Annotated in this window: 57 protein-coding genes, 1 tRNA gene and 1 pseudogene (1 of these 59 only partly in view); 45 read left to right on the plus strand and 14 right to left on the minus strand. The window is 69.8% G+C overall.

What is annotated here, in order from left to right:
• Positions 1-68 precede the first annotated feature (68 nt).
• The gene (gene rplJ / locus OIE40_RS08950; protein WP_264701857.1) at positions 69-656 is read left to right on the plus strand and encodes a 50S ribosomal protein L10; all 588 of its coding nucleotides are present in this window, start codon (positions 69-71) and stop codon (positions 654-656) included.
• A gap of 18 nt (positions 657-674) precedes the next feature.
• Complete coding sequence (gene rplL, locus OIE40_RS08955) at positions 675-1,073, plus strand: 50S ribosomal protein L7/L12 (protein ID WP_264701858.1); 399 nt, start codon at positions 675-677, stop codon at positions 1,071-1,073.
• 220 nt (positions 1,074-1,293) lie between these two features.
• Here rplL and OIE40_RS08960 read toward each other — a convergent pair whose 3' ends face one another.
• Positions 1,294-1,437, minus strand: a complete 144-nt coding sequence (locus OIE40_RS08960) for a hypothetical protein (protein ID WP_264701859.1) — start codon at positions 1,435-1,437, stop codon at positions 1,294-1,296.
• Between the two features lie 106 nt (positions 1,438-1,543).
• On the opposite strand from OIE40_RS08960, the gene OIE40_RS08965 reads away from it, so the two are divergent.
• From OIE40_RS08965 to OIE40_RS09025, 13 genes are all read left to right on the plus strand, one after another.
• Positions 1,544-2,851, plus strand: coding sequence for a helix-turn-helix domain-containing protein (locus OIE40_RS08965; protein WP_264701860.1), 1,308 nt, complete (start codon positions 1,544-1,546; stop codon positions 2,849-2,851).
• Positions 2,852-3,359: 508 nt separating this feature from the next.
• Positions 3,360-6,833 carry a DNA-directed RNA polymerase subunit beta gene (rpoB, locus tag OIE40_RS08970; protein ID WP_264701861.1) on the plus strand — a complete coding sequence of 1,158 codons (3,474 nt, stop codon included), beginning with the start codon at positions 3,360-3,362 and terminating at the stop codon, positions 6,831-6,833.
• 58 nt (positions 6,834-6,891) lie between these two features.
• Positions 6,892-10,773 (plus strand): DNA-directed RNA polymerase subunit beta', encoded by a 3,882-nt coding sequence (locus OIE40_RS08975; RefSeq protein WP_264701862.1) that lies wholly within the window; start codon positions 6,892-6,894, stop codon positions 10,771-10,773.
• Between the two features lie 140 nt (positions 10,774-10,913).
• Positions 10,914-11,402 (plus strand): ribose 5-phosphate isomerase B, encoded by a 489-nt coding sequence (gene rpiB / locus OIE40_RS08980; protein ID WP_264701863.1) that lies wholly within the window; start codon positions 10,914-10,916, stop codon positions 11,400-11,402.
• 223 nt (positions 11,403-11,625) lie between these two features.
• A complete protein-coding gene (locus tag OIE40_RS08985) occupies positions 11,626-12,030 on the plus strand; it encodes a TOBE domain-containing protein (protein WP_264701864.1) in 405 nt (134 codons plus the stop codon).
• Positions 12,027-12,773 (plus strand): molybdate ABC transporter substrate-binding protein, encoded by a 747-nt coding sequence (gene modA / locus OIE40_RS08990; protein ID WP_264701865.1) that lies wholly within the window; start codon positions 12,027-12,029, stop codon positions 12,771-12,773. The genes OIE40_RS08985 and modA overlap by 4 nt, the downstream gene beginning before the upstream one ends.
• The gene (locus tag OIE40_RS08995; protein WP_264701866.1) at positions 12,770-13,600 is read left to right on the plus strand and encodes an ABC transporter permease; all 831 of its coding nucleotides are present in this window, start codon (positions 12,770-12,772) and stop codon (positions 13,598-13,600) included. Before modA ends, OIE40_RS08995 begins: the two co-directional genes overlap by 4 nt.
• The gene (locus OIE40_RS09000) at positions 13,597-14,655 is read left to right on the plus strand and encodes a sulfate/molybdate ABC transporter ATP-binding protein (RefSeq protein WP_264701867.1); all 1,059 of its coding nucleotides are present in this window, start codon (positions 13,597-13,599) and stop codon (positions 14,653-14,655) included. The genes OIE40_RS08995 and OIE40_RS09000 overlap by 4 nt, the downstream gene beginning before the upstream one ends.
• Before the next feature lie 271 nt (positions 14,656-14,926).
• The gene (rpsL, locus tag OIE40_RS09005) at positions 14,927-15,298 is read left to right on the plus strand and encodes a 30S ribosomal protein S12 (RefSeq protein ID WP_020488528.1); all 372 of its coding nucleotides are present in this window, start codon (positions 14,927-14,929) and stop codon (positions 15,296-15,298) included.
• Positions 15,298-15,768, plus strand: coding sequence for a 30S ribosomal protein S7 (gene rpsG, locus OIE40_RS09010; RefSeq protein WP_264701868.1), 471 nt, complete (start codon positions 15,298-15,300; stop codon positions 15,766-15,768). Before rpsL ends, rpsG begins: the two co-directional genes overlap by 1 nt.
• A 90-nt stretch (positions 15,769-15,858) precedes the next feature.
• A complete protein-coding gene (gene fusA, locus OIE40_RS09015; RefSeq protein ID WP_319805216.1) occupies positions 15,859-17,973 on the plus strand; it encodes an elongation factor G in 2,115 nt (704 codons plus the stop codon).
• A gap of 133 nt (positions 17,974-18,106) precedes the next feature.
• Entirely contained in the window at positions 18,107-19,300 is a 1,194-nt protein-coding gene (tuf, locus tag OIE40_RS09020) for an elongation factor Tu (RefSeq protein WP_264701869.1), read from the plus strand.
• A 173-nt stretch (positions 19,301-19,473) separates the two neighbouring features.
• Positions 19,474-19,974, plus strand: a complete 501-nt coding sequence (locus OIE40_RS09025; protein ID WP_264701870.1) for an aromatic ring-opening dioxygenase LigA — start codon at positions 19,474-19,476, stop codon at positions 19,972-19,974.
• Positions 19,975-20,087: 113 nt separating this feature from the next.
• On the opposite strand, the gene OIE40_RS09030 is transcribed toward OIE40_RS09025, so the two are convergent.
• Together OIE40_RS09030 and OIE40_RS09035 are read right to left on the minus strand one after the other, a co-directional pair.
• Complete coding sequence (locus tag OIE40_RS09030; protein ID WP_264701871.1) at positions 20,088-20,999, minus strand: SDR family NAD(P)-dependent oxidoreductase; 912 nt, start codon at positions 20,997-20,999, stop codon at positions 20,088-20,090.
• Positions 21,000-21,105: 106 nt separating this feature from the next.
• Positions 21,106-22,779, minus strand: a complete 1,674-nt coding sequence (locus OIE40_RS09035) for a glutamine--tRNA ligase/YqeY domain fusion protein (protein ID WP_264701872.1) — start codon at positions 22,777-22,779, stop codon at positions 21,106-21,108.
• Between the two features lie 312 nt (positions 22,780-23,091).
• On the opposite strand from OIE40_RS09035, the gene OIE40_RS09040 reads away from it, so the two are divergent.
• From OIE40_RS09040 to OIE40_RS09050, 3 genes and pseudogenes are all read left to right on the plus strand, one after another.
• Complete coding sequence (locus OIE40_RS09040; protein ID WP_264701873.1) at positions 23,092-23,634, plus strand: hypothetical protein; 543 nt, start codon at positions 23,092-23,094, stop codon at positions 23,632-23,634.
• A gap of 156 nt (positions 23,635-23,790) precedes the next feature.
• Positions 23,791-24,201: an acetate and sugar kinases/Hsc70/actin family protein gene (locus tag OIE40_RS09045; RefSeq protein ID WP_264701874.1), complete on the plus strand. Its 411-nt coding sequence runs from the start codon at positions 23,791-23,793 to the stop codon at positions 24,199-24,201.
• Positions 24,202-24,303: 102 nt separating this feature from the next.
• A pseudogene (locus tag OIE40_RS09050) lies at positions 24,304-24,606 on the plus strand (class II aldolase/adducin family protein); the annotation flags it as partial.
• Between the two features lie 52 nt (positions 24,607-24,658).
• Here OIE40_RS09050 and OIE40_RS09055 read toward each other — a convergent pair.
• Positions 24,659-26,041: a sn-glycerol-1-phosphate dehydrogenase gene (locus OIE40_RS09055; RefSeq protein WP_264701875.1), complete on the minus strand. Its 1,383-nt coding sequence runs from the start codon at positions 26,039-26,041 to the stop codon at positions 24,659-24,661.
• A 139-nt stretch (positions 26,042-26,180) separates the two neighbouring features.
• Between OIE40_RS09055 and OIE40_RS09060 the strand changes: the two genes are divergently transcribed.
• From OIE40_RS09060 to OIE40_RS09085, 6 genes are all read left to right on the plus strand, one after another.
• A complete protein-coding gene (locus OIE40_RS09060; protein ID WP_264701876.1) occupies positions 26,181-26,993 on the plus strand; it encodes a M50 family metallopeptidase in 813 nt (270 codons plus the stop codon).
• Between the two features lie 113 nt (positions 26,994-27,106).
• On the plus strand, positions 27,107-27,751 hold the full coding sequence (locus OIE40_RS09065; RefSeq protein WP_264701877.1) for a DUF6498-containing protein: 645 nt from the start codon (positions 27,107-27,109) through the stop codon (positions 27,749-27,751).
• Positions 27,752-27,972: 221 nt separating this feature from the next.
• A complete protein-coding gene (gene gltX, locus OIE40_RS09070) occupies positions 27,973-29,364 on the plus strand; it encodes a glutamate--tRNA ligase (protein WP_413774491.1) in 1,392 nt (463 codons plus the stop codon).
• Between the two features lie 13 nt (positions 29,365-29,377).
• The gene (locus OIE40_RS09075) at positions 29,378-30,097 is read left to right on the plus strand and encodes an SDR family NAD(P)-dependent oxidoreductase (protein WP_264701879.1); all 720 of its coding nucleotides are present in this window, start codon (positions 29,378-29,380) and stop codon (positions 30,095-30,097) included.
• Positions 30,094-31,017, plus strand: coding sequence for a ferredoxin family protein (locus tag OIE40_RS09080; RefSeq protein WP_264701880.1), 924 nt, complete (start codon positions 30,094-30,096; stop codon positions 31,015-31,017). The genes OIE40_RS09075 and OIE40_RS09080 overlap by 4 nt, the downstream gene beginning before the upstream one ends.
• A gap of 98 nt (positions 31,018-31,115) precedes the next feature.
• Entirely contained in the window at positions 31,116-31,424 is a 309-nt protein-coding gene (locus tag OIE40_RS09085; RefSeq protein ID WP_264701881.1) for a thiamine-binding protein, read from the plus strand.
• A gap of 169 nt (positions 31,425-31,593) precedes the next feature.
• On the opposite strand, the gene OIE40_RS09090 is transcribed toward OIE40_RS09085, so the two are convergent.
• Positions 31,594-32,733, minus strand: coding sequence for a ScyD/ScyE family protein (locus OIE40_RS09090; RefSeq protein WP_264701882.1), 1,140 nt, complete (start codon positions 32,731-32,733; stop codon positions 31,594-31,596).
• A gap of 236 nt (positions 32,734-32,969) precedes the next feature.
• Here OIE40_RS09090 and OIE40_RS09095 point away from each other — a divergent pair, with 236 nt between their 5' ends.
• The 5 genes from OIE40_RS09095 to OIE40_RS09115 all read left to right on the plus strand — a co-directional run bounded on the left by OIE40_RS09095 (position 32,970) and on the right by OIE40_RS09115 (position 38,136).
• Positions 32,970-36,044, plus strand: coding sequence for a methylmalonyl-CoA mutase family protein (locus OIE40_RS09095; protein WP_264701883.1), 3,075 nt, complete (start codon positions 32,970-32,972; stop codon positions 36,042-36,044).
• Positions 36,045-36,271: 227 nt separating this feature from the next.
• Positions 36,272-36,463, plus strand: a complete 192-nt coding sequence (locus OIE40_RS09100) for a hypothetical protein (protein WP_264701884.1) — start codon at positions 36,272-36,274, stop codon at positions 36,461-36,463.
• 202 nt (positions 36,464-36,665) lie between these two features.
• Positions 36,666-37,022, plus strand: a complete 357-nt coding sequence (locus OIE40_RS09105) for an alpha/beta hydrolase (protein ID WP_264701885.1) — start codon at positions 36,666-36,668, stop codon at positions 37,020-37,022.
• On the plus strand, positions 37,019-37,411 hold the full coding sequence (locus tag OIE40_RS09110) for a helix-turn-helix transcriptional regulator (protein WP_319805217.1): 393 nt from the start codon (positions 37,019-37,021) through the stop codon (positions 37,409-37,411). Before OIE40_RS09105 ends, OIE40_RS09110 begins: the two co-directional genes overlap by 4 nt.
• A 281-nt stretch (positions 37,412-37,692) precedes the next feature.
• A complete protein-coding gene (locus OIE40_RS09115; protein ID WP_264701886.1) occupies positions 37,693-38,136 on the plus strand; it encodes an iron chaperone in 444 nt (147 codons plus the stop codon).
• Here OIE40_RS09115 and OIE40_RS09120 read toward each other — a convergent pair.
• The 3 genes from OIE40_RS09120 to OIE40_RS09130 form a co-directional block, all read right to left on the minus strand.
• Positions 38,105-38,410, minus strand: coding sequence for an Rdx family protein (locus OIE40_RS09120; RefSeq protein WP_264701887.1), 306 nt, complete (start codon positions 38,408-38,410; stop codon positions 38,105-38,107). The genes OIE40_RS09115 and OIE40_RS09120 overlap by 32 nt on opposite strands.
• Before the next feature lie 92 nt (positions 38,411-38,502).
• A complete protein-coding gene (locus OIE40_RS09125) occupies positions 38,503-39,060 on the minus strand; it encodes an isochorismatase family protein (RefSeq protein ID WP_264701888.1) in 558 nt (185 codons plus the stop codon).
• Between the two features lie 28 nt (positions 39,061-39,088).
• Positions 39,089-40,435 carry a nicotinate phosphoribosyltransferase gene (locus OIE40_RS09130; RefSeq protein ID WP_264701889.1) on the minus strand — a complete coding sequence of 449 codons (1,347 nt, stop codon included), beginning with the start codon at positions 40,433-40,435 and terminating at the stop codon, positions 39,089-39,091.
• Positions 40,436-40,570: 135 nt separating this feature from the next.
• On the opposite strand from OIE40_RS09130, the gene clpS reads away from it, so the two are divergent.
• The 6 genes from clpS (at position 40,571) to OIE40_RS09160 (ending at position 44,625) form a co-directional block, all read left to right on the plus strand.
• Positions 40,571-40,804, plus strand: a complete 234-nt coding sequence (gene clpS, locus OIE40_RS09135) for an ATP-dependent Clp protease adapter ClpS (protein WP_264702334.1) — start codon at positions 40,571-40,573, stop codon at positions 40,802-40,804.
• A complete protein-coding gene (locus OIE40_RS09140) occupies positions 40,801-41,358 on the plus strand; it encodes a DUF2017 domain-containing protein (RefSeq protein ID WP_264701890.1) in 558 nt (185 codons plus the stop codon). Before clpS ends, OIE40_RS09140 begins: the two co-directional genes overlap by 4 nt.
• A 320-nt stretch (positions 41,359-41,678) precedes the next feature.
• The gene (locus OIE40_RS09145; protein WP_264701891.1) at positions 41,679-41,903 is read left to right on the plus strand and encodes a FeoA family protein; all 225 of its coding nucleotides are present in this window, start codon (positions 41,679-41,681) and stop codon (positions 41,901-41,903) included.
• Positions 41,903-43,852: a ferrous iron transport protein B gene (gene feoB / locus OIE40_RS09150; RefSeq protein ID WP_264701892.1), complete on the plus strand. Its 1,950-nt coding sequence runs from the start codon at positions 41,903-41,905 to the stop codon at positions 43,850-43,852. Before OIE40_RS09145 ends, feoB begins: the two co-directional genes overlap by 1 nt.
• A gap of 8 nt (positions 43,853-43,860) precedes the next feature.
• Positions 43,861-44,064, plus strand: a complete 204-nt coding sequence (locus OIE40_RS09155; protein ID WP_264701893.1) for a hypothetical protein — start codon at positions 43,861-43,863, stop codon at positions 44,062-44,064.
• Positions 44,065-44,346: 282 nt separating this feature from the next.
• Positions 44,347-44,625 carry an LPXTG cell wall anchor domain-containing protein gene (locus OIE40_RS09160; RefSeq protein ID WP_264701894.1) on the plus strand — a complete coding sequence of 93 codons (279 nt, stop codon included), beginning with the start codon at positions 44,347-44,349 and terminating at the stop codon, positions 44,623-44,625.
• 40 nt (positions 44,626-44,665) lie between these two features.
• Here OIE40_RS09160 and murI read toward each other — a convergent pair whose 3' ends face one another.
• Positions 44,666-45,463, minus strand: coding sequence for a glutamate racemase (gene murI / locus OIE40_RS09165; protein WP_264701895.1), 798 nt, complete (start codon positions 45,461-45,463; stop codon positions 44,666-44,668).
• 131 nt (positions 45,464-45,594) lie between these two features.
• Here murI and OIE40_RS09170 point away from each other — a divergent pair, with 131 nt between their 5' ends.
• Positions 45,595-46,059, plus strand: coding sequence for an OsmC family protein (locus OIE40_RS09170; RefSeq protein ID WP_264701896.1), 465 nt, complete (start codon positions 45,595-45,597; stop codon positions 46,057-46,059).
• 40 nt (positions 46,060-46,099) lie between these two features.
• Here the strand turns inward: OIE40_RS09170 and OIE40_RS09175 are convergent, their stop codons facing one another.
• Both OIE40_RS09175 and OIE40_RS09180 read right to left on the minus strand, forming a co-directional pair.
• The gene (locus OIE40_RS09175; protein WP_264701897.1) at positions 46,100-46,930 is read right to left on the minus strand and encodes a hypothetical protein; all 831 of its coding nucleotides are present in this window, start codon (positions 46,928-46,930) and stop codon (positions 46,100-46,102) included.
• 52 nt (positions 46,931-46,982) lie between these two features.
• On the minus strand, positions 46,983-47,795 hold the full coding sequence (locus tag OIE40_RS09180; RefSeq protein ID WP_264701898.1) for a hypothetical protein: 813 nt from the start codon (positions 47,793-47,795) through the stop codon (positions 46,983-46,985).
• A 137-nt stretch (positions 47,796-47,932) separates the two neighbouring features.
• Here OIE40_RS09180 and rph point away from each other — a divergent pair, with 137 nt between their 5' ends.
• The 5 genes from rph to OIE40_RS09205 all read left to right on the plus strand — a co-directional run bounded on the left by rph (position 47,933) and on the right by OIE40_RS09205 (position 51,779).
• Complete coding sequence (rph, locus tag OIE40_RS09185) at positions 47,933-48,658, plus strand: ribonuclease PH (RefSeq protein ID WP_264701899.1); 726 nt, start codon at positions 47,933-47,935, stop codon at positions 48,656-48,658.
• A gap of 130 nt (positions 48,659-48,788) precedes the next feature.
• Entirely contained in the window at positions 48,789-49,391 is a 603-nt protein-coding gene (gene rdgB / locus OIE40_RS09190; RefSeq protein WP_264701900.1) for an RdgB/HAM1 family non-canonical purine NTP pyrophosphatase, read from the plus strand.
• Positions 49,392-49,393: 2 nt separating this feature from the next.
• A complete protein-coding gene (locus OIE40_RS09195; protein ID WP_264701901.1) occupies positions 49,394-50,188 on the plus strand; it encodes a thymidylate synthase in 795 nt (264 codons plus the stop codon).
• Positions 50,188-51,096, plus strand: a complete 909-nt coding sequence (locus OIE40_RS09200; protein ID WP_264701902.1) for an alpha/beta fold hydrolase — start codon at positions 50,188-50,190, stop codon at positions 51,094-51,096. The genes OIE40_RS09195 and OIE40_RS09200 overlap by 1 nt, the downstream gene beginning before the upstream one ends.
• Entirely contained in the window at positions 51,093-51,779 is a 687-nt protein-coding gene (locus OIE40_RS09205) for an esterase/lipase family protein (RefSeq protein WP_264701903.1), read from the plus strand. The genes OIE40_RS09200 and OIE40_RS09205 overlap by 4 nt, the downstream gene beginning before the upstream one ends.
• Before the next feature lie 4 nt (positions 51,780-51,783).
• Here the strand turns inward: OIE40_RS09205 and OIE40_RS09210 are convergent, their stop codons facing one another.
• Positions 51,784-52,164, minus strand: a complete 381-nt coding sequence (locus OIE40_RS09210; RefSeq protein WP_264701904.1) for a VOC family protein — start codon at positions 52,162-52,164, stop codon at positions 51,784-51,786.
• Between the two features lie 71 nt (positions 52,165-52,235).
• On the opposite strand from OIE40_RS09210, the gene OIE40_RS09215 reads away from it, so the two are divergent.
• The 3 genes from OIE40_RS09215 to OIE40_RS09225 are packed head-to-tail and all read left to right on the plus strand — an operon-like array spanning position 52,236 to position 54,910.
• Positions 52,236-52,958: a TetR/AcrR family transcriptional regulator gene (locus OIE40_RS09215; RefSeq protein ID WP_264701905.1), complete on the plus strand. Its 723-nt coding sequence runs from the start codon at positions 52,236-52,238 to the stop codon at positions 52,956-52,958.
• A 33-nt stretch (positions 52,959-52,991) separates the two neighbouring features.
• A complete protein-coding gene (locus OIE40_RS09220; protein ID WP_264701906.1) occupies positions 52,992-53,492 on the plus strand; it encodes a dihydrofolate reductase in 501 nt (166 codons plus the stop codon).
• Positions 53,492-54,910, plus strand: coding sequence for a DNA polymerase IV (locus tag OIE40_RS09225; protein WP_264701907.1), 1,419 nt, complete (start codon positions 53,492-53,494; stop codon positions 54,908-54,910). Before OIE40_RS09220 ends, OIE40_RS09225 begins: the two co-directional genes overlap by 1 nt.
• Positions 54,911-54,914: 4 nt before the next feature.
• Here OIE40_RS09225 and OIE40_RS09230 read toward each other — a convergent pair whose 3' ends face one another.
• Positions 54,915-55,265, minus strand: a complete 351-nt coding sequence (locus tag OIE40_RS09230; RefSeq protein WP_264701908.1) for a PI-PLC domain-containing protein — start codon at positions 55,263-55,265, stop codon at positions 54,915-54,917.
• Positions 55,266-55,311: 46 nt separating this feature from the next.
• Positions 55,312-56,370 (minus strand): glycerophosphodiester phosphodiesterase, encoded by a 1,059-nt coding sequence (locus OIE40_RS09235; RefSeq protein WP_264701909.1) that lies wholly within the window; start codon positions 56,368-56,370, stop codon positions 55,312-55,314.
• Between the two features lie 117 nt (positions 56,371-56,487).
• Between OIE40_RS09235 and OIE40_RS09240 the strand changes: the two genes are divergently transcribed.
• Positions 56,488-56,563, plus strand: a tRNA-Leu gene (locus tag OIE40_RS09240); it runs 7 nt beyond the window's last position.

The following is a 56,563-nucleotide window of genomic DNA, read 5'->3' on the forward strand; positions in this document are numbered from 1 at the left end:
CCCGGGTCGCCTGCGTGCGCCGGGGTTTTTCCACGTCTGAGGCATCGACGGAAGTGGGAAGGAGACTCATGGCGAGGGACGACAAGGTCGCCGCCGTGGCGGAGCTGAAGGATAGCTTCACCAACGCGGCTGCCGCCGTACTGACCGAGTACCGCGGTCTCACCGTGAAGGACCTGCAGGATCTGCGCAGGTCGCTGGGTGGGAACGCCAGCTACGCCGTCGCGAAGAACACGCTGACGACGATCGCCGCCCGTGAGGCGGGCATCGAGGGACTGGACGCCCAGCTGTCCGGCCCGACGGCGATCACCTTCATCTCCGGGGACGTCGCCGACGTCGCCAAGGGGTTGCGTGATTTCGCGAAGGCGAACCCGCATCTGGTCATCAAGGGTGGCGTCATGGACGGTCGTGTCCTGGACGCCGAAGGGGTCAAGAAGCTCGCCGACCTCGAGTCTCGCGAGGTGCTCCTTGCGAAGCTCGCCGGCGCGATGAACGGCAACCTGGCGAAGGCCGCGGGCCTGTTCGCCGCCCCGCTCAGCCAGGCCGCTCGCGTCCTGGCCGCGCTCACCGACCAGAAGCAGGCCGGGGACGCCCCGGCAACCGATGCAGCGCCCGCTGCGGAGGCCACCGAAGACGCGGCTGACGCTGCATCGAAGTAATACGAAAGGAACACCATCATGGCGAAGATCAGCACCGACGAACTCCTTGACGCCTTCAAGGAGATGACCCTGATCGAGCTCTCCGAGTTCGTGAAGCAGTTCGAGGACACCTTCGGCGTGACCGCCGCGGCCCCGGTTGCCGCTGCTGCCGCTCCGGCCGCCGCCGCCGGCGGCGAGGGCGGCGAGGCCGCCGCCGAGGAGGAGTCCTCCGAGGTCGACGTCATCCTCGAGTCCGCGGGTGACAAGAAGATCCAGGTCATCAAGGAGGTGCGCGCGCTCACAAGCCTGGGCCTCAAGGAGGCCAAGGATCTGGTCGAGGCCGCCCCGAAGCCGGTCCTGGAGAAGGTCGCGCGCGACGCGGCCGCCAAGGCGAAGGAGGCCCTGGAGGCCGCCGGCGCCAGCGTCACCATCAAGTGAGCTGACACCAGCTACACCAACGACGGCGGCACCCGAACGGGTGCCGCCGTCGTGCTGTGCCGGGACGCCTTCCGCAACCTGGCCCGGACGTCCCAGTCGGGCGGCGGACGGCTCACCGTGGCGGTCGGCGAGGGAGATGGCACACAGAATCGGCGGCGGAACGCGAGGTTCCGCCGCCGATTGTGCCTACGGGGGTGGGAGGCTGGATCAGGTGGAAGGATCAGCGGTTGGAGATGATCCTGCTCACAGGCCACTCGCCGAACCCGCCCAATGCCTGGGTCGACTCGTTGGAGGCGACGGGCACGGTCGAGATGGCGAGTAGCGCCGCGACGGCCACGAGGGCTTTGCGGAAGGTCTTGTTCATGGTTCCCCCGGAAGTGTGCTGTATCTGTTGACAAACGCTACTGCAGACTTGACGGACGTGTCAACTAAAGGTCAGACTGGCTGGAAAAGCCCCTAGGAGGTGCGACTTGACCGCTTCGCTGACCCAGGACGGGTTTGGCGCACGGCTTCGCGCTACCCGGAAAAGGATGGGTCTCTCTCAGACCGAGTTGGGTGGCGACCGGTACAGCGGCAGCTACATCTCGCACCTGGAGAGCGGCCGGCGTGCCGCCTCAGCCGAGGTCATCGAGTTTCTGGCCATGCGTTTGGGCGTGACGGCTGACGAGCTTGGCATGGAGCCGAGCCTGCCCGAGCCCATTGACAGCCTTGACAACAACACCCACGCGCTCGAACACCTGCTCGTCGCCGAGCGGGCCTGGTACGACCGTGACTGGGCCACCGCCGGTGAGCTGGCGACCCGAGCGGCGGCCTCTGCGCTGCAGGCCGGGCAGCTCGAGCGGCACTGGCAGGCCCTCTACGTTCAGACCCAGGCCGCGCTGGCCGAGGGCGACTACGCCGACGCCATTCATTTCGCCGAACTGCTGGCGACCCACCAGGTCGCGCTGTCGTCGCCGACCCTGCGGGCCCAGGCGCTGTGCCTGTCCGCCACCGCGCACCGGGTCGGTGACGAATTGCCGATGGCGCTGGTGCACGCCGGGCAGGCCGTCGAGTTGTCGACCGATGCGCCCCCGATCGTGCTTGCCGACGCCCTGATGTGCCTTATCAGCACCGCTTTGGAGGCCGGCCGTCCCACCGCCGAGACCGATCGGTTGTGCCAACGCCTCGAGGACGTCTCGCTGCACGTCGAGTCGGGCCACGCCCGGGGCGTCATCTACTGGGCGCTGGGCACGGCGTCCTACAAGTCGGGCAACATCAGCAAGGGTCTGGAACTGCACGACCTGGCGATGGAGCTACTCAGCCCGCGGCGTGACCTGCGGTTGTGGCTGCGCCTCAACCGCTCCGCCGCCACCTGTCGCCTGGACGCCGGCATCACCGACGGCGTGAAAGAGATGCTCGACGCGTCGCGTGGCGGGCTGAACCTGATCGGCAGCGTGTTCGACGTGTTCGAGCTGCGTCACGCGGAGGCCAAGCTGCAGCTTCTCGACGGTCAACCGCAGCGCGCCCACGACCTGGTGACAGCACTGCTCGCCGACGAGGCGATGCGGCCGGCCGTCATCAGCAACGGCCGCGGCGAGGAACTCCTAGCCGAGATCGAACTCGACCTGGGTCGCACCGAGCGGGCCCGCAGCGCCTACGTCCGCGCCGCAGGACTGTATGGCAAGCAGGAACAGTTCCGTCAGGCCAACGAGTGCTGGCAGCGTGCTGCAAACCTGGAAGCGGCAACGTCCACGATATGGACAGTGTCGCATCCGTTAGTTGACAGGCGTGTCAAGTGATGGTGTGATTGACACATCGACGGCACAACCCCCCGATAGCGTCGTTGATGGGCACTGCTGATCGGTGTTCGCCTTGTGAGTTTCCTCCCGTTGCCCGAGGCGAACACCGATTCAGTGATTACAGGGGCTGCTCCCCCAGAGCGGCCCCTTTGCCGTGTCCGGGCCCCCGTCGTCACCGCGGGGTCGCAGTCGTCATTGGTCATATCCAACTCCTGGTCAATGGTCAGTCGCCGCACGGTCGGCTCGGTGGGGCCTGCGCAGTACCTCCACCGACTCGATGCAGGTGCAGTAGGCTGCGATCGTCGGCTCACCGTTGCGCCGGCGCGAACAACCGCCAAGCATCAGCCCCACGGGGGCTGTCTCGACAGCACCGGCCGAGTTGAAGACTTGTAGCCGGTGTACTATAGTGCTTGTTTGCCCATCGCTCACCCACGACCCGTGATTTGACGCGGGCCGTTTCGCGTGCAAAGAACCGGCTGACGCCGGGTTTCTTGGAAGGACCATCACCTTGGCCGTCTCGCGCTCTGCGTCGAAGAACACCAATGTCGTCTCCGCCTCCGGGCGGATCTCGTTCGCCAAGATCGCCGAACCTCTCGAGGTCCCGAATCTGCTCGATCTGCAGATCGAGTCATTCGACTGGCTGATCGGTAACGAGACCTGGCGGAACCGCGTCTCCGCCGCCCTCGCCGAAGGACGCACCGACGTCAACACCAAGTCCGGGCTGGAAGAGATCTTCGAGGAGATCTCTCCGATCGAGGACCTGTCCCAGACGATGTCGCTGTCCTTCCGCGACAACCGCTTCGAGGATCCGAAGCATTCCGTCGAAGAGTGCAAGGACCGTGACGTCACCTACGCCGCGCCGCTGTTCGTCACCGCCGAGTTCATGAACAACGACACCGGCGAGATCAAGAGCCAGACGGTCTTCATGGGCGACTTCCCGCTGATGACCGACAAGGGCACGTTCATCATCAACGGCACCGAGCGTGTCGTGGTGTCGCAGCTCGTCCGCTCCCCGGGCGTGTACTTCGAGCAGACCCCGGACAAGACCTCCGACAAGGACATCTTCACCTGCAAGATGATCCCGTCGCGGGGCGCCTGGCTGGAGTTCGAGGTCGACAAGCGCGACATGGTCGGCGTCCGTCTCGACCGCAAGCGCAAGCAGAACGTCACCGTGCTGCTCAAGGCGCTCGGCTGGACGAACGAGCAGATCCTGGAGGAGTTCGGCGAGTACGAGTCGATCCGGCTCACCCTCGAGAAGGACCACACCGCCAACACCGACGAGGCGCTGCTCGACATCTACCGCAAGCTGCGTCCGGGCGAGCCGCCGACCCGTGAGGCCGCGCAGGCGATGTTGGAGAACTACTACTTCAACCCGAAGCGGTACGACCTGGCGAAGGTCGGCCGGTACAAGATCAACAAGAAGCTCGGCCTGTCGCTGCCGTTCGACACCCAGGTGCTGACCGTCGAGGACATCGTCTCGGCGATCCGCTACGTGGTGGCGCTGCACGAGGGACGCGAGACCCTCGGCGACGTGCTGGTCGAGACCGACGACATCGACCACTTCGGCAACCGCCGGCTGCGCACCGTCGGCGAGTTGATCCAGAACCAGCTCCGGATCGGCCTGGGTCGCCTCGAGCGCACCGTCCGGGACCGGATGACGACCCAGGACATCGAGGCGATCACGCCGCAGACCCTGATCAACATCCGTCCGGTGTCGGCCGCGCTGAAGGAGTTCTTCGGCACCTCGCAGCTGTCGCAGTTCATGGACCAGACCAACCCGGTGGCGGGGCTGACGCACAAGCGCCGGCTCTCCGCGCTGGGCCCCGGCGGCCTGTCGCGTGACCGTGCCGGCATGGAGGTCCGCGACGTGCACCCCAGCCACTACGGCCGGATGTGCCCCATCGAGACCCCTGAGGGCCCGAACATCGGCCTCATCGGTTCGCTGGCCTCCTTCGCCCGGGTGAACGCGTTCGGGTTCATCGAGACGCCGTACCGCAAGGTCGTCGACGGCCGGGTCACCGACCAGATCGACTACCTGACCGCCGACGAGGAGGACCGCTACGTCATCGCGCAGGCCAACGCCGTGCTCGACGACCAGGGCCGCTTCTCCGAGGACCGGGTGCTGGTGCGGCTCAAGCACGGCGACGCCGACGAGGTGGCGCCCGCCGACGTGCAGTACATGGACGTCTCCCCGCGCCAGATGGTGTCGGTGGCGACGGCGCTGATCCCGTTCCTCGAGCACGACGACGCGTCGCGGGCCCTGATGGGCGCCAACATGCAGCGTCAGGCCGTCCCGCTGATCCGCAACGAGGCGCCGTTCGTCGGCACCGGCATGGAGTACCGCGGCGCGGTCGATGCCGGCGACGTCACGGTGGCCGAGAAGGCCGGTGTGGTGACCTCGGTCAGCGCCGACATCATCGACATCGCCAACGACGACGGCACCTACCGCAGCTACCGGCTGGCCAAGTTCACCCGTTCGAACCAGGCCACCTGCATCAACCAGCGTCCGCTGGTCGCCGAGGGCGACCGGGTCGAGGTCGGCAGTCCGCTGGCCGACGGCGCCTGCACCGACAACGGCGAGATGGCGCTGGGTCGCAACCTGCTGGTGGCGTTCATGCCGTGGGAGGGGCACAACTACGAGGACGCGATCATCCTGTCCCAGCGCCTGGTGCAGGACGACGTGCTCACGTCGATCCACATCGAGGAGCACGAGATCGACGCCCGCGACACCAAGCTGGGCGCCGAGGAGATCACCCGCGACATCCCCAACGTCGGCGAGGACATGCTGGCGAACCTGGACGAGCGGGGCATCATCCGCATCGGCGCCGAGGTCGGCACCGGCGACATCCTGGTCGGCAAGGTCACCCCGAAGGGCGAGACCGAGCTCACCCCGGAGGAGCGGTTGCTGCGCGCCATCTTCGGCGAGAAGGCCCGCGAGGTCCGCGACACCTCGATGAAGGTGCCGCACGGCGAGACCGGCACGGTCATCGGCGTCCGCGTCTTCGACCGCGAAGAGGGCGACGAGTTGCCGCCCGGCGTGAACCAGCTGGTGCGCGTCTACGTGGCCCAGAAGCGGAAGATCTCCGACGGCGACAAGCTGGCCGGACGTCACGGCAACAAGGGTGTCATCGCCAAGATCCTGCCTGTCGAGGACATGCCGTTCCTCGAGGACGGCACCGCCGTCGACATCGTGCTGAACCCGCTGGGCGTGCCGAGCCGGATGAACGTCGGCCAGGTGCTGGAGACCCACCTCGGGTGGGTCGCCAAGACCGGCTGGGACATCACCGACGTGGACGAGCCCTGGGCCAACCGGCTCAAGGACGTCGGCCTGGGTCAGGTGGACGGCGACACCCGCCTCGCGACGCCCGTGTTCGACGGTGCCAACGAGGCCGAGATCGCCGGCCTGCTCGAGCACGGTCACCCGCAGCGCGACGGCCTCAAGCTGGTGGACGCCGGCGGCAAGGCCCAGCTCTTCGACGGCCGCTCGGGCGAGCCGTACCCCGAGCGGGTCGGCGTCGGCTACATCTACATGCTGAAGCTGCACCACCTGGTCGACGACAAGATCCACGCCCGTTCGACCGGTCCGTACTCGATGATCACCCAGCAGCCGCTGGGCGGAAAGGCGCAGTTCGGCGGTCAGCGCTTCGGCGAGATGGAGGTGTGGGCCCTGGAGGCCTACGGCGCCGCCTGGGCGCTGCAGGAGCTGCTCACCATCAAGTCCGACGACGTCCCGGGCCGGGTCAAGGTCTACGAGGCGATCGTCAAGGGCGAGAACATCCCCGAGCCGGGCATCCCGGAGTCGTTCAAGGTCCTGGTCAAGGAGATGAAGTCGCTGTGCCTGAACGTCGAGGTGTTGTCCTCCGACGGCCAGGTCGTCGAGCTTCGTGATTCCGAGGACGACTTCCGCTCCGCCGAGGAGTTCGGAATCGACCTGTCCCGCCGTCCGGGTGCCGACTCGTTCGCCGCCCTCGACGAGGTCTGAGTTCACAGCTCAGTCGCAACAACTCAGATCAGTTTTCGAAAGAAGAGAGAAAACACACGTGCTTGACGTCAACTTCTACGACGAGCTGCGCATCGGTCTGGCCACCGCGGACCAGATCCGCGAGTGGAGCCACGGCGAGGTCAAGAAGCCCGAGACGATCAACTACCGCACGCTCAAGCCCGAGCGTGACGGCCTGTTCTGCGAGAAGATCTTCGGCCCAACCCGGGACTGGGAGTGCTACTGCGGCAAGTACAAGCGGGTGCGCTTCAAGGGCATCATCTGTGAGCGCTGTGGCGTCGAGGTGACCCGCTCCAACGTCCGCCGCGAGCGGATGGGGCACATCGAGCTGGCCGCGCCGGTCACCCACATCTGGTACTTCAAGGGTGTCCCGAGCCGGCTCGGCTACCTGCTGGACATTGCGCCGAAGGACCTGGAGAAGGTCATCTACTTCGCCGCGTACATGATCACCGCGGTCGACGTCGAGGCCCGGCATCGCGACCAGGCCTCACTGGAGGCCAAGATCGAGGTGGAGCGCAAGCAGCTGGAGCAGCGTCGCGACAACGACGTGAACACCCGGCTGGCCAAGCTCGAGGAGGACCTGGGCCAGCTCGAGAGCGAGGGCGCCAAGGCCGACATCAAGAAGAAGGTCCGCGACGGCGCCGAGCGCGAGGTCAAGGCCGTCCGTGACCGCGCGCAGCGCGAGATCGACCGGCTGGACGCCGTGTGGCAGCGGTTCAAGAACCTCAAGGTGCAGGATCTCGAAGGCGACGAGATCCTCTACCGCGAGATGAAGACCCGCTTCGGCAAGTACTTCGAGGGCTACATGGGCGCCGAGGCGATCAAGAACCGCCTCGCCACCTTCGACCTGCAGGCCGAGTCGGATTCGCTGCGCGAGATCATCGCCACCGGCAAGGGGCAGCGCAAGACCCGCGCCCTGAAGCGGCTCAAGGTGGTCTCGGCGTTCCTGGCCACCTCGAACAGCCCCTCGGGCATGGTGCTGGACGCCGTCCCGGTCATCCCGCCGGACCTGCGCCCGATGGTGCAGCTCGACGGCGGCCGGTTTGCGACCTCCGACCTCAACGACCTGTACCGCCGCGTGATCAACCGCAACAACCGGCTCAAGCGACTGCTCGACCTGGGTGCGCCCGAGATCATCGTGAACAACGAGAAGCGGATGCTGCAGGAGGCCGTCGACTCGCTGTTCGACAACGGACGCCGCGGGCGTCCGGTCACCGGCCCGGGCAACCGGCCGCTGAAGTCCATCTCGGACATGCTGAAGGGCAAGCAGGGCCGGTTCCGCCAGAACCTGCTCGGCAAGCGCGTCGACTACTCGGGCCGTTCGGTCATCGTGGTCGGCCCGCAGCTGAAGCTGCACCAGTGCGGCCTGCCCAAGGCGATGGCGCTGGAGCTGTTCAAGCCGTTCGTGATGAAGCGGCTGGACGACCTGAACCTGGCGCAGAACATCAAGTCCGCCAAGCGGATGGTCGACCGCCAGCGTCCGGTGGTGTGGGACGTGCTCGAGGAGGTCATCTCCGAGCATCCGGTGCTGCTCAACCGTGCACCCACCCTGCACCGCCTCGGCATCCAGGCTTTCGAGCCGCAGCTGATCGAGGGCAAGGCGATCCAGATCCACCCGCTCGTCTGCACCGCCTTCAACGCCGACTTCGACGGTGACCAGATGGCCGTGCACCTGCCGCTGAGCGCGGAGGCGCAGGCCGAGGCTCGCATCCTGATGCTGTCGACGAACAACATCCTGAAGCCGGCCGACGGTCGTCCGGTGACCATGCCCACCCAGGACATGATCATCGGCCACTACTTCCTGACCCTCGAGCAGGCGGGCCTGCCCGGTGAGGGCCGGACCTTCGGTTCGGTGTCCGAGGCGATCATGGCGTTCGACCGTGGCGAGCTGGGGATCGGTGCCCCGTGCACCATCCGGTTCCGCGACATCGTGCCCCCCGAGGGCGTCGAGGCGCGGGCCGACGGCAGCTTCCTGCTGAGCACCACGCTCGGCCGGGCCCTGTTCAACGAGGCGATGCCGTCCGACTACGCGTTCGTGAACGTCGAGGTGGGCAAGAAGAAGCTGGGCCAGATCGTCAACGACCTGGCGGAGCGGTACCCGAAGATCGAGGTCGCGGCGACCCTGGACCGGCTCAAGGACCTGGGCTTCCGCTGGGCCACCCGCTCGGGCGTCACCGTGTCGATCTCCGACGTGCAGACCCCGCCGTCCAAGCCGGAGATCCTGGCGGGCTACGAGTCGAAGGCCGCCAAGATCACCAAGCAGTACGAGCGCGGCAAGGTGACCGACGAAGAGCGGCACCAGGAGCTGGTGCAGCTGTGGACCGACGCGACCGCGGAACTGACCGCGGCCATGGAGGCCAACTTCACCCGTGACAACCCGATCTTCATGATGGTGCACTCCGGCGCGCGAGGGAACATGACCCAGATGCGCCAGATCGCCGCCATGCGAGGCCTGGTGGCCAACCCGAAGGGCGAGATCATCGCCCGGCCGATCAAGTCCAACTTCCGTGAGGGCCTGAGCGTGCTGGAGTACTTCATCTCCACCCACGGTGGCCGTAAGGGCCAGGCGGACACCGCGCTGCGGACCGCCGACTCGGGTTACCTCACCCGCCGGCTGGTGGACGTCTCCCAGGACGTCATCATCCGCGAGGAGGACTGTGGCACCGAGCGCGGACTGACCAAGGTCATCGCCGCCGAGGGGCGCAACGGCAAGCCGGTCGCGGCGCGCAACGTCGAGACCGCCGTCTACGCCCGCACGCTGGCCACCGACATCACCGACGCCAACGGCAAGGTGCTGGTCAAGGCCGGGGTCGACCTGGGCGACGTCAACATCCACAAGCTGGTCAAGCACGGCGTGACCGAGGTGCGGGTGCGGTCGGTGCTGACCTGCGAGGCGGCGTCCGGCACCTGCGCGATGTGCTACGGCCGTTCGCTGGCCACCGGCAAGCTGGTCGACGTCGGCGAAGCGGTGGGTATCGTCGCGGCGCAGTCGATCGGTGAGCCCGGCACCCAGCTGACGATGCGTACCTTCCACACCGGTGGTGTGGCCGGGGACGACATCACCCAGGGTCTGCCCCGTGTGGTCGAGTTGTTCGAGGCCCGCCAGCCCAAGGGCAAGGCCCCGATTGCCGAGGCCGCCGGCCGCATCCGGATCGAGGACGGGGACCGCAACCGCAAGCTGGTCATCGTCCGCGACGACGGCGAGGAGGACGTGGAGTACGTGCTGCCGCGTCGCGTCCGCCTCGAGTGGGAGGACAACACCGGGGTGCGCCATTCGGTCACCGACGGTGATCACGTCGAGGCCGGTGCGCAGCTCTACGCCGGTACGCCCGATCCGCAGGACGTCCTGCGGGTCAGCGGCCTGCGCAAGGTGCAGGAGCACCTGGTCGAAGAGGTGCAGGCGGTGTACCGGACGCAGGGCGCGCCGATCCACGACAAGCACATCGAGATCATCATCCGGCAGATGCTGCGGCGGATCACCGTCATCGAGTCGGGCGACACCTCGATGCTGCCGGGCGAGCTCGTCGACCGGAACACCTTCGAGTCCCAGAACCGGCAGATGGTCACCGAGGGCCGGATGCCGGCCCAGGGCCGTCCGGTGCTGATGGGCATCACGAAGGCGTCGCTGGCGACCGAGTCGTGGCTGTCGGCGGCCTCCTTCCAGGAGACCACCAAGGTGCTCACCGACGCGGCGATCCACGCCAAGTCGGACAGCCTGGTGGGCCTGAAGGAGAACGTCATCCTGGGCAAGCTGATCCCGGCCGGCACCGGCCTGGAGCGGTACCGCAACATCCGGGTCGAGCCGACCGCGGAGGCGCGCGCCGCGGCCTACGAGCTCAGCTACGACCCGTACGACTACGACATGGCCGGTAACGGCATGTCGGTGTCGCTGGACGAGTTCGACATCGGCGACCTGCGCTGAGCTGACCGCTGACGAACGGCCTCGGGGGATTCCCCGGGGCCGTTCGGCATGCCAGGCGGGTGCGCCGCGACCCGCGGGTCCTCCGCTGGCTGTGCGGCGGTCGGTGACCCCGGTGACGACGTCTGACCTAGGGTGGGGCCATGCGCATCGTTGCTCACAGTGATCACGCCGGGGTGGCTCTCCGGCTCGAGATGGTCGAACAAGCCCGCGAACTCGGTCACGAGGTGGACGACCTTGGCCCCGCGGTGGGCGAGAAGGTCGACTACCCCTACGCCGGCGCGGTCGTCGGCCACAAGGTGTCGGCGGGGGAGTACGACCTCGGCATCCTGGTCTGCGGCACCGGCGTGGGCATTTCGATGGCGGCCAACAAGATTCCCGGCGCCCGCGCCGTGGTGTGTTCCGAGCCGTACACGGCCCGGCTGTCGCGACAGCACAACGCGTCCAACATCGTGGCGGTCGGCGAGCGGGTGGTCGGGCCCGGTGAGGCGCGGATGATCGTCGAGGCCTTCCTGACCACCGAGCCCGCCGGCGGCCGGCACGCGCAGCGGGTCGAGATGCTCAAGGCGCTCGACAACCAGAACCTGGCGCTGGAGGACCTGCGCAGGATGGGTCCCGCCTGCACCGGCTGATCGGGCGCTGGGCGAGCTCGTCGAGCCCATCGCCTGAGCCCGACAGCTTCGATCCGGGCAAGTCTCCGTCATCCCGGGCTTGCCCCGGGATCTACGAGTGGTGGGGTGCGGTCGCAGATCCCGGCGTCCGCCGGGATGACGGGTCGGTGGGTTCGCGGGGCCCTGGCGGTGACCGCGCCTGAGCGGTGAATGCATCCGCAGTTGCGGTGATACAGTCCCGCGCATGACGCAACTGCGGATCCGCGAGGCGGCTGTGCTGCTGGGCGTGAGTGATGACACAGTCCGCCGATGGGCCGAGGCCGGACGCCTCGCCACGAGTCAGGACGCCGCCGGCCGGCAGGTGGTCGAGGGTGCCGACCTGGTGGCTCTCGCACAGGACCTTGCCGCCGGCCGCACCGATGCGCTGGACGGCGCAGCCGGCGTCCGCTCGGCGCGCAACCACTTCACCGGGCTGGTCACCCGGGTGGTGTCGGACGCCGTGATGTCGCAGGTCGACCTGCAGTGCGGGCCGTTCCGGGTGGTGTCGCTGATCTCGACCGAGGCCGTCCAGGATCTGGGCCTCGAGGTCGGATCGCTGGCCACGGCAGTGGTGAAGGCCACCAACGTCACAATCGAGACCGCGCGATGAGGCGGCTGCGCCTCGCCCTGGCGGCGCTGGTGGTCGGCGCTTTGGTGCTGGCCGGCTGCACCGGGACCTCCGAGCGACGGCTGACCGTCTTCGCCGCGGCGTCCCTCACCAAGGTCTTCACGGCGTTCGGCGACCAGTTCGAGTCGGACCACCCCGGCGTCACGGTGGCGTTCACCTTCGACGGCTCCTCGGGGCTGGTCGACCAGCTCAGGGGCGGAGCCAAGGCGGACGTGTTCGCGTCCGCCGACGAGGCAAACATGACCAAGGCGGTGGATGCCGGCCGGACCGCCGGCGAGCCGGAGGTGTTCGCACGCAACGTGCTCACCCTGGTGGTGCCGCCTGGCAACCCCGGCGAGGTCACCGGCCTGGACGACTCGCTGAACGGGCGCAAGCTCGTCGTGTGCGCCGCCCAGGTGCCCTGCGGCGCGGCCACGAGCGCCCTCGCCGAGAAGCTCGGCGTGAGGCTGAAGCCGGTCTCGGAGGAGTCCAAGGTGACCGACGCGCTCGGCAAGGTCACCGCGGGCGAAGCCGACGCCGGCATCGTCTACGTGACCGACGCCGCCGGAGCGGGCGACGCCGTGGAGAGCATCGAGATTCCCGGAGCCGACCAGGTGGTGAACAACTACCCGATCGTGCAGGTGGAAGGAGCACCCGAGCCGCAACTTGCCGCCGACTTCATCGCCCTCGTCCGCTCCGAACAGGGCCGGACGGTATTGACCGGGGCGGGCTTCCGGACGCCGTGACCCGCACCGTGCCGGGCTGGGTGGCGGCGCTGGCGAGCGTCGGCGCCCTGCTGATCGGACTGCCGTTGATCGGCCTGCTGCTGCGGGTGCCCTGGGTCAGGGTGCCCGCGCTGCTGACCGAACCAGCCGCGCGGGATGCGCTGTGGCTGAGCCTGCGTACGTGCCTGGCCAGCACGGTCCTGAGCGTGCTGCTCGGCCTGCCGCTGGCATTGGTTCTGGCCCGGCTGCGAGGGCCGTGGGCCGCGCTGGGCCGGGTGGTGGCGACGGTCCCGATGGTGCTGCCGCCCGTGGTGGGCGGCCTGGCTCTGCTCGTCACGCTCGGACGCCGGGGCCCGGTCGGCCGGCTGCTCAGCCTGGGTGGGGTCGAGATCGGCTTCACCACCGCCGCGGTGGTGATCGCGCAGGCGTTCGTGGCGATGCCGTTCCTGGTGGTCGCGGTCGAGGGGGCGCTGCGCAGCCTGGACGCCGACGCCGAGCTGATGGCGGCCACGCTCGGTGCCGGGCCCAGCCGGGTGCTGTGGCGGATCACGCTGCCCTCGCTGCTGCCGGCGATCGTGTCCGGGACGAGCCTCGCCGCGGCACGTTCGCTCGGCGAGTTCGGGGCCACCGTGACGTTCGCCGGGTCGCTGCAGGGCGTCACCCGCACCCTGCCGCTGGAGATCTACCTGCAGCGCGAGGTCGACACCGACACCGCACTCGCGCTGGCCGCTGTGCTGTTGGTGCTGGCCGCGTTGCTGGTACTCGGCACGGGACTGCTCGGACGCCGACGCCCGGCCCGGGTCAGGGCGACCGCGAGCGCCGCCACGACGCCCGGGGGTGCGGGGTGACCGGCCTGCTGATCGACATCGACCTGCCCGGCCGGGGCGTCCGGATCGAGCTTGCGGTGCCGGCCGGCCAGACCTGTGCGCTGATCGGTCCCAACGGTGCGGGCAAGTCGTCGGTGCTGGAGGCGGTGATCGGGGTGCTGCCGCCGGCGTCCGGCCGGATCGAGCTGGCCGGGCGCGCCCTGGACGCCCCGGGGGTGCGGGTGCCGGTGCACCGGCGACGGATCGGCTGGCTGGCGCAGCGTCCGCTGCTGTTCGAGCACATGGACGTCGCCGCGAACGTCGCCTTCGGGTCGCAGGGCCACGGCCGGGGCCGCGCCGCGGCGCGGCGGCGGGCGGCGTCCGAACTGGAACGCGTCGGGGCTGCTGAGCTGGCCGACCGGTTGCCCTGGCAACTGTCCGGGGGGCAGGCGCAACGGGTCGCGATCGCCCGGGCGCTGGCGTCCGACCCCGGGGCGTTGTTGCTCGACGAGCCGCTCGCCACGATCGACGTGCAGGGCGCGGCGGAGATCCGCCAGGTGCTCGCTGAGCGCCTGCAGCAGGCCGGGCGGCCCGCGCTGCTGGTCACCCATGACCTGGTCGACCTGTGGCGACTGGCCGACCGGGTGGTGGTGCTCGAGCGGGGCCGGGTGGTCGCCGACGGCGCGGTCGCCGACGTGCTGCGCCGGCCGCGGCACCAGTTCCTGGCCAGCCTGGGCGGCCGCAACCTGCTGGCCGGCCGGGCCGTTGACGCCGAGGCGTTGCGGGCCGGGGACCTGGTGGTGCAGGGACTGGCGGCCGCCCCGCTTCGCGTGGGGACGGCCACCCTCGGCCTGATCGATCCGGCGGCGATCGCGGTGCACCTGCGGCATCCCGAGGGCAGCCCGCGCAACGTGTGGCCGGCTGTGGTGCGGGTGGTCGAGCGGCGCGGCGACGGCGTCCGGCTCGGCTGCCTCGCCGGCGGGCAGACGCTGGCCGTCGACCTCACCCTGGCCGCGGTCGCCGAGCTCGGCCTGGTACCAGGCCTGGAGGTCTTTCTGTCGGTCAAGGCCAGCCAGGTGCAGCTGTACCCGCGCTGACCGCAGCGGGGGAGGGCGGGCGGACGGGCCTGCCGGGCTGGTCGAGCAGCGGCGGGCACGGCTGAGGGGACGCTCCGCACGGTCGCTGCCTACCGGAACCCCTCTTTTTGCGATCCTGCGGGCCAAACGGTAATCTTGGTGGTTGTGTTCGGGCGACCGGACCATCGTGTGTGCCCGCCGCGACGATTACGTCAGCGACGACGCGACACCCCACAGCGAATCACGTTCGCGAGAACGTGCCTCCAACCACGACGGAAAGTGATACCAGCCGGTGCCCACCATCCAGCAGTTGGTCCGCAAGGGCCGCACTGACAAGGTCAGCAAGAACAAGACGCCCGCGCTCAAGGGTTCCCCGCAGCGGCGCGGCGTGTGCACGCGTGTGTACACCACCACCCCGAAGAAGCCGAACTCCGCGCTGCGCAAGGTGGCCCGCGTCCGGCTGTCCTCCGGTGTCGAGGTGACCGCGTACATCCCCGGTGTGGGTCACAACTTGCAGGAGCACTCGATGGTGCTGGTTCGCGGTGGCCGGGTGAAGGACCTGCCCGGCGTCCGTTACAAGATCATCCGCGGTTCGCTCGACACCCAGGGCGTCAAGAACCGCAAGCAGGCTCGCAGCCGTTACGGCGCGAAGAAGGAGAAGTAATGCCGCGCAAGGGCCCCGCACCGAAGCGCCCGGTCGTCGTTGACCCCGTCTACGGCTCGCCGCTGGTTTCGCAACTGGTCAGCAAGATCCTGCTCGACGGCAAGAAGACCGTTGCGCAGAACATCGTCTACTCCGCTCTTGAGGGCACCCGGGCCAAGACCGGCGTTGATCCCGTGCAGACCCTCAAGAAGGCCCTGGACAACATCCGCCCCGCGCTCGAGGTGAAGAGCCGCCGCGTCGGCGGTGCGACCTACCAGGTGCCCGTCGAGGTGAAGCCCAACCGGGCCAACACCCTGGCGCTGCGCTGGCTGGTCAGCTTCTCGCGGCAGCGTCGTGAGAAGACCATGACCGAGCGGCTGATGAACGAGCTGCTGGACGCGTCCAACGGCCTGGGTGCCTCGGTGAAGCGTCGCGAGGACACGCACAAGATGGCCGAGGCCAACCGCGCCTTCGCCCATTACCGCTGGTGATCTGAGGCTCTCCACCCGGGCGATCCCCGGGGGAGGGCTTCTCGCCTGCCCGCCCACAACTGGAATCAAGAATTTCGAGGAGCCTCACAAGTGGCTATCAACGTGAACACCGACCTGGCCAAGGTGCGCAACATCGGCATCATGGCCCACATCGACGCGGGCAAGACCACCACCACCGAGCGGATCCTGTTCTACACCGGCATCAACTACAAGATCGGTGAGGTGCACGACGGCGCCGCCACGATGGACTGGATGGAGCAGGAGCAGGAGCGCGGCATCACCATCACCTCGGCCGCGACCACCTGTTTCTGGAAAGACCACCAGATCAACATCATCGACACCCCCGGGCACGTCGACTTCACCGTCGAGGTGGAACGTTCGCTGCGCGTGCTCGACGGCGCAGTGGCGGTGTTCGACGGCGTGGCCGGTGTCGAGCCCCAGTCCCAGACGGTGTGGCGCCAGGCCACCAAGTACGGCGTCCCGCGGATCTGCTACGTCAACAAGCTCGACCGCACCGGCGCATCCTTCGACTACTGCGTGAAGACGATCCGCGAGCGGCTGAACGCCACCGCGGCCATCCTGCAGTTGCCGATCGGCGCCGAAGCCGACTTCCTGGGCGTCGTCGACCTGGTCGGCATGCGCGCCCTCACCTGGCGCGGCGAGACCGCGATCGGTGAGGACTACACCGTCGAGGAGATCCCGGCCGACATGGCCGACGCCGCGGCCGAGGCCCGTGACGAGCTCGTCCAGCTGCTCGCCGACCACGACGACGACTTCGCCGAGCTGTGGCTCGAGGCGGAGGATTCGGGCGAGCTGCTCACCCCTGAGCAGATCAAGCCCGCCATCCGTCGCGCCGTGCTGGCCAACAAGATCACCGCGGTGATCTGCGGCACCTCGTTCAAGAACAAGGGTGTGCAGCCGATGCTGGACGCCGTTGTCGACTACCTGCCCTCGCCGCTGGACATTCCCGCCATCGACGGGTTCAAGCCGGGCGACGAGGAGACGGTGATCGAACGGCACCCGTCCAACGACGACCCGCTCAGCATCCTGGCCTTCAAGGTGGCGGCCGACCCGCACCTGGGCAAGCTGACCTTCGTCCGGGTGTACTCCGGCATGCTCAAGGCCGGCACGACCGTGCTGAACAGCACCAAGGGCAAGAAGGAGCGAATCGGCAAGATCTACCAGATGCACGCCAACAAGCGTGAGGAGATCGAGTCGATCGGCGCCGGCATGATCGTTGCGGTGATGGGCCTGAAGGACACCACCACCGGCGACACCCTGTGCGACCCGCAGAACCCCGTCGTGCTGGAGTCGATGGACTTCCCGAACCCGGTCATCGAGCAGGCCATCGAGCCCAAGTCGAAGTCCGACCAGGAGAAGCTGTCGGTCGCCATCCAGCGGCTGGCGGAGGAGGACCCGACCTTCCGCGTCCACACCGACGAGGAGACCGGGCAGACCATCATCGCCGGCATGGGCGAGCTCCACCTGGAGATCCTGATCGACCGGATGAAGCGCGAGTTCCGCGTCGAGGCCAACATCGGCAAGCCGCAGGTGGCCTACCGCGAGACGCTGCGGCGTCCGGTCGAGAAGATCGAGTACACCCACAAGAAGCAGTCGGGTGGCTCGGGTCAGTACGCCAAGGTGATCATCAACCTGGAGCCGATGGAAGCCGGCTCGGGCTACGAGTACGTCAACGCCGTCACCGGCGGCCGCATCCCCCGCGAGTACATTCCCGCGGTGGACAAGGGCATCCAAGAGGCGATGGCGTTCGGCCCGCTGGCCGGCTACCCGGTCGAGGACATCAAGGTCACCCTGGTTGATGGCGCCTACCACGACGTCGACTCCTCGGAGCTGGCGTTCAAGATCGCCGGCTCGATGGTCTTCAAGGAGGCCGCCCGCAAGGCCGACCCGGCCCTGCTCGAGCCGCTGATGGCCGTCGAGGTGACCACCCCCGAGGACTACCTGGGTACCGTAATCGGCGACATCAACAGCCGCCGGGGCAGCGTCCAGGGCATGGAGGAGGTGCATGGCAACCAGGTCGTGCGCGCGCTGGTGCCGCTGAGCGAGATGTTCGGCTACGTAGGCGACCTGCGCTCCAAGACCTCGGGCCAGGCGTCCTACTCGATGGAGTTCAGCCAGTACGGCGAGACCCCGAAGAGTGTGGCCGACGAGATCATCGCGAAGGGCCGCGGCGGCGCCGCCTGAGTTTGACTCTCTCGCGCCCGTAGACAAGACTTGGTAGGGTTCGCGCCCGCAGCGCGGACCGTGACCAGGGACCATATCCCAACCCAAACGACGCCGCGCGAACCGCGCGTGGCGACATCCAGAAGGAGCCTCAGTGGCAAAGGCCAAGTTCGAGCGGACCAAGCCGCACTGCAACATCGGCACCATCGGGCACATCGACCACGGCAAGACCACTCTGACCGCGGCGATCACCAAGGTGCTGCACGAAAAGTACCCCGAGCTGAACGCGGTTTCGGCCTTCGATCAGATCGACAAGGCGCCGGAGGAGCGGCAGCGCGGTATCACCATCTCCATCGCGCACGTCGAGTACCAGACCGAGGCTCGTCACTACGCCCACGTGGACTGCCCGGGTCACGCTGACTACGTCAAGAACATGATCACCGGCGCTGCCCAGATGGACGGCGCGATCCTGGTCGTGGCCGCCACCGACGGCCCGATGCCGCAGACGCGCGAGCACGTGCTGCTGGCCCGCCAGGTCGGCGTCCCGGCGATCGTCGTCGCGCTGAACAAGTGCGACATGGTCGACGACGAGGAGCTCATCGAGCTGGTCGAGATGGAGGTCCGCGAGCTGCTGGACGCCCAGGAGTTCGACGGCGACAACGCCCCGGTCGTCCGGGTCGCCGCCTTCCCGGCCATGCAGGGTGACGAGAAGTGGGGTGAGTCGATCCTCGAGCTGATGAACGCCGTGGACGAGTACATCCCGCAGCCCGAGCGGGAGACGGACAAGCCGTTCCTGATGCCGATCGAGGACGTGTTCACGATCACCGGTCGTGGCACCGTCGTCACCGGCCGGATCGAGCGCGGCATCGTCAAGACCGGCGAGACCGTCGACATCATTGGCATCGCCGACAAGAAGCAGACCACCACCATCACCGGTGTGGAGATGTTCCGCAAGATCCTCGACGAGGGTCGTGCGGGTGAGAACGTCGGCCTGCTGCTGCGCGGCACCAAGAAGGACGACGTCGAGCGCGGCATGGTCGTGATCAAGCCGGGTTCGACCACCCCGCACACCGACTTCGAGTCGAACGTCTACGTGCTGACCAAGGAGGAGGGTGGCCGTCACAAGCCGTTCTTCTCGAACTACAGCCCGCAGTTCTACTTCCGCACCACCGATGTGACCGGTGTGGTTCAGCTGCCCGAGGGCACCGACATGGTGATGCCCGGTGACAACACCGACATGACCGTGCACCTGAACAAGCCGATCGCCATGGAGGACGGCCTGAAGTTCGCCATCCGCGAGGGTGGCCGGACCGTCGGCGCCGGCCGCGTGACCAAGATCATCAAGTGATCTGATCAGCTGCCGCAAGGCCCCCCACCTGACCGGGTGGGGGGCCTTGTGCTATTAATAGCCACTTGTACTACAATGCGTCGTAGACGAGGGGTGTTTGCTCCGGTTCCCATCGGTCACCGTTGACCCGGAATCCTCGTCGGCCATGCCCCTTTACGAGGAGTCGTCACATCATGATCAAGTCTTCCAAATCGGCCCGATTGGTGGCCGTCCTGTGCGTCTTGTTCGGACTCGTCGCCGTTGGCGGCGGTGTCACGACCTGGGCGGTCGTCACCAGCCAGCTGTCGGCCGAGAACATCACCGTGCCCGCCGATTCGCCGCTGATGCCCGGCGCCAAGGTTCAGGATCCGATCACCGCCTACGCCCAGGCCGAGATCATCAATCACCACGCCCTCACCGCCAGCGGTGGCAAGACCTACGCCGAGCTGGGCGCCGAGATCACCGCGGCCAAGAACTCCGGCGACACCGCCAAGGCCGACGAGCTGACCGCGCTGCGCACCACCATGATGAACGCCTCGTTCCTGCGGGCGTCGCTGTTCACCTCGGTGCTGGCCTACGGGGTCAGCCTGCTGGTCATCGGGCTCGGCCTCATGTTCCTGCTGCTCGGCTGGGCACTTGGGTCGCTGGCCCGGCCCAAGGAGGTCCTGGCCTCGGCCCCGGCGTCCACCGAGTAGGACGCGGTCGCTAGCGCCTGACCCGAGCATTCCCTGAACCAGGGCCCACGACGTGTCGTGGGCCCTGGTTCTCGTTCGTCGCCCCGTCGGCGCCGGGCGGTCTTCGGTGATGCTCAGCGGGGGAAGCTGAGCCCGGTGAGCTCCTCGGTCGCCTCCCACAGGGCGGTCAGGGCGCGTTCGGAGCGGGCTCGCCGGGGCAGCGGTGCCCGTCCGACCGGGCCGGACGTGGCGAGCGGCCCGATCGGCCCGTAGTAGCCGCCCGCGGCGGCCTGCCGGCTGGCCGCACAGAACACCACCGGCTGGGCCCCGTCGGCGGCGGACTGCATCAGGTGGACGCCGCCGGCCAGCACCTGGCCGACTCCGACCAGCGGATTGTCCGGGAACAGCCCGGTCACCGACCAGCCGGGATGCGCCGCGTGGGCGTTGAGCCCCCATTCCGCCGCGCTGCTGCGGCGCTGCAGCTCGCGGGCGAACATCACCATCGCGAGTTTGCTGTTGCTGTAGGCGCGCGACGACGACCAGCCGCGGGTGAGGTCGAGGTCGTCGGGCCGGATATGGCCGGCGCGGGCGGCGATGGATCCCAGTGCCACGACGCGCGCGCGACTGGCCCGCCGCAGGGCGTCCAGCAGCCGGGCGGTCAACGCGAAGTGGCCGAAGTAGTTGGTGGCCATCACCAGTTCGTGTCCGTCGACGCTCTCCTGGCGCTTGCGCGTCCCGCCGATCCCGGCGTTCAGGACGAGGATGTCGACGTGCCGGTCGGCGAACTGGTCGGCGAAGGACGCAACCGACCCGAGGTCGGAGGTGTCGAGCTCCGCGACGGTGTGGCTGCCCTCGGGGTGTTCGGCCAGCAGTTCGGCGGCGACGGCCTCGCCCTTCTCGACGTTGCGGACGGCCAGCACCACGTCGGCGCCGGCCAGGCCCAGCGCCCGCGCGGTTGCCTTGCCCACGCCGCTGCTGGCTCCGGTGACGATGGCCAGGCGTCCCTTGCGGGAGGGGATGGTCAGCGGGGTGAGCCGGTCCTTCATGGCCACGAGCCTATTGGCTGACCCGCGCCGCCCAGGCCGACGACACGAGCCGGGCGGTGCCCGGCGCTCGGCCTGGCTGAGCGGGTGGTGCGGCTCGGCGGCTGGCTCAGTGAGCCTGACGCTTCTGGATCGCCGCCCATTCGTCGCGCAGCCCGACCGTGCGGTGGAACAGCAGCGCCTCCCGCGGGTCGTGGGCGAAGTAGCCGAGCCGTTCGAACTGCACCACCTGACCGGGTGCGGTCTCGGCCAGGGCGGCCTCCAACCTGCAGTCGGTGAGCACCTCGCGCGAGTCGGGGTTGAGGTCGTCCAGCGGTTCGCCGGTGCGCTCGCCCGGCACGGTCGCCGAGAACAGCCGGTCGTACAGCGCCACCGTGCCGGTCACCGCATGCGGGGCCGACACCCAGTGCATCGTCGACTTCACCTTGCGGCCGTCCGGCGCGTTGCCGCCCCGGGAAGCCGGGTCGTAGGTCGCGTGCACCTCCACGACGGTGCCGTCGGCGTCCTTCACCACGTCGGTGGCCGTGACCAGGTAGGCGCCGCGCAGCCGGACCTCGCGGCCCGGCGAGAGCCGGAAGAACTTCGGCGGCGGCACCTCGGCGAAGTCGTCGCGTTCGATCCACAGTTCGCCGGTGAACGCCACCGAGCGGACGCCGTCGTCCGGATTCTCCGGATTGTTCGCCACCTCGAAGTGCTCGACCTGACCCTCGGGCCAGTTGGTCAGCACCAGCTTCAACGGCTTCAGCACCGCCATCCGGCGCTGGGAGGTGGCGTTCAGGTCGCGGCGCACGTAGCTTTCCAGCGCCTCGATCGACTGGCGGCTGTTGGTCCGGGTGGTGCCGATGTCACGGCAGAACGCCCGGATCGCGGTCGCGGGATAGCCGCGCCGGCGCAGCGCCCGCAGGGTCGGCATCCGGGGGTCGTCCCAGCCGTCGACGACGCCCTCGTCCACGAGCTTCTTCAGCCGGCGCTTGCTGGTCACCGTGTGGGTGAACTCGAGCCGGGCGAACTCGATCTGCTTGGGCTGGTCGCCGGGCAGCGGCAGTTGCTCCAGGTACCAGTCGTACAGGGCGCGGTGGGTGTCGAACTCGAGCGTGCAGATCGAGTGGGTGACGCCCTCGATGGCGTCGGACTGGCCGTGCGCCCAGTCGTAGGTGGGGTAGATGTCCCAGGTGTCGCCGGTGCGGTGGTGGTCGGCGTGCCTGATGCGGTACATCACCGGGTCGCGCAGCTGCATGTTCTCGTGCTGCATGTCGATCTTCGCCCGCAGCACCCGGGAGCCGTCGGGAAATTCTCCGGCGCGCATCCGGCGCAGCAGGTCGAGGCTCTCCTCCGGCGTCCGGTTGCGGAACTCGCTCTCGATTCCGGGCTTGCCGAAGCCGCCGCGCTGCGCCGAGATGGTTTCGTTGTCGGAGTCGTCGACGTAGGCCTTGCCGTTGGTCACCAGATACTCGGCCCAGGCGTAGAGCTGCTCGAAGTAGTCCGACGCGTGCAGCACCCGGGCGGGGGAGTAGCCGAGCCACTCGATGTCGTCGACGATCGAGTCGACGTACTCGGTCTCCTCGGTGTCGGGGTTGGTGTCGTCCAGGCGCAGGTTGCACACGCCAGTGAAGTCCTCGGCGATGCCGAAGTCGACCACGATGGCCTTGGCGTGGCCGATGTGCAGGTAGCCGTTCGGCTCGGGTGGGAACCGGGTCTGGACGCGTCCGGCGTAGGTGCCTCGGTCGTTGTCCCGCCGGACGATGTCGCGGATGAAATCGTTGGCGGCAGGCACGGCGGTCATGCATCCCAACCTACCAATCGAGGCGTCGCCGCCTGATCCGGTGGACAGCCCGTGCGAGTGGGGGGGGGGGGGAGGGTCGGTGCCTCAGCGGTCGGGCGTCCGGTGGACCTCTGTTCTCTGCAACGCCGACTGCTTTCACCCAAGCGGGGTGTTCTCGTGTTGTGACACGAAAGCAGTCGGGCAACCCGAAAGCAGTGGGCGTTGCTGAGAACGCGGAACCCCCGGCCGGCGGTTCACAGCCGGCGACGGATCGGCTCACCAGCCGCGCACAGCCTGCCCTGATGTGCTGGAAGCACTATCAGGAGGATCGACATGAGCACGTATGAGAGCTACCCGGCCACCAGCACGGACGCCGTCGAGCGCTACCGCTACCTGGTGCGAACGGCGTCCCCCGAACAGATCGAGCAGGCGCACGCCGAGGCGTTCGCGCAGCTCAGCGCAGACGAGCGTCGGGAGGTGCTGCGGGCGCTGGCCACCACCGACGAAACGCCCACCGACGACTCGCCGGCCGCCCTGGCCCGCTCGGCGACCCGGCTCGAGGTGCGTCAGCCGGGCACCATGGAGCGGCTGTTCGGCACGCAGAACAGCACCCAGCGCACCGTCTGGACGTCGTTGGCTGCGGGCTTCGCAGGTTCGGCGGTGTTCAACCTGCTGTTCGACCGTCCCGGCGGGCTGTTCGGTGGTGGCGGGTTGTTCGGGGGCCTGTTCGGCGGGCACTGGGGCGGCCGGCCGCCGGGTGCGCCCGGTTTCGGGGGCTTGGGCGGTCCCGGCGGCTTCGGTGGTTTCGGTGGCGGTCCGGGCGGGGGTCCCGGCGGTGGGTTCGGCGGGGGTCCCGGCGGTGGCCCCGGACGCTGAGGCCGCGTCGGCGTCCGGCCCGGGTCACGTTCACCTGACACCGCACAAGGCCCTCGCTAGGCTCGCAGGGGTCGACCCGCTCGACATCATCGGGCTGGGCACCGACTTCACCTCGGCGACGGTCATGCCGACCGATTCCGGGGCGTGCCGCTGTGCATGAAGCCCGCCTTCCGCAACCGGCCGCACGCGTACGTGAAGCTGTGGAAGCACCACGGCGGCCAGGAGCAGGCCGAGCGGATGATCGCGTTGGCGAAGGAGCGCAACGAGCCGTGGCTGAGCCGGTACGGCAACACGCTGTCATCGGAGTTCGCCATTCCGAAGCTGCTGGAGACCCTCGAGAAGGACCCCGAGGTCCATCACACGATGGACCACTTCGTGGACGCCGTCGACTGGATCGTCTGGCAGCTCACCTGGAACTACGTCCGCTCGGCCGGAGCCACGGGGTACAAGGCCCTGTTCCAGGACGGCCAGTTCCCCTCCACCACCGACTACTTCAAGGGTCTCGATCCCGATTTCGAGAACGTCGGTCGAGGAGAAGCTCGCCGCGCCGGTCGGGCAGCTCGGTGACAAGGCGGGCGAGCTCAGTGTCGAAGCGGCGTACTGGACCGGCCTGAAGGCCGGCATCCCGGTCTCGGTCGGCAACATCGACGCGCACGTGACCGCCCCCGCCTGGGCGACGAGTTCGGCGGGCCGGTGCCGATCGGGCCGTTCGCGCTGATCGGCGACGACTCGATCGGACGCGGCATCGTCGAGACCCTGCGCGCCTCACGCTCGCCCGCGGTGCTGATGCAGAACCACGACCCGTTCACGGTCGGCAGGAACGCCCGCGAGTCGGTCAAGGCCGCCGCCATGTGCGAGGAGGTGGCCCGCAGAGTGCACATCGCCCGACAACTGGGCGACCCGATCCCGATCCCGCAGGAGAAGATCGACTCGCTCTACGAGCGGTACCAGAACGTCTACGGCCAGCACTGACCGGACGCCGACGGGGGTGGGACGCCAGGCGTCCCACCCCCGTCGCTCGCGTTCAGTCCTGCGGGTCGAGGTGCCCCTCGGTGGGGATCGGGGTCTCGGCCCAGTAGCCGCCCGGGGCGAACAGGGTCTCGACCACCTGGTCGAACAGGCCCAGCTCGAACAGGGCGTCGAAGATCGTGTACCGCGAGCGGATCGTCTGGCTCTGATAGTAGGTGAGCTTCAGCTTCTCCTGGTCGATGCCGACCTGGCCCGGATGGTACGGCGCGCCGGCCCGGCGCAGCTTGTCGGCGATGTCGGCGGGCGTCATCACCTGCGGCCCGACCCGCTCGAGGATGGCCGCCCAGTGATCCTTGATCAGCTGGACGCGGGCCGCGATCTGGTCCTTCGGCACGTACTTGGCCCGGGACTGCGACAGCGCGGCGGCGCGGATCGCGGGCAGCGGCTGCAGCGCCTCGATCCGGGCGTCGTTGTCCTCGGGACTGAGCCACTCGGCGGCGCGCTGCTCGGGGTCGACGCCGGCAACGTCGAGGCTCGGGAGCAACTCGTAGACCGCACAGGAGGCCACGGTGCCGATGCCGACCTTGTTGCCGTGCGACAGCGGCGGCTCCCAGCTGAGGCCGTGACCCTCCATCTCCCACTGGTGGGAGAAGTTGTGGCCGGCGCCCGAGGCGGGGCGCGACGACTGGTGCGCCTGCATGGCCAGGCCGGACAGGATCAGCTCCTCGGCCAGCAGACCGATCGAATCGGGATTACCGGCGGCCAGACCCTCGGGGTCGGACAGGGCCGCCACCAGCGGCGGCTGCACCAGATCCCACACCTTGTCGTCGACGGCCTCGATGCCGAGCTCGTCGGCGACCAGCCAGTCGGCGCCGCCGGGCACCTTCTCGATCAGGTCGCCGTAGCCGGTGGCGGTCAGCCGCTGCGGCGCGGCCGCCATGATGTCGAGATCGGCGACCAGCCCCGCCGGGGCGGGGCAGTCCCGAGTGATCTTGAACCCGTCACGGGTGATCGAGGCGCCGAAGGCCGCGTAGCCGTCCATCGACGCGGCGGTGCACACGTTCAGGTAGCCGCGGCCCAACTCGCCGGAGGCGAGCTTGGTGATGTCGTTGAGAGTGCCGGAGGCGACCGAGCAGGCGATGGCGTCCACGCCGCTGAGGTGATCCCGCAGCCTCTCCACGTTCTCGTAGCCCGCGTACAGGGTGGGCGTGCCGGGGAAGATGTACGGCTCGACCACCGTCACACCGGCCGCTTCGAGGGACGCCCTGACCTGCTCGCCGGCCACCTCCCAGGTGTTGCCGTCGGCCACCAGGATGCACTGCGCGTCGCCGAACAACTCCTTGAACAGGGCACCGGTCTGACCCACCACGTCGCGACCACTGATGATCGCCTTCGTGTCGGTGGAGTCCTGAAGTGCCTTGTCAATGAGTTCAGTCATGCTGAATCCTCCTCCAAACGTCGTCGGCCGGAACGATTTCGATTCTGTCGCATTACGGCGTCCGTGTCTGCCTCCCGAGGGGTTTCGGTCGCGCCGGGGCGGAGTCCCCGGCCGCGCTCCGGGAGCTTCCTACACTGGAGTGCGTGCCAGCCCCTACTTCCCCGTTCCGGTGGGCCGCCGGGTCGGACGCGGGACCGAGCCGGGTGAACTGGCCCGTGTGGGCGGGGTTCGTGAGATGACTCGGCTGCAACGGATCTGGACCGACATCGTCGGCGTCCAGGACCCGCCGGCGATCACCGCCATCTGGCTGACCGCGGTGGTGGCGGTGCTGATCGTCATGCTGCGGCCCACCTGGCGGCCGGCCCGTCACGCCGTCACCATCGCCCACGAGGGCGGGCACGCGCTGGCGGCGCTGGTGACCGGACGGAAGCTGTCCGGGATCAGGCTCCATTCGGACTCCTCCGGGCTGACCCTGTCGAGGGGGAAGCCGCGCGGGCTCGGGATGATCGTGACCGCGGCCGCCGGCTATACAGCCCCCAGCCTGCTGGGCCTGCTGGCCGCCGGGCTGCTGCATCAGCGACACGCATTGGCCGTGCTGTGGACGGCTTTGCTGCTGCTCACCGCCATGCTGCTGAAGATCCGCAACTTCCGGGGGCTGTACGTGATGCTGGTGGCCGGCTTCGTGGTGTTCGCGGTCTCGTGGTGGGCCTCGGCCCCTGTGCAGTCGCTGTTCGCGTACCTGGTCACCTGGTTCCTGCTGCTCGCCGGACCCAAGACCGTGCTGGAGTTGCAGGCGACCCGGCGCCGTGGGCGAGGATCCAGCAGCGACGCCGACCAGCTGGGCCGGCTGACTAGGGTGCCGGGGCTGTTCTGGGTGGGGTTCTTCCTCGTTTTCGACCTCGCGGCGCTCGTCGTGGGTGCCTGGTTGATCGTTCCCCGGCTGGTGCCCTGAGCGGCCTGGAACGGGCCGCTCGATCGGCCACCGTCCTGGGCAACCGATCACATGCCCTGTTCGCGGGGCGTCCTCGGGCGGAGGGTGCCCCGCGGATCGGGCAGCATGGCGGGATGCAACAACTGGCCCGGGTGCTCGGTTTCACCGCGCTGAGCGCACTCGCAGACCGATTGCCGGCCCGGACGGCGGCGCTGGTGCAACTGGTGCTGATCCTCGTCGGCTCGCTGCTGCCGCTGTGGCCGCTGTGGCGTGGCGTGATCGCCTTGCAGGATCTGCTCGCCTACAGCGCACTGTGGCTGCTGCTGTCGGTGCTGACCACCGTGATCCGGCTGCGCACCATGCCGGGCGATCGGGCCGTGATCGGCTTCTTCAGCATGCACTACGCGATCATGATCGGCGTTCTCGGCCTCATCGTGGGCGTGTGGTCCATCATCCTGCTGGTCATGGCCGGGGTCAGCGGAGGCTGGTGGACGCTGCTGCTCACGGCGGTCGCGATGGCGCTCGCCAATGCGTGGGCGCTGGCCGACGGCTGGTTCGGGCGGGGCGGACGCGAGCGGGCGAAACTGTGGCAGGTCCTGCTGCCGGGCTATCTGCGATTCGTTCCGGTGTTGCTGGCCACGGTGTTCGGGGCCGTGGCGATCATCGGAGGCTGGCCGGCGTCCGATCGGCTGGTGGTCGGGGCGTGTCTGGTGCTGGCCCTGACCGTGATCGACGTGACGTTGGCCGTGGCGTCCTATCGACCGGTGCTGACCTCGTAGCCAGGCGGGGGAGATCCCGCGTTCGCCGGGTACGGAGTCTTTCGTCATCCCGGGCTTGCCCCTTGTCCGGGGTGCGGTGGGATCCCGGCGTACGCCGGGATGAGGGGGCGGCCGGCCGTCCGGCGCCGCCACGGTAGGCTGAACCGGCCATGACTCAGACTCCCGCACGCCTGCGTGTTGCGCCGTCGCCCACCGGAGACCCGCACGTCGGCACCGCCTACATGTCCCTGTTCAACAAGGCCTACGCCGAGCACACCGGTGGGGCCTTCGTGCTGCGGATCGAGGACACCGACCGCGCGCGCTACGTCGCCGACTCCGAACGGCAGATCTTCGACACGCTGCGCTGGCTGGGCCTGCCCTGGGACGAGGGCCCGGACGTCGGGGGCCCCTACGCGCCGTACCGGCAGTCCGAGCGGCTGGACACCTACCGGCCCTTCGTGGAGCAGTTGATCGAGTCCGGTCACGCCTACCACTGCTGGTGCTCGCCCGAGCGGCTGGCGCAGCTGCGGGCCGAGCAGCAGGCGTCCAAGGCGCCGGTGACCGGCTACGACCGGCTCTGCTACGGCAAGACCCGCGACGAGCGTGCGGCCCTGCCCGGGTTCAGCCCCACCCCGGTGGTGCGGATGCTGATCCCCGACGACGCTCCGCTGCAGTTCACCGACGTGATCCGCGGCGAGGTGAGCGCGCCGCGCCCCGACGATCAGGTGATCCTCAAGGCCGACGGCTTTCCCACCTACCACCTGGCCGTGGTGGTCGACGACCACCTGATGGGCATCACCCACGTCGTGCGCGGGGAGGAGTGGATCAGCTCGACGCCGAAGCACGTCCTGCTGTACCGGTTCCTCGGCCTGACCCCGCCGGCGTTCGCGCACATGCCGCTGCTGCGCAACACCGACAAGTCGAAGATCTCCAAGCGGAAGAACCCGGCCGCCCGGCTGCTGTGGTTCCGCGAACAGGGCTACCTGCCCGAGGCGCTGCGCAACTTCCTGCAACTGCTGGCCTACCCGCCGGTCGGCGAATCCGAGAAGGCCACCTTCGAGGAGTTCGTGGCCGCGTTCGACTGGGCCAAGGTCAACACCGTCGGCCCCGTCTTCGACCTGAAGAAGCTGGACTGGCTCAACGGCGAGTACATCCGCTCGCTGAGCTCCGACGAACTCGCCGAGCGGATCGTCGAGCACCTGCGGTTCACCGGCGAGTGGGCCGAGCCCGACCCGGCGAAGGTCGATCTGCTGCGCCGCGCCACCCCGCTGATCCAGGAGCGGCTGGGGGTGCTGTCCGAGGCGCTGGGCAAGGTGGCCTTCCTGTTCACCACGGACGCCGACCTGGTGGTCGCTGACGACGCCCGGGCCCAGCTCGGCGAGAACTCCGCCGAGGTGCTGGATGCCGCGATCGAGGCGCTGCAGGGACTGGACGCGTTCGACACCGCCTCGATCGAGGCGGCGCTGCGGGCGTCCCTGGTCGACGGACTCGGCCTGAAGCCGCGGTTCGCGTTCGGTCCGGTCCGCGTCGGCATCACCGGTTCGCGGGTGTCGCCGCCGCTGTTCGAGTCGATCGAACTGCTGGGCCGTGACTCGAGCCTCGCCCGGCTGCGGGCGCTGCGGGCCACGCTGTGACGGCGGTGCCGCGATGAGCGTCGTCGCGATCTTCGGCGGGCGCTCCGAGATCGGTCTCGAGATCGCCGGACGCCTGGCGTCCGGCAACACCGTCGTGCTCGCCTCCCGGGCCGGGGGCGAACGGCCCGACGTGGCCGGCACCGACCGCGTGCTGCACTACGACTTCGATGCCGACGACGTCGCCGGCCAGGCCGCGGTCGTGGACGCCATCGAGGCCGAGGCCGGACCGATCGACATCGCGGTGCTCACCTTCGGCGTCCTCGGCGACCAGCGCAGGGCCGAGGCCGACGTGGACGAGGTGGTGCGCATTCTGCACACCGACTTCGTCGCCCAGGCGGCACTGCTGACCACCTTCGCCGACCGGATGCGGGCCCGCGGAGCCGGAACCCTGGTGGCGTTCTCGTCGGTGGCTGGGCAGCGGGTGCGGCGGGCCAACTACGTGTACGGCTCGGCCAAGGCCGGGCTGGACGGTTTCGCCTCCGGCCTGGCCGACGCCCTGCACGGCAGCGGCGTCGACCTGATCATCGCCCGGCCCGGCTTCGTGATCGGACGGATGACCGACGGCATGACGCCCGCGCCGTTCTCGTCCACCCCGGCGCAGGTCGCCGAGGCCGTGGTGAAGCGGATCACCGACGGCGGCCCGGTCGAGGTATGGATCCCGTGGCAGTTGCGGGCGCTGTTCTTCGTGGCGCGGTTCGTTCCCCGGGCGTTGTGGCGGCGGATGCCGCGATGACCTGCTCGTTCGCCTGGGACGACGCGGGGCTGCCGGCCTGGGGCACGGCGCCCCGTGCATCGTTCTGGGTGGCGGTCGAGCAGAACGGGCCGTGGGGCAACAAGGCGTTCACCCAGTCCCGGCTAGACCCGGCCGTCGGTGGTGCGCTGGAGTCCGCGGCGCTGGACGCCGGGGGGCGGGCGCTGCTGATCCGGCGTCCGGCCAGCCACGCCGACCAGCACGACCACCGACGCCGGCAGGTGTTCGTGGCCGGCGGGCTGGCCGGGACGCCGTGGCTGCTCGCCGGGTGGGTGGCCGAGCCCGAGCAGGTGCTCGACCTGCCGTTCGACGAGCTGGCGGGTGCCGATCCGGCCGACCTGGCCGGACGGATCGACTGGCTGCAGGAAGCCGCCGGGGGAGTGCTGCTGGTCTGCGCCAACGCCAAACGTGACCTGTGCTGCGCGCTGCGCGGGCGTCCGATCGCCCTGGAGTTGGAACGGGAGCACCCCGGCCGGGTCTGGGAATGCACCCACACCGGGGGGCACCGGTTTGCACCGACCGGGGTGGTGCTGCCCAACGGACAGTCGCTGGCCCGGCTCACCCACGAGGTGGCCGACGCCGCGCTGAAGGCCGCGGACGCCGGGTTGCTCGCCACCGACACGTTCGGCCCCAGGCACGACCGCGGCCGCGGGCACCTCGCTCCGGCCGAGGCGGTCGCCGAGGCGCACGTGCGGCAGCTCACCGGCGAGGCTCGCCCACACGCGCTGACCGCGCGCACGGCCGGGGACGCGATCGAGGTGATCCACGCCGACGGACGCCGCTGGCAGGTGCAGGTGGAGTCGTTCGACCACCCCGAGCCGCTCCAGGAGTCGTGCGCCAAGGCGGCGGTCGCCGCCCATGCTTGGCGGGTCAGCGACTGCGTGGACGCGTCCGCCTGTTGAGCCGGGCATGGCCCGCTGGGAACCGCTGGTTGAGCGTGCCGGAAACCGTTGGCTGAGGGTGTCGAAACCCTTGGCGGCGCTTCGCCTAGCCTGGCTGCATGTTGTTTGCGTTCTCGGTGGCCCCTGCAACCTCCAGCGAACCGGACGGGTCGGTCAGCGAGGCCGTCGCGGCGGCGATCGCGGTCGTGCGGGCCAGCGGCCTGCCCAACGAGACCACCGCGATGTTCACCACCCTCGAGGGCGACTGGGACGAGTGCATGACCGTCATCAAACAGGCCTGCGAGGCGGTGCAGCGGTTCAGTCCGAGGGTGTCGCTGGTGCTCAAGGCCGACCTGCGGCCGGGCTTCGACGACCAACTGTCGGCCAAGGTCGAGCGCGTCGAGGAACGACTGAGCGGGCAGGCGTGACGTTCAGGCTCCGTCCGGTCGAGCCCCGGGACGCCGACGACCTGGGCCGCGCAGCACGATCTCGACATCGCCGACGGCTTTCGGGTTGGCCTCTTGCTTTCGGGTTGTGACGCGAAAGCAAGAGGCCTAGGCGAAAGCGGCCGGCGATGTCGAGATCGGTTGCGCCGAATCAGAGCCTGATCTTCAGCACCTGGCCCGCGTCCTTGGCGATGGCGCCGGTGGTCACGTAGGCGTTACCGCCGCGGATCGCGATGCCGTACGGCGCGAACAGGTCGCCGGCGACGGTGGTGTGGTCGGCCGGGGTGGTGCCGCTGGGCTTCACCTTCACCACCGAGCCCGTCGGGCCGGCCAGCAGACCGTTGTTGGCGAGCTGCACCACGTACAGGGTGCGGCCGTCGAAGGCGAGATCGGTGACGTTGGTCAGCCCGGTCGCGTACACCGTCGACTTGCCGGTGCGTGGATCGACCCGGTAGATGTTCGCGCCGCCGACCGGGAAGGGGAAGCCGGTCAGTTCGCTGACGTACAGCGCCCCGTCCCAACCCCGGGTGGCCACCGAGGTGGGCACCGACTGCATCGGAACCTGCTGCCCGGCGAAGTCCACCAGGCGGCTGTCGTAGGCGGCCACCTGCTTGATCCGGCCGCGCTGGTTGACCGACAGCACCGTGTTGCCGCCGGCGTCGGTGACGAAGTACTTACCGCCTTCCAGCAGCATGCCGCTGGGGTTGCTGTCGGGGTCGGCGATCGGGTTGTTCGCGCCCTCCCAGGCGGCAAGGTCGGCGATGACCTGCAGCTTGCCGTTCCAGCCGACGCGGGACAGGGTGCCCATCTTCTGCGCGGCCGCCGGCAGTGCGGCACGGGCGTCCGGTGGGGCGCCGAGGCCGATCAGGACGGTCAGGCCGTTGCGGCCGAAGGCCACGTCGCTCGGACCGGACGCCGACTCGCCGGTGCCCTCACCGGCGATCGAGGGGAGGTTCTTCACGATCCGGAACTGCTTGCCCCTGCTGGTCACCATCGTGATCGCGCCGGAGGTGCCGAAACAGGAGTTTCCGCCCTCAGGAGAGGTGACACACGGTCCGCTGCCCCCCTCACCGGCCTCGGCGACGAGCAGGTCTCCCCAGGGCGTGAACGACAACTGCCGGGGGTTGTCCAGCCCGGTCGCGAAGACCACGGGCTCCTTCGGCCCCCCGGGACCCCCCTTGTGGCCGCCGCCGGCCATCGCTGAGGGCGCTCCCATGAGCGCCACTCCCAGCACTGCGGACGATGCGATGGCGGCCAGTCGCAGGCCGCTCAAGCGCAGGTGCACCTTCATCCGATTCCTCCCCGGGTCGTGATGGACGGCGCCAGTCTGCTCGCGTGCGCGCCGCGCCGGTATCCCACTACGGGTGGGACAATTGCCCACCAGGTTTCTGGGGGGCGCCACGGCTCCGACGGTGCCGGGTCGGACGCGACCCCGGTCGGGCGGACCGACGACGAGGGACGCGCCGGCCGTCGGCACCCGCGGGGCCGGGCTCGACACTCGTGCCGGCCGGTGAACTAATGGGGGGTATGAGGTCATCACCGGTGCGGATCGTGACGGCCGCCGCCCTGTTCGACGGGCACGACGCGGCCATCACCGTGATTCGGCGCGTGCTGCAGTCGCGCGGCGCCGAGGTGATCCACCTGGGCCACGACCGCAGCGTCGAAGAGGTGGTCACCGCCGCGGTCGACGAGGACGCCGACGGGGTGGCGGTGTCGTCCTACCAGGGCGGACACCTGGAGTACTTCGGCTACCTCGTGGACCGGCTCGCCGAGCGGGGCTCGCCGGCGAAGGTGTTCGGCGGCGGCGGTGGAGTGATCGTCGCCGACGAGATCGCCGCCCTGGCCTCCCGGGGCGTGATGATCTACAGCCCGGCCGAGGGCCAGCGGCTGGGACTGACCGGCATGGCCGACGAGGTGATCGCCGCCTGCCGGGGGGTGCAGCGCAGCAAGCTGGACGCCGAACCGGCGGGCGCGTCGCTGCCGCGGACGATCACCCTGCTCGCGCAAGGGCGTCGGCTCGACCTGCCGGACGCCCGGCCGCCGGTGCTCGGTATCACCGGCACCGGAGGATCGGGCAAGTCGTCGCTGACCGACGAGTTGCTGTTACGGTTCCGCCGGCGCGCGCCGCACCTGCGGATCGCGGTCCTGGCGATCGATCCCACCGCCCGCCGCGGGGGAGCGCTGCTGGGCGACCGGATCCGGATGAATGCCCTGGGCGGGGTGTACTTCCGGTCGTTGGCCACCCGCGGGGCGCCCGGCGGCGTCCCGGTCGGACTGGACGAGATGATCGCCGCGTGCGGCGCGGCCGGGCACGACCTGGTGATCGTCGAAACCCCCGGCATGGGTCAGGGCGACGCGGCCATCGCCGACCATGCCGACCTGGTGCTGTACGTGATGACCCCCGAGTACGGCGCCGCCACCCAGTTGGAGAAGATCGCCGCCCTCGAGGTGGCCGACCTGGTGGCGATCAACAAGTTCGACCGCCGCGGCGCCGAGGACGCCCTGCGCGACGTCGCCAGGCAACTGATCCGTGCCCGGGGCGCCTTCGGGCAACGCTGGCAGGACCAGCCGGTGCTGGGCACGGTGGCCTCCCGGGTCAACGACGACGGCGTGAACCGGCTGTTCGACCGGCTGCTCGGCCTGTTGGCGGACGCCGGGGTCCCCGCTGGCCAGCCCGACGAGGCCTCGACGACGCCCGGCTCGTCGACCACGACGCCCGGGGAAACCGGTACGGGTGCCCCCGCCGCGCCGGCCGGCAGCCCGACGCAGTCGATCATTCCGCGGGGCCGCGAGCGCTATCTGGCCGAGGTCGCGGACGCCGTCCGCGACTACCACGCGCAGACCACCGACCTGGTCGAGCAGGTCCGCCGGCACGACCATCTCGAGGCCGTCGCCGCGCTGCTGGACGACCCGGGCGTCCTGGCCGGGCACCGGGCGCCGCTACCGCGGGCGGCCGCCGACCTGCTCGACGCCTGGCGTGCGGCCGGCGCCGACCCCGGGCCGATCGCCGAGACGCTGTCCGGGCTGTCGCTGCCCAAGGTAGCGGTGCCGTCCGACCCCGAAACAGGGGCGCTGGTGCGCTACCTGCGCGAGGAGAACCGTCCCGGGGCGTTCCCGTTCACCGCCGGCGTGTTCCCGCTGAAGCGGTCGGGGGAGCGGCCGACCAGGATGTTCGCCGGCGAGGGCGACCCGGCCCGCACCAACCGGCGCTTCCACCTGCTCGCCAAGGACCAGCCCTCGACCAGGCTGTCGACGGCGTTCGACTCGGTGACGCTGTACGGGCGCGACCCGGACCGCCGTCCCGACATCTACGGCAAGGTCGGCACCTCCGGGGTGTCCATCGCGACGCTCGACGACATGAAGGACACCTTCGCCGGCTTCGACCTGGCCGACCCGAAGACGTCGGTGTCGATGACCATCAACGGCCCCGCGCCCACCATCCTGGCGATGTTCTTCAACGCCGCCATCGATGCGGCCGGCGACCCCGAGGTGGTGCGGCGGGTGCGCGGCACCGTCCAGGCCGACATTCTCAAGGAGGACCAGGGCCAGAACACCTGCCTGTTCTCGACCGACTTCTCGCTGCGGGCGATGGCCGACGTGCAGGAGTGGTTCATCGAGCACGGGGTGAAGGGCTTCTACTCGGTGTCGATCTCGGGGTATCACATCGCCGAGGCCGGGGCGAACCCGATCACCCAGCTCGCGCTCACCCTGGCCAACGGCTTCACCTACGTCGAGGCCTACCTCGCGCGCGGCATGGCCATCGACGACTTCGCGCCCAACCTGTCGTTCTTCTTCTCCAACGGCATGGACGCCGAGTACTCGGTGATCGGACGCGTCGCTCGCCGCATCTGGGCCGTCGCGCTGCGCGAGAGGTACGGGGCGGGTGAGCGGGCGCAGAAGTTGAAGTATCACATCCAGACCTCGGGACGGTCGCTGCACGCCGCCGAGATGGAGTTCAACGACATCCGCACCACGCTGCAGGCACTGTGCGCCTTCTACGACAGCGCCAACAGCCTGCACACCAACGCCTATGACGAGGCGGTGACGACCCCCTCGCCGGCGTCGGTGCGACGGGCACTGGCGATCCAGCTGATCATCGACGCCGAGTGGGGGCTGGCGGCGGTGGACAACCCGCTGCAGGGGTCGTACTTAATCGAGCAACTGACCGCGCTGGTGGAAGAGGCGGTGCTGGCCGAGTTCGACCGGCTGGCCGACCGGGGCGGCGTCCTCGGTGCGATGGAGACCGGCTATCAGCGCGGGCTGATCCAGGACGAGTCGATGCTGTACGAGTCCCGCAAGCACGACGGGTCGATGCCGATCATCGGGGTCAACACGTTCCTGAACCCGGACGCCGAGGCGTCCGCCCCGACGGTGCTGGCCCGCGGCACCACCGAGGAGAAGGAGTCGCAGTTGGCGAGGCTGGCCGACTTCCACGCCAGGCACGCCGCCGAGGCGCCGAAGGCCTTGGAACGCCTCAAGCGGGTCGCGCTGAGCGGCGGCAACGTGTTCGACGAGCTGATGCGGACGGTGCGGGTGGCGTCCCTCGGCCAGATCTCCGAGGCGTTCTTCGAGGTCGGCGGGCGGTACCGGCGCACCATGTGAGCGTGCCGCGACCGGGGCCTGTCCGCGGGTCGTCGGGGACCGCTCCGGGAGTCGCCGGCAGGTGGGTGCGGATCGCCGGGGAGGGACCTTGCGCCGGGCCCGTCTCACCGACCACGGGGCGACGATCGGCAGCAGTTGGGCCTAGGCGATATGGGCAACGATCTGCTGCCGTAAAACCACCTGAAAGGAAGTCCCGTGCGCCCCACGTTCCGCAGTCCGTCGCCGGGTTGACGGCAGAGAACGTACTGCTGGTGGACGCCGACGACGCCACCGTCGCCGCGATCAAGAAGCATCCCGCGTATCGAAGAAGATCAAGGCGGCCACCTCGGGCACGCTGGCCCGCTGGTCACGCCAGCTTCAAGCTCGACTACTACCGCGCCGTCGACATGGCGCAGCGACTGGCCAACGCCTACGCGTGACCGGTGCCCTGCAGCAGCGGAGCGCGGTCGCCGAGGCGGCCGCGCTTCCGCTGCGTCGTCCACCGACCCGGACCCGGGCCGCCGAGCTGGTTGCGCAGGCGTGCACCGTCGTGGCCGGCCACGAAGCCGGGCTCGGCTCAGCGCTGGAGCCGGAGCGGCTGATCGTCGCCGGGCAGAGCTACGGGGGTCTGGCCGCCGCGGGGTGGTCACCCGGCACCCCGAGGTGGCCGGGCGGGCGGTGGTGCAGTCGGGTTCGTTCTGGTTCCGCCGGGGCGGAGAACGGGATTTCGACTCGCCCGGCGACCTGACCCGCTCGCTGGTGGCCGGCGGGGCGGCCCGGCTGGCCGTCCAGGTCGGCACCGACGAGGGCGACATGGTGCCGCAGGCACGCTCGTTCACCGCCGCGGCCCGAGCCGCCGGACATGTCGTCCACTACTACCGCGAATACCGCGGCGGCCATGACTACGCCTGGTGGTTGGTACCCGGCGCTGGCCGACGGGTTGACCGCCCTGGGCTGACTCGTCCGGGCCGGGTCATGTGCCAGGCTTGGCGGCTGTGAACACCGCCGACCTCGTCCGGTTGCGCAGGTTGCGGGACCGGATGGACCGCGACTTCGCCGAGCCGCTGGACATGAAGCGCCTGGCCGGCGAGGCGTTGATGTCGGTCGGGCACTTCCAACGCTCATTCCGGGCGGCCTTCGGCGAAACCCCCTACGCCTGGCTGATGACGCGCAGGATCGAGCGGGCCATGACCCTGTTCCGCAACACCGACCAGTCGGTCACCGACGTGTGCATGGCGGTGGGCTGCACCTCGCTCGGCTCGTTCAGTTCCCGGTTCACCGAACTCGTCGGCGAGACGCCCAGTGCCTACCGCTCCCGTTCGCACGGCGAGCTGGTCGGCCTGCCCAGCTGCATCGTCAAACAGGTCACCCGGCCGACCCGCGGGTGACCGGACGCCGCACCCTCCCGGTCGCTTCGCCGGCGGGCATCGGCACAGCCGAACCGGTCAGGATCCAAGAAGCGTCGCCACCGCGTCCGGCCTAGTGTCGAAGCCATGACAGCAGTCGAGTCCGGACCGAGAAGGCGCTGATGTGCCTACCCGGCTGGGTGACGCCCGGGTTGGCCCCGGCGTCCCACCCCGGCCGACGCGACGCACCGGTCAGGCCGCTGCCCATCACTCCCACCGGACATGGGTGCAACACCCGAACCACAACCAGAAAGGACCACCCGATGAGCAGGAACACCAACGACACCGCGGGCCTCAGCGCCGAGGAGCGGGCAGCCATGAAGGAGACCATGGCCGAGCGGCGTCGCTCGGCCGGCCGCGGCGCGAACAAGAGGGCCGCCGAGTTGCAGGACTGCCTCGACAAGATCTCCGCCATGCCCGACGGGGAACGCCGGCTCGCCGAACGGATCCACGAGATCGTCACCGAGAACGCTCCCGGCCTCGACCCGAAGACCTGGTACGGCATGCCCGCCTACGCCAAGGACGGCAAGGTGTTGTGCTTCTTCCAAGGCGCCAGCAAATTCGGCGCGCGCTACTCGACTTTCGGGTTCAACGACGTGGCCAACCTCGACGAGGGGACGATGTGGCCGGCGTCGTGGGCGATCACCGAGCTCGACGACGATGACGTCGCCATCCTCACCGCGCTGGTTCGTCGCTCGGTGAGCTGACGGCGCCGCCGCGGTGGGCGTCGGTGTGGCCGAGGCTCCGGCCGGGCGCAACCAGGTCGCGCACGCGCCGCTTCAGTTCGCCGATGTCGGGAAAGCCGCCGTCGGTCTTGCGGTTCCACACGGTGGTGTCGCCGACGAACACCCGGAACATGCCGCCGTGCGCGGGAACCAGCAGCACGCCGCCGAGTTCGTCGGCGAATGTCTGCAGCAGCTCGCCCTGGTACCACTGCGCCCGCAACAGCCAGCGGCAGTCGATGCAGTACCGGATCGTCACGACCGGTCCGGGCGTCGTCGGACCAGCCGGGACGTCGTCGCCTGCCGCGTCGGCGTCCGGGGTGTCGCCCGGCAGGCCTGCCGCCGGGGCGTTCAGCGCTCCACCTCGACTCCGGCCGCGGCGAGTTCATCGACCACGGCCGGCACGTTGTCGCGCGCGACCGCCGCGGTCAGGTCGAGCAGCACCCGGGTCGGGAAGCCCGCCCGCGCCGAATCCAGGGCGGTGGCCCGCACGCAGTAGTCGGTCGCGATCCCGCACACGTCCACCTCGGACGCCCGGTGCCGGCGCAGCCAGTCCGCGAGACCGTCGCCCAGGGCGTCCGCCCCTTCGAAACCGGAGTACGCGGCGGCGTACTCGCCCTTGTCGAACACGGCGTCGAAGTCGCGCCAGGCCAGGTTCGGGTGGAAGTCGGCGCCCGGCGTCCCGGCCACGCAGTGCGGGGGCCATGAGTCCACGAAGTCGGGGGTGGCGGAGAAGTGCGACCCGGGGTCGATGTGGTGGTCGCGGGTGGCCACCACGTGGTCGTAGCCGGCACCGCCCGCGAGCCGGTCCGAGATCGCGGACGCCGTCGCGGCCCCTCCGGCGACGGCCAGCGAGCCGCCCTCGCAGAAGTCGTTCTGCACGTCGACGACGATCAGCACCCTGCTCATCGGCTCATCCCTGCCCGCGCACTCGCGCTCATGCCTCACTCCTCGCGTACGGGTTGTCGGTGCTGTTGCCGTCCGCGTCCAGCATCAGTGTCGGGATCGCCGCCTCGCCACGCGACATCTTCAGCGCCGACAGCGGCAGCTCGGCGCGCGAGCGGGCGTGTCGCTCCTGGGCGGCGCTCAGCGGCTCGGCGCCGACGATCGCGCCGTCACGCACGAGCTCGACCAGCAGCGGACGGTCGTTGGTGTCACCTTCGGGGGGTGCGCCGATACCGATGACCTCCGCCTCAGCCTTGCCACGTGCGTCCAGCCGGCGCAGCGCGAACTTGCGACCTCCGATGCTGGTCTTGTTGACGCTCTTCTTCGCGACCGGCAGCAGGGCGGCGTCCGGCTCGTCGGTGTCAGCACGCGCCACCAGCTTGTAGACGAAGCCACAGGTGGGCGCGCCCGAGCCGGTGACCAGCGACGTGCCGACGCCGAAGCCGTCGACCGGGGCGCCGCGCAGCGCGGCGATCTGCCATTCGTCGAGGTCGGAGGTGACCATGATCTTCGTGTTCGTCGCGCCCAGCGAGTCGAGCAGCTCCCGGACCTCGCCCGCCAGTTCAGCCAGGTCGCCGGAGTCGAGCCTGATGGCACCCAGCCGTCCCTGGGTGAGTTCGACGCCCGTGCGCACCGCGGTGTCGATGTCGTAGGTGTCGACCAGCAGGGTGGTCGATTCGCCGAGCGCGCCCAGTTGCGCCTCGAACGCCTCTCGCTCCGAGGAGTGCAGCAGGGTGAAGCTGTGCGCGGCCGTGCCGCGGGTGGGGACGCCGTAGCGGCGTCCGGCCTGCAGGTTCGAGGTGGCGGCGAAGCCGGCGACGAATGCGGCCCTGGCCGCCGCCACGGCCGAGTACTCGTTGGTGCGGCGCGAACCCATCTCGATGCAGGGTCGGTCCTGCGCCATCGCGGTCATCCGCGAGGCCGCGGACGCCACGGCAGAGTCGTAGTTGTAGATGCTCAACAGCACTGTCTCGAGAATGACCGCCTCGGCGAACGACCCCTCCACGATCATCAGCGGCGATCCCGGGAAGTACACCTCACCCTCGGGATAGCCCCAGATGCTGCCGCCGAACCGGTAGGAGGCCAGCCACTGCGCGAGCGGTTCGTCGACGATGTCCCGGTCGAGAAGGAAGGCGACCGTCTCGTCGTCGAAGGTGAACGCCTCGATCGCCTCGAGGGCCCGGCCCACGCCGGCGACGACTCCGTAGCGGCGTCCGGTCGGCAACCGGCGGGGGAACAGTTCGAACACCGAGCGCCGGAAGGCGGCGCCGGACCGCATCGCCGCGCGCACCATCGTCAACTCGTAGTGGTCGGTCAGCAGCGCCGTCGAGTTCAGCATGGGCGTCAGCGTAATGGGTGAGCTGTCGGCGCTGTCTGCCAGAATGCCCCCATGGTTTACGCGTCCGCCACGCAGCCCGCGGTGCCCGAGGGCGGCACCGTGCTGGCCGAACGTCCGCAGGACGCCCCGGTCGAGATGATCACCTGGGTGACCATCGTCTGGGACGATCCGGTGAACCTGATGAGCTACGTCACGCACGTGTTCATGACCTACTTCAACTACTCCAAGTCGAAGGCGACCAAGCTGATGCTGCAGGTGCACAACGACGGCAAGGCGGTGGTGTCGTCGGGCACCCGCGAGGCGATGGAGACCGACGTGAACGCGATGCACGCCTACGGCCTGTGGGCCAGTCTCGAGCGCGCCGAATGAGTCGCTTCAAGCGTTCCGGCGGCCAGCTGCTGATCACCCTGGCCGACTACGAAGAGGCGGTGCTCGAGTCGATGGTCGAGCAGCTCCTCGGACTGCTCCAGGGCGACGGGGTGGGGGAGTCGTCCGGCGACTCGTTCGCCCAGTGGGAGGCCGAGATGGCGGCCCCGTCCGAGCTGGACACCTCCGATCCGGTGATCGCCCGGCTGTTCCCGGCCGCCTACCGCGACGACGAGAAGGCCGAGGCGGAGTTTCGCCGGTTCACCGAAGAGGCGCAGCGGCGCACCAGGATCGAACAGGGACAGGTGGTGCTCGACGCCCTGCTCGAGACCAATGCCGGACGCGACCCTGCCGTCGTCCGCGAGGCCGACGTCGAGGCCTGGTTGAAGACGATCACCGCGATCCGGCTCAGCCTCGCGGTGCGGCTGGGCATCGAGACCGCCGCCGACGCGGAGCGGTTGGAGCAGTTGGACGACGACGAGCCCCAGGCGGTGCTGTACGGCATGTTCGAGTGGCTGGGCTACTTCCTGGAAAGCATGATCGCCAAGCTGCACTGACCCGCCGACCGGCCTGTGGCCGGCGCGCCTGCCGACGATCGCCCCGCGTCCGGCCGCACCCCTGCCGCTCGCGGTGACCGAGGGGGGGCGTCCGGAAGGGCGATCTCACATTCTGGGATTCGTGAGACCGGAAGCTGGGAGGTCAACCCGTTCGGCCCACGGACGCCGTCGCGGCTACTTAGGATAGCCTTCGCTGGCCCGGACGCAGCCGAGGCCCGGAGCCGGCCAGTGAGGGTCTTGAGTCCCTTGTCAGAGGGTGACTGCGAGGTTCGCCTCAGCTCACTGAATCGACTACTCGGCGCGATCGATCCGAGCCACGAATGACCCTACTCACGCTCGCGGACGCCCCGCTGGCAACCCCACTGACCCTGGCCGGCGTCCCGGCCGGTCACGCCCTCCAGCTCAGCCGGCAGGGACTGCGTCCCGGCGCGGCGTTCAGCGTCGTGCGGCGCAGCACCGGCGGCGGACGGGTGGTCTCCATCGGCGGCGCCCGGGTCGCCCTCGGCCGATCGCTGCTGCGCGGCATCACGGCGGAGTCCCTCTGATGGCGGGGGACAGCACCACCGTCGCGGTCACCAAGCGTCCCGGCCAGGTGGCCACGTGCCACTGTGCGGTGGCCAACACCGGTGCCGGACCGGGTGCCCCGGTGATCGCCCTGATCGGTGCTCCGAACTCCGGCAAGTCCACTCTCTTCAACGCCCTGACGGGGGCGCGGACCACCGTCGGCAACTGGCCCGGTACCACCGTCGAGGTGGCGCGCGGCGCCTGGCGCGAGCGCACCCTGATCGACCTGCCGGGCGCCTACTCGCTGGACCCCCTGTCTCCGGACGAGCAACTCACCCGCGACCTGCTGCTCGCCGACCCCGATGACCGCCCCGACCTCGTGGTCGTGGTCGCCGACGCGGCGCACCTCTCCCGCAGCCTGTATCTGGTCAGTCAGGTCCGTGAGCACCCGCAGCGGGTGATCGTGGCGCTGACGATGCTCGACGTGGCGAAGCGGCACGGCATCGAGATCGACACCGAGGCGCTCAGCGAGGCACTCGGCTGCCCCGTGGTCGGCATCGACCCACGCCGGCGCAACGGCCTGGGCGAACTGGGGCAGGCGGTGACCGCCGCCCTGAAGATCCGTGCGCCGCACCGGCGCCGGCACGACTGCTGCGCCGACGACCTGGCCAAGGCCGACGAACGCTTCACCTGGGTGGCCGCCGCGGTGGACGCCGGCGCCGCCGACCCCGGCGAGGACCGGCTGACCTTCTCGGACCGGCTCGACAGGGTCGCCATCGCCCCGGTGCTGGGGCCGCTGCTGTTCCTGGTCGTGATGTGGTTGGTCTTCCAGGTCACCACCACCGTCGCAGCCCCGCTGCAGGACTTCTTCGACGGGCTGTTCTCCGGTCCGGTCACCGACGCCGCGCTGTCCGGCTTCGCCGCCGTCGGGCTGACCGGCTCGTGGGTCGAGGGCCTGGTCGTCAACGGCCTCATCGCGGGGGTGGGGATGATCCTCACCTTCGTGCCGCTGATGACGCTGATGTTCATCCTGCTGGCGCTGCTCGAGGATTCGGGCTACCTGGCCCGGGCCGCCGTGGTCACCGACCGGCTGATGCGTGCCATCGGGCTGCCGGGCAAGGCGTTCCTGCCCCTGGTGGTCGGCTTCGGCTGCAACGTCCCGGCCATCAGCGCGACCCGCATCCTCGGTGACTCACGGCAGCGACTGCTGACCGCCCTGCTGGTGCCGTTCACCTCCTGTACCGCCCGCTTGACCGTGTACGTCCTGGTGTCGACGATCTTCTTCGGCCAGTGGGCCGGCACCGTGGTCTTCGGCATCTACCTCACCTCGATCGTGGTGATGGTGGCGGTCGGCCTGCTGCTGCGCCGGACGCTGTGGCGCACGATGGGCACCGAACCCCTGGTCATCGACCTGCCGACCTATCAGCTGCCGACATTGCGGCTCACCGCCGCGGTCACCTGGACGCGGTTGCAGGGCTTCCTGAAGACGGCCTCCGGCATCATCGTGGCGACCGTGGCAGCGGTCTGGCTGCTGCAGTCGATCCCGGCGCATGGCGGCACCTTCGGCGAGATCGAGGTCGAGGATTCGGTCTACGGCGTGGCCGCCCAGGCGATAACCCCGGTCTTCGAGCCGGCGGGATTCGCCCAGTGGCAGACCACCTCGGCCCTGGTCGTCGGCTTCGTCGCCAAGGAGGCGGTGATCAGCTCGTGGGCGCAGACCTATGCCGTCGACGAACCCGAGGGCGACGACCCCGGCTCTCTGGGGCAGCGGATCATGGCCGACTTCGCACACTCCTCAGGTGGGCATCCGGGGCCGGCGGCGCTGGCGTTCATGATGTTCCTGATGGCCTACACCCCGTGCGTGGCCACGCTGGGCGCCCAGGGCCGCGAGATCGGCTGGCGCTGGACGGGGTTCGGGATCGTGATGCAGCTCGCGGTCGCCTGGCTGCTCGCGGTGGCGGTGTTCCAGGTCGGGAGCCTGTGGTGGTAGCCGGACCGGTGACCGCCGTCCTGGACGCCCTCAGTGACGGTGCCGGCTCGCTCGCCGAGGTGGGACGCCGCACCGGGCTGCGCGCCGACGTCGTCCAGGCCGCCGCCGAGCAGTTGGTTCGGATGGGTCGGGCCCAGGACTGCGTGCTGCAGTTCGGCTGTCCCGCGAAGGGTTGTGGGGGCTGCGCGCTGTCCTGCGCCCTGCGCCGGTAGTCCTCGCCGAGCGCCCACGGGGCCGCGCCCACCCAAGTGCGGCATGCTGTGCTGACGCGGGTTCGAGGAGGACGCACGCATCAGCGCTGGTGGCCGTGGGCGAGACTGGGTGCCGTGGGGTGACGGCACCGGGGGGCGAAGCTGCCCCGCGGAGACTTGTCGGCCTAGACAGTCGAGACCGGCGCGACCAACGAAGTTGCATTCACCAACACACCAGCATCACGGTCAGCCCTCGAGTTCCAGGTCGCGGCATCTGGGCCGGAGGACCCCGTGCAGGTGACGGTGACGAACTATTTCGCCCTCGGGTCACTCGCGGTGACGAAGCGGATCGATGGCTCCGTACCGGACGGACGACGGTTCGAGTTCCTTCTGGCCCGCCAGCGGGAGGTGGACGGGCAGGTCGTCGACCTGGAGTTGCCCAACACGTTCGACCCGCCCTCCCCGGCGCCCACTCCGCTGCCGCAGACGGGGTCGGACGCGCGGCTGTGGCTGCTGTACGCCGGAGTCCTGGTGGCGGCGGGTGGCGCTGCGGTTCTGTTCGTTCGGCGTCGCCGGGGGTGAGGCGATGGCCGGCCGGGCGGCTGGCGCCGCCCGGCCGCTGTCACCAGATCGCCCCGACGTCGCGGACGAACCCGCCCATCAGACGGCCCCCGATCCCTTGGAAGTTCTCAGGGTTACCGGTCGTCAGGAACTCGCGGGTCGCCTCACGAGGGGAGTGGTTGAGCAGTCCCAGCTCGTTCAGGGTCGCCCACGTCGACTTGGCACACTCGTCGGCCGACGAAACCAGCGTCACCGAGTCGCCGAGCACGTAGTTGATCACGCCGGTGAGCAGCGGGTAGTGGGTGCAGCCCAGGATCAGGGTGTCGATCTTCGCCATCACCAGGGGTTCCAGGTAGTCGTGCGCGATGCCCTCCAGGTCGGGTCCGCCGGTGACGCCGGCCTCGACGAAGTCGACGAACAGCGGGCACGGGGTGGTGTACAGCTCGACATCGGGCACCGCGGCCAGGGCGTCGTCGTACGAGCGCGAGTACGCCGTCGCCGTGGTGCAGATCACGCCGATCCGGCCGTTGTTGGTGACGCGGACGGCGCGCCGGGCGGCGGGCAGGATGACGTCGACCACCGGCACCGAGTACCGTTCGCGGGCGTCCCGCAACACCGCCGACGAGGCCGAGTTACAGGCGATGACCAGGGCTTTCACGCCGCGGTCGACGAGCCGGTCGAGGCACTCCAGGGCGTACTCGCGCACCTCGGGCAGGCTCTTGGTGCCATACGGCGCGCGGGCGGTGTCACCGAGGTACACGATGTCCTCGTTGGGCATCTGGTCGACCACCGAGCGGGCCACGGTGAGGCCGCCGAAACCGGAATCGAAGATGCCGATCGGGCCGTCGGTGTTGCTCACGGTGCCGACTCTAGTGGCCGGACGCCCGGCGACGTTGCGCGCCGTCGGTCACGTTGCGGGTGTTCCTGCAGCCGCAAAGTGTCGGGACGCGCGCGATGTCGTCGGGGCGGACGCCGTGACAGGCTGGACGCATGGCCGACGAGCACCAGTACCGCCTCACCGCCACCTGGACCGGTAACCGCGGCTCCGGGACGTCCGGGTACCGCGACTACGACCGCGCGGTCGAGGTCGAGGTGAGCGGCAAGCCGGTGCTGCTCGGCTCGGCGGACAAGCCGTTCCGTGGGGACGCCGGGCGCTGGAATCCCGAGGACCTGCTGCTGGCCGCGCTGTCGCAGTGCCACCTGCTGTCCTACCTGCACGCCTGCGTGACGCTCGGGGTGGTCGTCACCGACTACGTCGACGAGGCGTCCGGGGTGCTGGTGCTGCGGGGCAACGGCGGCGCGTTCCGCGAGGTGGTGCTGCAGCCCCGCGTCACGGTGGCCGATCGGTCGATGGTCGCCGACGGCGTCCGCGCCCACGAGCTGGCGCACGAGTGGTGCTTCATCGCGAATTCGGTGAACTTCCCGGTGCGGATCGAGCCCACGGTCAGCAGCTGAACCGGTCCGGCGGCGGCGCGACGAGCGATGAGCCGCATTGTCAGGGCCAGAGCCAGCCAGCACTCAGCGACAGGTTGAAGGCGACGAGTGCGGCCAGCACGATCCAGGCCGGCACCGGCGGGCGGGCCGGCGGCAGGGCATCCAGGGCGGTGTTGGCCCGGTTGCCGAACATCATCGACATCGGCGCGAACACGCCGACGGCGAAGGCCCCGGACAGCACGGTGATCGTCACCTCCAACGGCAGACCGGGGACGACAAGGGAGTAGATCGTCATCAGCACCAGCATGGCCGCGGTGCCGAGCATCCAGGCCCAGACGGTGAGCTGGTTGCGGTCCTTGACGGTGCGGCACATCCGTTTCATCGGCTCGCTGAACAGCCAGGCAGTGAGAACCTGGCCGGCCACCCCGAACGCGGTGGCGGCGATGAACACCCACCCGGGCGCGTCCCATGCGTTCAGCGCCACCGCGGTGTCCCCGGCGCTGGCGATACCGGCGATGGTGAAGTAGCCGAAGCCCTCCTGCAGGCTGGTGAACACCGCCCAGAGCCAGACCAACCGCCAGAACCCGTTGCGCCGCAGCGGCCTGATCAACCGGTCGGCCAGCACCCCCGCCAGGCCGGCGACCAGACTGAAGACGGGACCCGTCATGGCGATGATCGCCTGATCTGCGGGGGTCGGCGTCGGCCGCTCGTCGACCGCGAAGGCGATCTGCGTCGGGTGGTAGCCGAGGATCATGCCCGCGACGGAATGGCTGGTTTCGTGCAGCAGGATCATGACGGTGGCGCCGATGGTGAACGCGACGGTGCTGACCAGCGTGAGCGAGGACTGCGTGGTCGTGGACTCGACCGGCGCCACGGCGTCCGTGTCATTCATGCTGAAAGCATGGCACGCCGTGAACGAAAACAACACCAATAACGGGTGTGGATCAGTGGTGTCGATCGGTTTCGAGCAGGCCGTGGACGTAGCGGCCGGCGGAGTCCCAGTGGTCGGCCCGGGTCCGGGCGAGGGCACGCAGCAGTCGTGGCAGCGGCCAGTCGTCGCCCAGCAGTTCCGGCGGCAGTTGAGGGATCGACGACAACAGCCGGTACACCGGCAGGGTGAGGCCGACGTAGCGGCGCAGGGCGTCCGGACCGGCAGCCGGGGACGGGGTGGCGGCGGCCCGTTCCAGCCGCTCGGCCACCCGGTTCACCTGCTCGCTGAGGTGGTCGAGGTGCCAGACGTCGGCGGCGAGGCAGCGCGCGCGCTCCAGCGGCAGCGGTAGCCGCCCGGGCAGCGCGTGGGCGTGCTGGGGGAGCGGACCGAGTTCGGCACTGACTTGTGGCCAGCGGTCCTGCACGGCGACCATCACCCCCGGTTGCAGCAGGCCGTAGCCGGCGAGGCGCGCAGCGCGGCGCAGCCGGTCACGGGCGCCGCGATGCGCTTCGGGGATGGAGAAGACGATCACGTGCAGGTCACCCGACCAGGCGCCCGCCGGTTCGCTCGACGCCGTGTCCCGGGTGCGCCGGAAGGAGTCGCCCAGCAGCCCCGTCAGTTCGTAATCGCTGGTGCGGCCCTGTCGATGGCTGCGCAAGGCGCCCTGCGCTCGCATCCGGGCCAGTGCGCTGCGGGCCGTCGTGGCCGGGACGCCGACATCGCCCAGCCAGCGGATGAGCAGGGTGCCCGGCAGTCGCTCCCGCTGCGCGATCCCGAACAGGAACAACACCGTGGAGACCAGGTTCGGTTGCTCCTCGGACTCCATCGCGCCAGCGTATCGAGCGCGACCGTCGTTTGAGGCGACCGGCGGGACCGGGCATAAGCCGGGCTTGATCCGGGATGTCGGGTGCCGCCGCCGCATTCCGCTTTGACTAACCTGCCCGCACGGCATGGGATGGTCCCATGACCTACACCCGCCTCGACGGACGCGCCCCCGACCAGCTCCGGCCGGTCACCATCACCCGCAACTGGCTCGACCACGCCGAGGGGTCGGTGCTGGTCGAGTTCGGCCGCACCAGGGTGCTCGTTGCGGCGTCCGTCACCCAGGGCGTGCCGCGGTGGCGCAAGGGCTCGGGGCTGGGCTGGGTGACCAGCGAGTACGCGATGCTGCCGCGTGCCACCAACAGCCGCAGCGACCGCGAGTCGGTGAAGGGGCGGATCGGCGGCCGCACCCACGAGATCTCCCGGCTGATCGGCCGGTCGCTGCGGGCCGTCATCGACTACAAGGCGCTCGGCGAGAACACCATCGTGCTCGACTGCGACGTGCTGCAGGCCGACGGCGGCACCCGCACGGCGTCCATCACCGGTGCCTACGTGGCGCTGGCGGACGCCGTCTCCTGGCTGCGCGAACGGGACGCCCTGGCCGGCGAACCGTTGACCGGGTCGGTCGCGGCGGTGTCGGTCGGCGTCCTGCAGGACACCCCGCTGCTCGACCTGCCCTACGTCGAGGACTCGATCGCCGACGTCGACCTGAACGTGGTCACCGACGGCGCCGGCCGGTTCATCGAGGTGCAGGGCACCGCCGAGGGGCAGCCGTTCGACCGCGGCGTCCTGGACGCCCTGCTCGACCTGGGTGTTGCCGGCACCGCGGAACTCACCCGCCTGCAGGCCGAGGCGCTGGCCCGATGACCGGGGCTCTGGCCTCACATGGGGACTGTTCTTTTTCAGGCCACGCCTTGCCCGCGGTCAAAATAGTCCCGACAAGGGGAGATGCGGTGGCCTCACATGGAACCGTCCCCATTTCAGGCCGGGGGGTGCGATGAGGGTCGTGCTGGCCACCCACAACGCCAAGAAGCTGTCCGAGCTGAGGCGGCTGGTGGCCGATCAGGCGCTCGACCTCGACATCGTCGGGCTGGATGACGTCGCCGGCTACCCAGAACCGGACGAGACCGAACGCACCTTCGAGGGCAACGCGCTGATCAAGTCCCGGGCAGCCGCGGCGGCCACCGGGCTGCCGGCACTGGCCGACGACTCCGGCATCGAGGTGGACCTGCTCAACAACATGCCGGGCGTCCGATCGGCGCGCTGGGCCGGCAAGGGTGCCGGCGATCAGGCCAACCTCGACCTGCTGATCGCCCAGCTCGCCGACACCGACCCCGCGCAACGCACCGGACGCTTCGTCTGCGCCGTCGCCTACACCCACCCCGACGGTGCCGAGCACGTGCTGCGGGCCACCATGGAGGGGCACCTCGTGTCGGAGCCCCGGGGCGGTAACGGCTTCGGGTACGATCCGATCTTCGTGGCCGACGGCAACAGCCGCACCAATGCGGAGCTGACCCCGGCCGAGAAGGACGCGATCAGCCACCGCGGCAAGGCGGTCCGGGCCATGCTGGCCTGGCTGGCGCAACACGGAGAGGGTTGACCGTGCAGCAGTACCTGGATCTGCTTCGACTGGTCCGCGACACCGGGGTATTCAAGGACGACCGCACCGGCACCGGCACCCGAAGCGTGTTCGGCCACCAGATGCGCTTCGACCTCAACGCCGGCTTCCCGCTGCTGACCACCAAGAAGGTGCACACCCGCAGCGTGTTCGGCGAGCTGCTGTGGTTCCTGCGCGGCCAGACCAACGTGGGCTGGCTGCACGACAACGGCATCACCATCTGGGACGAATGGGCGGACGCCACCGGCGAGCTCGGCCCGATCTACGGCTACCAGTGGCGGTCGTGGCCAACACCCGACGGGCGACACATCGACCAGCTCGCGCAGGTGATCGAGGCCATCCGCACCAACCCCGATTCGCGTCGCCATATCGTCTCGGCCTGGAACGTCGGCGACCTGGCGCAGATGGCGCTGCCGCCGTGCCACGCGTTCTTCCAGTTCTACGTGGCCGACGGGCGGTTGTCCTGCCAGCTCTACCAGCGCTCGGCCGACATCTTTCTGGGGGTGCCGTTCAACATCGCCTCGTACGCCCTGCTGACCCACATGGTCGCCCAGGTCACCGGCCTCGAGGTCGGTGACTTCGTGCACACCCTGGGCGATGCGCACCTGTACCTGAACCACCTCGAGCAGGCCGACGAACAGCTCACCCGGACGCCGCGTCCGCTGCCCACGCTGCGGCTCAACCCGGCCGTCACCACGATCGACGGGTTCGAACTGGCCGACATCGAGGTGCTCGACTACGACCCGTACCCGGTCATCAAGGCCCCCATCGCGGTCTAGTGACCCCCACCGCCCACGCCGAGCAGCCGGACCGCGGGACCCCCGCCGCGCCGGGGCGTCGGTTCCCGGTCGGCTCGGCGCTCATCACCCCGCTGCGCCGGTTCCTGTTGGGCCGGCGGACGTCGGCGTTCGAGCGGATGACCATTCACGAGTTCCAGTTCGCGGACGCCCGGGTGCGGGTGTACGAGCTGTGGACGATGCGCCCGGAGGAGGCGGAGCGGGCCGACCTGACCAGCTTCGCGCTGATCCACGGGCTGGGGGTGTCGTCGCGGTTCTTCGTCCCGCTGGCGCACGAACTCGCTCCGTACGGGCGCGTGCTGCTGTTCGACCTGCCGGGCTTCCACGACCTGCCCAAGCCCGAGCACCGGCTGGCGATCGTCGACTTCGCCGACGTGGTCAAGCGCGCGCTGGACGAGTTGCAGGTCATCGACCCGCTGCTGGTCGGGCATTCGATGGGTGCCCAGGTGATCACCGAGATTCTCGCCGAATATCCCGGCTACAGCAGCGCCGCGATGTTGATCGGCCCGGTGGTGATGGCGCAGGAGCGGTCGTTGCGGGCGGTGGTGCGCCGGTTCATCGGCTCGGCACTGCACGAACCGCTCGGCAACTCGCTGGCCGCGATCGGGTCGTACCTGCGGGCCGGGTTCCGGTGGATCAGCGACACCGCGCCCAGGGTGATCGCCTACCCGATCGAGCAGCGGCTGCTGCTCTCCAAGACGCGACCGATTGTGCTGGTCGGAGGAGAGTTCGACCGGGTCAGCCCGCAGGCGTGGCGCGAGAAGCTGGCGGCCGAGGTCTCCGGGGCGATCGTGGTCACCATTCCGGGGGCGGCCCACGGCGTCGTCTACGACCGGCAGAAGGAGCTCGCCGACGAGTTGACCGCGCTGGCTGGGATCGGCCGGGCGTGAGAAGCCGCGCACTGGCCGGGGTCGTCGACTGGGCCTACGGCATCGCCTGGTGGGTGCGGGCGCTGAGCCGGTCCGGGACGCCGGACGCCTTCCGCCGGCCGGGGCCCGACCCCGCCCATCACACCCCGCTGGTGCTGTTGCCGGGGATCTGGGAACGCTGGCGCTACCTGGTGCCGTTGGCCAGGGCCCTGAACGGGTGGGGGCACCCGGTGCACCTGCTCGAATCCCTGGGCGGCAACGGGGGGCCGCTGCCGGCCGCGACCCGGGTCGTCGTCGACTACCTCGCCGAGCACGACCTGTCGGGGGTGGTGCTGGTCGCCCACTCCAAGGGCGGCCTGATCGGCAAGCTGGTGATGCTCGACCCGGACGCCGGCCCCCGGGTGCGCGGCATGGTCGCTTTGAGCACCCCGTTCGGCGGGTCGTCGCTGTCGTGGCCGGTGCTCGCCCGCTCCCCGTTGGGCATCTTCGCGCCGAAGGGGCGGGCGATCCTCGACCTGGCCGAGCAACGTGACGTGAACGCCCGCATCGTCTCCCTGCAGCCCCGGCACGACCAGGTCATCCCCGAGGGCAGTCGGCTGGAGGGCGCCCGCAACGTGGCCCTGGACGTGTCGGGCCACTTCCGCCCCCTGCGCGACCCGGGCGTGCACCGGGTCATTCACGACAGCGTGCACGGCCTGACCTGACTGATCACACCCACTGCACCAGTTGCACGATCAGGCGGTTCGGGTCGCGGTACTGGCAGTACCGCTCGCCCCAGGGTTCCGTCTCGGGTTCGGTGACGACCTCGGCGCCGTCCGCCACCAACCTCTCGTGGTGCCGGTCCAGATCGTCGACCACGAAGACCAGCAGCAGCCCTTCACCGGCCGAACCCGCGCGGTCCGCGGGCTTGAAGGTACCGAGCCCCGTCCGCAGAAAGATGACGTTCGGCCCTCCGTCCGGATGGTTGAGCGAGACGAAGAAGTCCTCCTGCTCCATCGCCACCGTGTAGCCGAAGTGTCGCTTCAGGAAGTCCGCCGAGGCCCTCGGTGCCGGAACGTTCAACGAGATCGCGAACGAGGTGATGTGCATGCCGCTCCATTTCAGTACGCTGTACGGATATATCAGACTACGCGCAAGGGATCACACGGGCAAGGAGACCCATGCACACCGTGCGACTGCTCTGGCGCGACCGCTTTCCGCTCGGACCGCGCCGCGGTCGGCCGTCCCGGGTCAACCTGGACGACGTGGTGACCGCCGGCATTGCGGTCGCGGATCGGGTCGGCAGCGGCTTCGGCCTGCGCGAGGTGGCGCAGGCCGCGGGGCTTCCGGTGATGACGCTGTACTCGACGGTGAGCGGGCGGGACCAGTTGCTCGAGTTGATGGTCGACCGTTGTCGGGCGACCATGGCCGTGACCGTCAGGGAGGGCGACTGGCGCCGGCAGCTCCGGCAGGTGGCCTCCGAGAACCGTGCACTGCTGCAGGCCCACCCCTGGCTCGCCGATCTCGAATCGGAACGCGCGATCCTCGGGCCGGGCACGCTGGCCAAGTACGAACGCGAACTCGCGGCCGTGGAGCCCCTGAACCTCTCCGACGTCGAGAAGGACGCCGCGCTCACCCTGGTACTCGACTTCGTCCGGACGAACGAGCGAACCACACGCCGCATCGCCGCCGAGCGGGCGGACGAGAGCGCAGCTGACTGGTGGAGCCGCGAAGGCGCTGCGTTGGCGGCGCTCGACATCGCCGGCGAGTTCCCCCTGGCCGACCGAATCGGGACCTCGGCCGGCGAGCGGTACGGTGCCGCGCACGACCCCGACAACGCCTACGAGTTCGGGCTGGACGTGATCCTGGACGGCCTGGCCGCGAGGAGTGCCCGGGCGCACTGAGACTGTGTCGGTGAGCCTCGGTAGGCTCGGCGCGTGCGGATCATTGGCATCGCGATCGTCGGCTCCAACGGGGTGATCGGCGACGGTCAGCGGCAACCCTTCGAGATCGCCGAGGACTGGGCCAGGTACAAGCGGGTCACCCTCGGCCACCCGATGATCATGGGTCGCGCCACTCACGACGCGATCGGCCGCTGGCTGCCCGGTCGCACCACGATCATCGTGACCCGCGACCCCTCCAGCGTCGCCCTGCCCATCGACGGCCGGGCAACGGGCTATGCGGTCTCGTCGCTGGACGACGCGCTCGCGCTGGCCCGTTCGCTCGACGACGAGATCTACGTTGCCGGTGGCGGCACCATCTACCGGCAGGCCTGGCCGCAGTTGACCGACCTCGACCTGACCGAGGTGGACGCCGCGGCCGAGGGTACGGTGTTCTTCCCCGAGGTGCTGCCGTCGGAGTGGGAGGAGATCTCCCGCGACCCGCGCGACGGCTTCGCGTTCGTCCACTACCGGCGACGGTCAGCCGACCAGGGCTGATGCGCCCGCACGCCTCCGTCCTGCACCTCGACCTCGACGCCTTCTTCGCCGCCGTCGAGCAGCGGGACAAGCCGTCGCTGCGCGGCAAGCCGGTGATCGTCGGTGGGATCGGCCCGCGCGGGGTGGTGTCGACGGCGTCCTACGAGGCGCGGACCTTCGGCGTCCATTCGGCCATGCCGATGCATGAGGCGCGCCGGCGCTGCCCGCACGCGGCGTTCCTGTCCGGCCGGTTCGGGGCGTACCGGGCGGCGTCCGGCATTGTGATGGGGTTGCTGCGCGAACTGTCGCCGCTGGTCGAGCCGCTGAGCCTCGACGAGGCGTTCGTCGACCTGGCCGTCGGTGAGCGCTCCCTCGAGCCGGGCGCCGTGCTGGCCGAGGTGGCGGCGCTGAAGCTGCGCCTGGCCGAGGCGACTGGCGGGCTGACCGCGTCGGTCGGCGTGGGGTCGTCGAAGTTCATCGCCAAGGTGGCGACCGAGCTGGCCAAGCCGGACGGCGTCCGCCTGGTCGCGCCCGGCACCGAGGTGGAGGTGATCGCGCCGCTGCCCGCCCGGGCGATCCCCGGCATCGGGCCGGTGACGATGGAGAAGCTCGCCCGGCTAGGGGTTTCGAACGTCGCCGACCTGCAGCGGCTGTCGCCGCGCGAGCTGGTGCGCGAACTGGGACGGGCGCAGGGGGAGTGGATCGCTGCCCTGGCGTTCGCCCGCGACGACCGCCCCGTCGAGCCCGACCGGGAAACAAAGTCGATCTCGGTCGAGGACACCTTCGAGACTGACGTGACCGACCGGATGGCGCTGGATGCCGTGGTCGAGCGGGACGCCACGGGCGTCGCCCGGCGGCTGTCCGCGGCGGGACTGTTCGCCCGAACCATCACCCTCAAGGCCCGCTACCCGGACTTCACCACCCTGACCCGTTCGCGCACCCTGGACGGGGCCACGGACGCCGCCGAGACCATCGCCGCAGTGGCCCGGGTGCTGCTGGACACCATCGACGTGCCGCGCGGGTTGCGGTTGCTCGGGGTCGGCGTGGCCGGACTCACCGAGTCGGCGCAGGAGGCGTTGTTCGAGCTCGCGCCGGTCGAGCCCGGCGAGCGGTCACCGGTCGAGCGTGGCGCGACGCCGGCCGTGAACCCGTCTGGTCCGGACCAGCTCAACCAGGGCGAGGTGGAGAACCGTGCCTCGGCAGGGGTCGAGTTCGTCGAGGACAGCGGGCTCACCCACACCGGGGTCCCGACGATGGCGCGCAGACCGGCCGGGTACCGGCCGGGCGACGACGTCGTCCACGACGAGCAGGGTGCCGGCTGGGTCTGGGGGACTGGGTTGGGCAGGGTCACCGTCCGGTTCGAGACGGCCGAGACCGGGCCCGGTCCGGTGCGGACGTTCGCGGTCGACGACCCGGCGCTGCGTCCGGCGCAGGGGTGAAGCGTCACCGGTTGGCGAGCCAGTCGCGGTACTCCTCCGGGTAGTCGGTCATCACCACATCCGGTGCCAGTTCGGCCGCGGCAGTCCATTGGCCGGCATCGTTGGGGTTCCACAGCACCACCTTCCGCCCGGCCATCTGCAGGCTGCTGACGTAGTCGGTGTCCGCGATGGCCCGCTCGACGGCTACTCCCCACAACGTGTCGCCGGCAAGGCTCTTCGCCGCCACCTGCTTGCCCGACACGAACAGCATTCGCCGTTCGCCCGGCGCGAGGCATTCGGCCGCGTCGGAGCAGCCGAACTCCCTGACGGCCGATGCTGCCCGGTCGAGTCGCTCGCGGGAGAAGGACGTCCACACGACTCGGGTGCTTAGCCCGTAGTTTCCCGGCGTCCGCAGCAAGTCATCAAGGTGAGCGTCGCTCGGGTCGGTCTTGATCTCCAGGAACACCCACGCGGTCCGGCTCGCGGCGGCGATCGCCTCCAGGGTCGCGTTGAGGGTGGGGATCTGATAGCTGTCGTCGTCCTGCGAGGTCGGCTTCGACCGGCAGGGTCTCCTTGAGCTTCGCCCACGGAGTCTTCGAGACCTTGATGTCCGCACCGCCGCAGTCGAGTCCCTTGCTGGCGGCCTCGTCGTGGACCAGCACCGCGACGCCGTCGGAGGTGAAGCGCACGTCGGTCTCGATGGCGAAGCCCTCGCGGGCCGCCGCCTCCATCGCCTGCATCGTCTCGAGTTGGTGGTGCTCCAGGCCGCCGCGGTGGGCCAGGATCGGCGGGTTCGCCAGGGTGGCCAGGGCCGCAGCCGAGGAGGTCGGTGCGGAGGGCGTCACCGGCGCGCCCGCCGAGGCCGAGGAGCTGCCGGCGGTCGACCGGCTGTTGTCCGAGCGGGCCCACGGACGCCAGACCAGCAACCCGACCGCCAGCGCCACCACCACCACCACCACGCCGGCCCCGATCAGCATCGGCGTCCTTCTGACCGGCCCTGTGGACCGCGGGGACGGTTCTTCCGGTCCGGACGTGGACCGCGGGGACGGTTCTTCCGGTCCGGACGCGGACCGCGGGGACGGTTCTTCCGGTCCACCCCTCGCCGGTGCCGGGGGCGTCGGATCGTCCGCCGCAGCAGGGCCTGGCGCCGCACTGATGTCCACCGCCGGCATCGGCGTCGCCGGGCGCTCCAGCAGGGCGCTCAGCGTCGTCAGCAGCCGTTCGGTGTTGAAGCCGACCGGGTTGATCTCGACCGCCTGCCGCCGGATGATCGGCACCAGTTCGGCGGGCAGGTCGGACACCTTCGGCATCGTCGCGCCGTCGACCAGGATCGGTACCACCCGGACGCCGCGGTTGAGCGCCGCGGACAGCTCCAGCCGGACGAAGTCCTCCGGATCGTCCAGCCGGCGGTTGCCCTCGGCGTCCGTCATCGTCAGCCAGTGCGGACCGATCAGCGCCAGCAGCACGTCGCAGGACGCCACCGCTGGCCACGTCCGATCCCCTTCGCCGAGGTGGCGCCATGCTAAGCGGTCCGCCACCACCCCGGACAGGGGGCAACTCTGCTGACTGGCGCCCGGCGTCCTACACTGACCGGTGCCGCCGGAGTGGTGAAATTGGCAGACACGCAGGATTTAGGTTCCTGTGCCCGCAGGGCGTGAGGGTTCAAGTCCCTTC

This window comes from Micropruina sonneratiae, assembly GCF_025972045.1.
GTDB lineage: Bacteria > Actinomycetota > Actinomycetes > Propionibacteriales > Propionibacteriaceae > Micropruina > Micropruina sonneratiae.

Coding starts and splice junctions, on each gene's coding strand:
- rplJ (WP_264701857.1), top strand. CDS start 69: ATGGCGAGGGACGACAAGGTCGCCGCCGTGGCGGAGCTGAAGGATAGC.
- rplL (WP_264701858.1), top strand. CDS start 675: ATGGCGAAGATCAGCACCGACGAACTCCTTGACGCCTTCAAGGAGATG.
- OIE40_RS08960 (WP_264701859.1), bottom strand. CDS start 1,437: ATGAACAAGACCTTCCGCAAAGCCCTCGTGGCCGTCGCGGCGCTACTC.
- rpiB (WP_264701863.1), top strand. CDS start 10,914: ATGCGCATCGTTGCTCACAGTGATCACGCCGGGGTGGCTCTCCGGCTC.
- OIE40_RS08985 (WP_264701864.1), top strand. CDS start 11,626: ATGACGCAACTGCGGATCCGCGAGGCGGCTGTGCTGCTGGGCGTGAGT.
- modA (WP_264701865.1), top strand. CDS start 12,027: ATGAGGCGGCTGCGCCTCGCCCTGGCGGCGCTGGTGGTCGGCGCTTTG.
- rpsG (WP_264701868.1), top strand. CDS start 15,298: ATGCCGCGCAAGGGCCCCGCACCGAAGCGCCCGGTCGTCGTTGACCCC.
- OIE40_RS09025 (WP_264701870.1), top strand. CDS start 19,474: ATGATCAAGTCTTCCAAATCGGCCCGATTGGTGGCCGTCCTGTGCGTC.
- OIE40_RS09030 (WP_264701871.1), bottom strand. CDS start 20,999: ATGAAGGACCGGCTCACCCCGCTGACCATCCCCTCCCGCAAGGGACGC.
- OIE40_RS09035 (WP_264701872.1), bottom strand. CDS start 22,779: ATGACCGCCGTGCCTGCCGCCAACGATTTCATCCGCGACATCGTCCGG.
- OIE40_RS09040 (WP_264701873.1), top strand. CDS start 23,092: ATGAGCACGTATGAGAGCTACCCGGCCACCAGCACGGACGCCGTCGAG.
- OIE40_RS09045 (WP_264701874.1), top strand. CDS start 23,791: ATGAAGCCCGCCTTCCGCAACCGGCCGCACGCGTACGTGAAGCTGTGG.
- OIE40_RS09055 (WP_264701875.1), bottom strand. CDS start 26,041: ATGACTGAACTCATTGACAAGGCACTTCAGGACTCCACCGACACGAAG.
- OIE40_RS09065 (WP_264701877.1), top strand. CDS start 27,107: ATGCAACAACTGGCCCGGGTGCTCGGTTTCACCGCGCTGAGCGCACTC.
- gltX (WP_413774491.1), top strand. CDS start 27,973: ATGTCCCTGTTCAACAAGGCCTACGCCGAGCACACCGGTGGGGCCTTC.
- OIE40_RS09075 (WP_264701879.1), top strand. CDS start 29,378: ATGAGCGTCGTCGCGATCTTCGGCGGGCGCTCCGAGATCGGTCTCGAG.
- OIE40_RS09080 (WP_264701880.1), top strand. CDS start 30,094: ATGACCTGCTCGTTCGCCTGGGACGACGCGGGGCTGCCGGCCTGGGGC.
- OIE40_RS09085 (WP_264701881.1), top strand. CDS start 31,116: ATGTTGTTTGCGTTCTCGGTGGCCCCTGCAACCTCCAGCGAACCGGAC.
- OIE40_RS09090 (WP_264701882.1), bottom strand. CDS start 32,733: ATGAAGGTGCACCTGCGCTTGAGCGGCCTGCGACTGGCCGCCATCGCA.
- OIE40_RS09095 (WP_264701883.1), top strand. CDS start 32,970: ATGAGGTCATCACCGGTGCGGATCGTGACGGCCGCCGCCCTGTTCGAC.
- OIE40_RS09115 (WP_264701886.1), top strand. CDS start 37,693: ATGAGCAGGAACACCAACGACACCGCGGGCCTCAGCGCCGAGGAGCGG.
- OIE40_RS09125 (WP_264701888.1), bottom strand. CDS start 39,060: ATGAGCAGGGTGCTGATCGTCGTCGACGTGCAGAACGACTTCTGCGAG.
- OIE40_RS09130 (WP_264701889.1), bottom strand. CDS start 40,435: ATGCTGAACTCGACGGCGCTGCTGACCGACCACTACGAGTTGACGATG.
- clpS (WP_264702334.1), top strand. CDS start 40,571: ATGATCACCTGGGTGACCATCGTCTGGGACGATCCGGTGAACCTGATG.
- OIE40_RS09140 (WP_264701890.1), top strand. CDS start 40,801: ATGAGTCGCTTCAAGCGTTCCGGCGGCCAGCTGCTGATCACCCTGGCC.
- OIE40_RS09145 (WP_264701891.1), top strand. CDS start 41,679: ATGACCCTACTCACGCTCGCGGACGCCCCGCTGGCAACCCCACTGACC.
- feoB (WP_264701892.1), top strand. CDS start 41,903: ATGGCGGGGGACAGCACCACCGTCGCGGTCACCAAGCGTCCCGGCCAG.
- OIE40_RS09170 (WP_264701896.1), top strand. CDS start 45,595: ATGGCCGACGAGCACCAGTACCGCCTCACCGCCACCTGGACCGGTAAC.
- OIE40_RS09175 (WP_264701897.1), bottom strand. CDS start 46,930: ATGAATGACACGGACGCCGTGGCGCCGGTCGAGTCCACGACCACGCAG.
- OIE40_RS09180 (WP_264701898.1), bottom strand. CDS start 47,795: ATGGAGTCCGAGGAGCAACCGAACCTGGTCTCCACGGTGTTGTTCCTG.
- rph (WP_264701899.1), top strand. CDS start 47,933: ATGACCTACACCCGCCTCGACGGACGCGCCCCCGACCAGCTCCGGCCG.
- rdgB (WP_264701900.1), top strand. CDS start 48,789: ATGAGGGTCGTGCTGGCCACCCACAACGCCAAGAAGCTGTCCGAGCTG.
- OIE40_RS09210 (WP_264701904.1), bottom strand. CDS start 52,164: ATGCACATCACCTCGTTCGCGATCTCGTTGAACGTTCCGGCACCGAGG.
- OIE40_RS09215 (WP_264701905.1), top strand. CDS start 52,236: ATGCACACCGTGCGACTGCTCTGGCGCGACCGCTTTCCGCTCGGACCG.
- OIE40_RS09225 (WP_264701907.1), top strand. CDS start 53,492: ATGCGCCCGCACGCCTCCGTCCTGCACCTCGACCTCGACGCCTTCTTC.